Source organism: Rhizobium sp. 42MFCr.1 (assembly GCF_000377185.1).
GTDB lineage: Bacteria > Pseudomonadota > Alphaproteobacteria > Rhizobiales > Rhizobiaceae > Rhizobium > Rhizobium altiplani.
Window position 1 is genome coordinate 1 of record NZ_KB897825.1, and the last position, 57,449, is coordinate 57,449.

Consider the following 57,449-nt stretch of genomic DNA (forward strand, 5'->3'; position numbering starts at 1 on the left):
GAGACGGTCGAGCGCTCGTTTGCCGATGCCAAGCAGCTTCACGGGCATCGCTATGCCCGCTTTCGAAGTCTCACCCGCGTCGCATGCCAGTGCCTGCTGGCTGCAGCCGCCCAAAACATCAAGAAGATCGCCATGGCGCTCACCAAGCCACCCAGACCAGCCATCGCATGAGGGCCAGAGGCCGCCAACTTCGCCCCGCCTCAGAACCCAACTAAAACAACCAACGTCCAAAAAACAAACCCGCCGAAAATATCGACGGGTTTGTCAGCAGTCTGACGGCGCGGACGATCTCCGCGCCGTTTTCGTTTGGCGATGGAAATCAGACGCGCTCGAGCGCGATGGCAATCCCCTGGCCGACGCCGATGCACATGGTCGACAGCGAGTAGCGCCCACTGGCTTCCCGCAGTTCCATTGCAGCCGTCCCCGTGATGCGCGCGCCGGACATGCCGAGCGGATGGCCAAGCGCGATGGCGCCGCCGTTGCGGTTCACACGGCCGTCATCGTCGGCTACGCCGAGTTCGCGCAGAACCGCCAGACCCTGCGAGGCGAATGCCTCGTTGAGTTCGATGACGTCGAACTGATCCTGCGTCATGCCAAGCCGTGCCATCAGTTTGCGCGATGCCGGAACCGGGCCGATACCCATGATGCGCGGCGGCACGCCGGCAGCCGCTCCGCCCAGAATGCGGGCGATCGGTGTCAGTCCATACTTTCTGGCAGCAGCTTCGCTGGCAATGATCAGGGCGGCAGCGCCGTCATTTACACCGGAGGCATTGCCTGCTGTCACTGTCCCGCCCTCTTTCTTGAAGGGTGTGGCAAGCTTGGCAAGCGCTTCCATTGTCGTCGCGCGCGGATGCTCATCCTTCTCCACGACGACAGGATCGCCCTTGCGCTGGGGGATGGTGACGGAGGTGATTTCCTTTGCCAGCCGGCCATTGGCCTGCGCGGCCGCGGCCCTGGCCTGGCTTCGAACCGCAAAGGCGTCCTGATCCTGGCGCGAGACCTTGTAGTCCTCGGCGACGTTCTCGCCGGTCTCCGGCATGGAATCGACGCCGTACTGCTTCTTCATCAAAGGATTGATAAAACGCCAGCCGATCGTCGTGTCGTAGATCTCTGCGTGGCGGGAGAATGCCGTTTCCGCCTTCGGCATGACGAAGGGCGCGCGCGACATGCTTTCAACGCCGCCTGCAATCATCAGTTCGGCTTCGCCTGCCCTGATGGCGCGGGCAGCCGCGATGATGGCGTCCATGCCAGAACCACAGAGGCGATTGATGGTCGTACCTGGCACCGAGACCGGCAGGCCCGCCAGCAGCGAGGACATGCGAGCGACATTGCGGTTGTCTTCGCCGGCCTGGTTGGCGCAACCGAAGATCACATCGTCAACCGCTTCCCAGTCGACATTGCCGTTGCGCTCAATCAGCGCCTTCAACGGCACGGCGCCGAGATCGTCAGCGCGAACCGCTGACAGCGAACCGCCGAAGCGCCCGATCGGGGTGCGGATATAGTCACAGATATAGGCTTCGGTCATCAGGCTTCTCCCTTAGAGTTCCGGGACGACGAGATCGGCAACCGGACCGTCGATGTAGAGGGGCGCGCCGGTCATCGCCTGCAATTCCTCGAGCGTCATGGCGGCAAGCTTCTCGCGCAACACGAAACGGCCTTCCACGATGTCGATCACGGCATGGCTCGTATAGACGCGGGTGATGCAACCGACCCCGGTCAGCGGGAAGGTGCATTTGTCGACAAGCTTCGGCTCGCCGTTCTTGGTGACGTGCTCGGTAATGACGCAGACCTGCTTGGCGCCGTGCACGAGATCCATGGCGCCACCGACCGCCGGCACGCCCTTGGCGCCGACCCTCCAGTTGGCGAGGTCACCATTCTGCGCCACCTGGTAGGCGCCGAGGATCGCGACGTCGAGATGGCCGCCGCGAACCATGGCGAAACTGTCGGCATGGTGGAAGAAGGCCGAGCCGGGCTTCAGCGTCACCGGCCGCTTGCCGGCATTGATGAGATCCCAGTTCTCCTCCCCGGCGGGCGGTGCCTCGCCGAAATCGAGGATGCCGTTCTCCGTATGGAAAATCGCCTGGCGGCCTGGCGGCTGATAGCGTGCCACCATTTCCGGAAAGCCGATGCCGAGGTTCACATAGGCACCGTCGGCAATGTCCTGGGCTGCGCGCCATGCGATGCTGGCATTGGAAAGCTTGATGTCTTCGCGGGTGTTGATGATGCTGATATCGACGGTCATTGATAGACCACTCCGGCTCGAACGAGCTCTTCTTCCTGGGCGGGATTGGCGACCTCGACGACACGGTCGACGAAGATGCCGGGGGTGACGACATGCTCTGGGTCGATGCCGCCGGCGGGAACGATGCTGGAAACCTGGACGATGGTCTTGCCCGCCGCCATGCACATCAGCGGATTGAAGTTGCGCGCCGCCTTGTTGTAGGTGAGGTTTCCGTGGGTGTCGCCAACATGGGCCTTGACGATGGCGAAATCCGCCTTCAGCCAGCGCTCCTGCACATAATGCCGGCCGTCGAATTCAGCGATGACCTTGCCCTCGGCAAGTTCGGTGCCGTAACCCGTCGGCGTGTAGAAGGCCGGGATGCCGGCGCCGCCAGCGCGGATGCGCTCGGCAAGCGTTCCCTGAGGCACCAGCTCCAGCTCGATCTCTCCCGCAAGATACCTGTCCGTGAAGGCGCGCGGGTCGGACGAGCGCGGGAAGGAGCAGATCATCTTCCTCACCATGCCGGCGTCGATCATCGCGGCAATCCCGATGCGGCCGTTGCCGGCATTGTTATTGATCACCGTGAGGTTCTTCGGCCCCTTGTCGATCAGGGCGTGGATCAGTTCGATCGGCGCGCCAGACCCGCCGAAGCCGCCAATCATGACGGTCGCTCCGTCTCCGATTTCGGAGATGGCCTCAGCCGTGCTCCCGATAGTCTTGTCCATGCTGGATCACTCCTTGCCGGCGAGATGCTCCTCTGCGCCCTTCACCGATGGATAAAACGCGGAGGCAGGGCGGGCAAGGCATTTTGTGCGGTATTTGACATTTGTTCGTATATCGCACAAAATAATAGGCGCTGGCATTCTGACCGGGATCTAGCAACAAGCCCGCGAGCAAAGGAGGAACCATGCGAGAAACCGATTTTGTCAGCGGCTTTGCCAGAGGACTGAAGGTCATCGAGGCGTTCGAGGAGACCCGCCAGCGGCTTTCGATCGCCGACGCCGCGAAGCTGACCGGCCTCGACCGCGCCACGGTGCGCAGGTCGCTGCTGACGCTGGCCGAACTCGGCTATGCCGAATATGACGGCAAGTTTTTCGCCCTGACGCCCAAGATTCTGCGGCTCGGGCACTCCTATCTCTCGGCAACGCCCCTGCCCGTCCTCATCCAGCCGCATCTCGATCAATTGTCGGAAAAAGCCGGGCAGAGCGCATCTGCCTCCGTGCTCGATGGCACGGAGATCGTCTATATCGCCCGCGCTTCGCAGCGGCGTGTCATGTCGATCAACCTGACACCGGGCAGCCGCCTTCCAGCCTTCTGTGCCTCGATGGGGCGCGTCCTGCTGTCAGCGCTGCCGGAGGCCGAGGCCAGGGCAGTCCTTGCCCGCACCGACCTCAAGCAAAATACGCCAAACACCAAGACCGACGTCGAGGAACTGATGGCGGAGTTTCGGCGTGTGCGCGATCAGGGTTACGCCGTGATCGACCAGGAACTGGAAATAGGCCTCTGCTCCATTGCAGTTCCGGTCGAAAACGATCGCGGGCAGACGGTGGCGGCAATCAATATCGGCGCACCTGCAGCCCATGCGCCAGCCGCGGAAATGCCGGCTCGCTACCTGCCGCTCCTTCGAGAGACACAGAAGGCGCTCAGCCTCGTGCTGCGCTAGACACCAAGCTTCGCACGCTCCGCCATGCGCCATGATCGAGGCGTCTGGCCAGCCTGTTTGAGGAAGAAGCGCGAGAAATAGGCGGGGTCTGAAAACCCGAGCCGGTAAGCGATCTCCTGGACGCTGCCAAAGGTGAAGACCAACTCGCGTTTTGCCTCATCGAGGAGCTTTCGGGCAATCAACTCATGCGCACCGTAACCGCTCGTGGCGCGCACGATCCGGTTCAGGTGGGTCGGCGAGATGCCGAGCGCCCTGGCATAGAAAGCTGCCGGCTGGTGCGATTTGAAATGCCGCTGGATCAGGCCGTGCAGCAGCTCCATGCGACGTTCATTCTCGTCGGCGGCCGCCTCGTCGTCCTGTCTTTCAGAGGAGAGACGCGCGGTCAACAACAATGCCGACGTCAGATAGGACTCCAGCAGGTCGTTGCGCCCGCTTTTGCGCTGCGCGAATTCGCGTCCGAGCCGCTGCAGGCAGGCAGCCACGTAGCGCGCTTCCTCATCGTGCATGTCGAGCCTCGTCAGATGCGGCGATGCCATCCACTCGCCGAGGCGGCTGCGGTCGCCGGGGATGGCCTTCAGATGCGAGCTCAACACCGTGATGACGAAGCCGTCGATGTCCCTGGAGAAACGAAAACCGTGATCGAGGCCGGGGGGAACGGTAATGACCGACTGACCTTCGATCGGGTGCCAGGCGCCTGAGAACATTGCCTCGCCGGAGCCGCTATCAATGTACAATATCTGAAAGAAACTGTCGTGGCGATGTGGCCGGATCTCGAAATGATGCAGGCTGCTGCGGGCGGGAATTGTTTCGCAGTGCAGCCAAAACTCCGGCTTCCTGCCGGTATTCTCGCCGTAGAGCTCGTAGGTCGGCACAATCGTTACCATTCCTGCCTCCATCACCCGATGTTCGCTTTGTGCAATTTCATGATGGATTTGTCCATTGTTGATGGCGCCTTGCCCGGTCAAGATTTGACAAAAGACAAGTGCGGGAGGACACCATGCGCACCAAGGTAGCCATCATTGGCTCCGGCCCTTCAGGACTTTTGCTTGGCCAGTTGCTGACGGAAGCCGGCATCGACAACGTCATCCTGGACCGCGTTGGCAAGGATTACATCCTTGGCCGCGTACGCGCCGGCGTGCTGGAAGAAGGAACCGTTGGACTTATCGATGAGGCAAAGGCTGGCGCGCGCATGCATGCCGAAGGTCTTTCGCATGACGGCTTTTCCCTTGCCTTCGATGGGCGCGACCATCGCATCGACCTGTTCGGTCTGACCGGCGGCAAGCGCGTCATGATCTACGGGCAAACGGAAGTCACCCGCGACCTGATGGAGCGACGCGAAGCCAGCGGCGCACTGACGATCTACGAGGCAGCGAATGTCAAGCCGCACGATTTCGATGGATCGGCCCCTCACGTTACCTACGAAAAGGATGGTGCCACGCGCCGCATCGACTGTGATTTCATCGCCGGCTGTGACGGTTTCCATGGTGCCAGCCGCAAGGCGGTTCCCGAAAAGTCGCTGCGCACATTCGAGAAGATCTACCCCTTTGGCTGGCTTGGAATTCTGGCCGAGGTCGCTCCCGTCAACCATGAGCTGGTCTATGCCAACCACCCGCGGGGATTTGCGCTCTGTTCCATGCGCTCGGAGCATCGCAGCCGCTACTACATCCAGTGTCCACTCGATGAAAAGGTCGAGGATTGGAGCGATGACCGCTTCTTTGACGAACTTCGCCGCCGCCTGCCTGCGCATCATGCCGACGCACTTGTGACCGCGCCTTCCTTCGAGAAGTCGATCGCACCGCTTCGCTCCTTCGTTGCCGAGCCGATGCGCTTTGGCCGCATGTTCCTTGTCGGCGACGCCGCTCATATTGTTCCGCCGACCGGTGCGAAAGGCCTCAATCTCGCCGCGAGCGACGTGCATTATCTGTTCTCGGGCCTGATCGAACACTACCAGGATCGTTCGAACGCAGGCATCGACACCTACTCCCAAAAGGCACTCGCCCGGGTTTGGAAGGCGGTCCGTTTCTCCTGGTGGATGACAACGATGATGCACCGGTTCCCCGATACCGGTGATTTCGACCAAAAGATTCAGGAAGCCGAACTCGACTATCTGACGCATTCACGCGCAGCTTCGACTGCGCTCGCGGAAAACTACGTCGGCCTTCCCTACTAGCTTCCCTTCCGCCATCCACGGAAGGGGTGCACGGAGAGCGGCGGTGGTTCATGCGTCCCACCGCTGCTCGCCCATCGATCGGGACCTCTGTCGGCTGGCAGGCTTGCTGGCGTCAGACCTTGCGGAATTCGAGTTCGTAGACGACTTCCTCGCCGTTCTTTGGATCGACACCAGGTGCGCCGCTGATGACAAGCCTGTTGCCGTCGATGGAGAACGGCCGGATCAGGTCGCTGACGCCCCAGGCCGGATTCCAGCTCGCATCGACATGGTGCACCACGCGTCCATTCTCGAAGGTGTAGGTTCCGGCATAGGCGAGCATGGAATCGAACAGCGCGACCTTTTCGGCGTCCGTCGGGACGTCGCCTTTCAGCGCTGGCCGTTCGCGGCTGACGACCACAGCCATTACCCGGCCATCCGGATGATAGGAGAGATATCCGACGGGGTCGGGTCCCATCGCATTCGTAACCACCCCGGTCGCAACAGCGCGGCGCGTCCAGGATACCATTCTCCATGTTCCATGTAATGCGGCTGCACTTCCCATAGTGTGGCTCCCACGCGCAGTTGCATGAGCTGGACGATACCACGCAGGCCGTATCCGCAACAGGGTCGCTAGATCTTGGCGGCAACCTCTGTCGCCGCCTCCCGCAATGTCTGCATGAGGATCGAAAGCGGCAGCGAGGGAATGGCGTCCGTGCGCATTGTCAGTCCAACCGGTCCTTTTGTTTCGCTGGTGTCAATCGGCAAGACTTCCAGGAGGCCGTCGGCGACATCGGTTGCGACCACACCTGTGGAAATGATCCAGATGGCGTTGCTCGACCGTACGAAGGCGCGGCCAAATGAATCGGAGACCGTTTCGATCTGGTTCGGCAGGCTTGCGACGCCATTGGCAATCAGGAAGCTTTCCACGAAGGGGCGAATGATCGAGGCGCGCGTCGGCATCAGCACGGTATATTCACTGAGGTTCGAAAACAGCGACTGGCGCGATTTCAGCAGCGGATGGCCTGCACGAACCGCAAAGACGACCTGTTCCGAGTAAAGATGCTCGAAGGAAAAGCCGGCCATCTTTTCCGCGCCGGCAAGCCGCCCGACGACGAGATCGAGGTCGCCGACGCGCAGCTGCTCCAAGAGCACCGCATTCTCTCCCGTCACGATCTTGATGCGGCTCCAGGTGTTTTCCTTGAGGAAAAGCTCCATGGCGCGCGGCATGATCCGCGTCGAAACCGTCGGCAAGGCGCCGATGCGGATCGGCGGGGCCTCGCCGAAACGCTCCTGGGATACCGAATCAAGGCCCTGGCGCAAGGCGGTGAGCGCTGCTCCCGCATGGCGCAGAAAAACGTCGCCATAGCGGGTGATCTTGATGCCGCGCCCGTCGCGCTCGAAGACGGCAACGCCAAGCACCTCCTCCAGTTCGCGGATCGTCTTCGTCACCGCCGGCTGGCTGACATTGAGCAATCCGGCTGCCTTCATCACGCTTTTCTGCCGCGCCACCTCGACAAATGTCTGTAGATGACGAAACTTCACCCGACTGTCGATCATGGATTTCATAACTCCGGAGTTATCGAAATGCCACGAAATATCATTTTACCTAACCAGATTAAACATCCAATTTGAACCAGGGTCTGTGTCGGCCCCTCTCATTCAAGTCGGCCGCGACTTGCATGGAGACCGGCACGGAGAGGAGATTTGCCGTGCAGTTTGCCCGTATCAACGACATCGCGATCCACTACCAGCTGATCAGCGGCCCCGCTGACAAGCCGGTCATCGTCTTTGCTAATTCGCTTGGCACCGATTTTCGCATCTGGCGCGACGTGATCGTACGACTGGCCGGGGACTACGCGATCATTGTCTACGACAAGCGAGGCCACGGGCTTTCCGATGTCGGCCAGGTTCCCTATTCGATCGAAGATCATGCTTCCGATCTTGCCGGCCTGCTCGATCTTCTGGCGGTCAAGCAGGCCTTCATCTGCGGTCTTTCCGTGGGCGGGCTGATTGCTCAGGCGCTCTACAAGGCGCGGCCCGACATGGTGCAGGGACTGATCCTTTGCGATACGGCGCACAAGATCGGCACCACCGAGAGCTGGAATACACGGATTGCAACCGTCGCCAGCAAGGGTATTGCGAGCATTGTCGACGGCGTCATGAAGCTCTGGTTCACGCCGGCTTTCCGGCGACCGGAGAACACGGCCTATCACGGCTACAGCAACATGCTCGTGCGCCAGCCGGTGGAAGGCTATCTTGCCACCTGCGAGGCAATCCGCGATGCCGACTACACGGACGTGGCCTCAAGGATCAACGTTCCGACGATCTGCATTGTCGGTGATCAGGACGGCTCGACGCCTCCCGATCTCGTCAAGTCGACGGCCAGGCTCATTCCCAACGCCCGCTTCGAGATCATACGCGATGCGGGCCATATCCCTTGCGTCGAGCAGCCGGAAGCGCTGACGGCAATCATCCGCGCATTCATCGATTTCGCATTGCAGGGAGAAAAGAGCCCATGAGTGAACTCCACCAGCCGTCGAAGCGCTTCGAGCAGGGTATGGCGACGCGCCGTGCCGTGCTGGGCGATGCCCATGTCGATCGCGCCGAATCAAGCTCGACCCCGTTTGACAAGCCGTTCCAGGACCTGATCACGGAAGCGGCCTGGGGACATGTCTGGTCGCGCCCGACACTGACGCGCCGCGAGCGGTCGATCGTGACGATCGCGCTTCTGGCAGCACTTGGCCAGGACGACGAGGTGGCGATGCATGTCCGCGCCACCGCCAACACCGGCGCCTCGCGCGATGATATTTGCGAAGCGTTGCTGCACGTGGCGATCTATGCCGGCGTTCCCGCCGCCAATCACGCCATCAAGATCGCCAAGCATGTTTTCGAACAGATGGACGCCGGCAAGGCGGCCTGAAAGGCATAGGATGTCCGATCTTCCCAACCGCATTCCCGAAACCGGCGCATTCTTCGCGCGAGACCGCGAATGGCATGCACCTGCCTTCACCCCAGGCTACAAGACCTCGGTCCTGCGTTCGCCGCAGCGCGCGCTGTTGTCGCTCGACGGAACGATTTCGGAAATCACAGGGCCGGTCTTCGGCCACTCCGTCATCGGTGAGCTCGACAGCGATCTGATCCACAATTTCGCCAGGCCGGGCGAAAGTGCCATCGGCGAGCGCATTGTCGTCCACGGCCGTGTGCTCGACGAACGTGCACGCCCGGTACCCGGTGCCCTTGTCGAGTTCTGGCAGGCCAATGCCGGCGGGCGCTATCGGCACAAGAAGGAAACCTATCTCGCCGCCATCGATCCGAACTTCGGCGGATGCGGGCGCTGCATCACCGATGAGCATGGTCAGTATGCGTTTCGCACGGTTCGCCCGGGAGCCTATCCCTGGCCCAACGGCGTCAACGACTGGCGCCCGGCCCACATCCACTTCTCGATCTTCGGCCATGGCTTTTCCCAGCGTCTGATCACGCAGATGTATTTCGAGGGTGATCCGATGATCTGGAAGTGTCCGATCGTCGGCACGATCCCCGACAGACGCGCCATCGAGCAATTGATTGCGCCGCTCGACTGGGGCAATACGATTCCGATGGATGCGCGCGCCTACAAGTTCGACATCGTTTTGCGCGGCCGCCGCTCGACGATGTTCGAAAACCGCATGGAGGGGAACTGATGGTTCAGGAACTCGGCTATCTCAAGGAAACGCCCTCGCAGACGGCAGGCCCCTATGTCCATATCGGCCTGACCCCGAACTTCTGTGACATCAAGGGCGTCTATGAAAATGACCTCGGAACGGTGATGGTCAACGACAAGACGCTTGGCGAGCGCATCACGGTGACAGGCCGCGTTTTTGATGGTGCCGGTGCCCTGGTGCGCGATGCAGTCATCGAAATCTGGCAGGCCGACGGCGCCGGCCTCTATAACAGCCCGTCGGAGATGCGTGGCACGGCAGATCCGAACTTTACCGGCTGGGGCCGTTGCCCGACACGCGCCGAAGATGGCGTTTTCACCTTCGACACCGTCAAGCCGGGCCGCGTTCCCTTCAAGGACGGCCGCAAGATGGCGCCACACATCACCTTCTGGATCGTCGCACGCGGCATCAACATCGGCCTGCATACGCGCATGTATTTTCCAGAAGAAGCCGAGGCCAACAAGGCCGACCCGCTGCTTCTGCGCATCGAGCACCGGGAACGCGTCGACACGCTGATCGCCCAACGTGACGGATCGACCTATACTTTCGACATCCGGCTGCAGGGCGACCGGGAGACCGTGTTCCTCGATATCTGACCGCAGGGACTTGCGTTAAGGCCATTGCAGGCGCAGTTGTCGGTCGCAGCAAGAAAGACACCGATGACCATCTCAGCCTTTGATCACCCGTTTCTGTCCGGCCTGCTCGGCGACGAGGAGACGGCTTCGTATTTCTCCGCGGCGGCAGATATTCGCGCCATGCTCGGGTTCGAAGCAGCACTTGCCAGGGCCGAGGCCGTTCACGGTCTGATTTCGCATGAAGCGGCACGCCATATCGGCATGGTCTGCGCAACGTTTGAGCCAAATGTCCTCAATCTGAGAACGGCCACGGCCCGCGACGGGGTTGTCGTTGCCGATCTCGTCAAACAGCTGCGCGAGGCAGTCGGGGAGCCGTACTTTGATTGCGTTCACCTCGGCGCCACGAGCCAGGATGTCATCGATACCAGCCTGATGGTTCGCCTGAAGGCAATCGCGTTCCTGTTTTCAAATCGGCTCACGAAGCTTGCCAAGGTGTTCGACAGTCTCAACGCGCAGTTCGGGAAAAGCGCTTTGATGGGGCGGACCCGCATGCAGGCTGCGATCGCGATCACAGTCTCTGATCGTCTTCGCGCCTGGCGCGCACCGCTTGCCGGTTATCGGGACCGGCTGACCGAACAGGGCTTTCCCCTGCAGTTTGGCGGGGCAGCCGGTACTCTCGACAAGCTTCAGGATCTTGCCCCGGCCGTGCGCTCAGCACTGGCCCAGGAGCTCGGCCTCTCAGACACGCCGCAATGGCAAAGCCAACGCGGGGTCGTCACGGATTTCGCCAATCTGCTGTCGCTCATCAGTGGCAGCCTTGGCAAATTCGGGCAGGATGTCGCGCTTCTGGCGCAGGCGGGCGATGAGATCGAGCTATCCGGGGGTGGTGGTTCGTCAGCAATGGCGCACAAGCAAAACCCGGTCGCGGCCGAAACGCTCGTTGCTCTGGCGCGCTTCAATGCGACCCAACTCTCCGGCATGCATCAGTCGCTGGTGCACGAACAGGAGCGATCGGGCGCGGCGTGGACGCTGGAATGGCTCATTCTGCCGCAAATGGTCATGGCGACCGCCACTTCGCTTCGCCTGGCGCTTGAACTGGCCGGCAATATCAAGCGAATTGGGCACAAATCATAACCCTTGGGGTATGATTTTTGCCGTTTATTTCATTTTACATTACCGTTTTGAATGAGACACTATCGCCAAGGCTTTAGCTGTGAACTAAAGCGGCGTAGGAGTGCGCCATCGTCAATGGGAGGATTTATGAAACGGTTTGTTCTGGCCGCCGTTGCGGCAGTCGTCATGAGCACAGCGGCCTATGCCGATACCATCAAGGTCGGCGTCGTCGGGCCGTTCTCTGGTCCGTTCGCCCTGCAGGGCAAGAACTTCAAAGCCGGTATCGATGCCTACATGGCGATCAACGGCAACAAGGTCGGCGACAACACCGTTGAAGTGATCTATCGCGATCTGCCCGCGGCCGACCCGGCGCAGTCGAAGGCGCTTGCGCAGGAGCTGGTCGTCAAGGAAAAGGTCCAGTACCTCGCGGGATTCTATTTCACGCCTGACGCGATGGCCGTGACGCCGATCCTGAAGCAGGCGAATACGCCGCTCGTCATCATGAACGCGGCCACATCGGCAATCGTCACCAAGAGCCCGCTGGTGGTGCGCACCTCGTTTACCACGTGGCAGACCTCGACGCCGATCGCCAAGGTTGCCCATGACGCCGGCGTCAGCAAGGTCATCTCCGTTGTCAGCGACTACGGTCCGGGCGTCGACGCCGAGAATGCCTTCAAGGCGGCCTTCGAGAAGGAAGGCGGTCAGGTCGTCGAGGCAATCCGCATGCCGCTCTCGACCAACGATTTCAGCCCGATCATGCAGCGCATCAAGGATTCCGGCGCGCAGGGCGTTTTCGCCTTCCTGCCATCCGGTCCGACGACGCTCGGCTTCGTCAAGGCCTACAATGAAAACGGCCTCAAGGCTGCCGGTATCAAGTTCTTTGCGCCAGGTGACCTGACGCAGGAATCCGATCTTCCGGCACTTGGCGATGCTGCTCTCGGCATCCAGACAACCTTCCATTATGCCGTCTCGCATGATTCGCCGGAGAACAAGGCGTTTGTCGAGGCTGCAGCCAAGGCAATCGGCAGCAAGGCGGAACTGTCCTTCCCTGCTGTCGGTGCCTATGACGGCATGAACGTCATCTACAAGATGATCGAGGCGACCGGCGGCAAGCAGGATGCAGCCAAGGCAGTCGAGGCAGTCAAGGGCCTGACCTGGGTCAGCCCGCGCGGTCCGGTCTCGATCGATCCGGAAAGCCGCCATATCACGCAGAACATCTACCTGCGCGAAGTCACCAAGGCCGATGATGGCACCTATTACAACAAGGAAGTCCAGACGTTCGAAAAGCAGGGCGACCCTGGCCTTGCGGCTGCGAAGTAACGACCTCTGACATCTGTAGCGGACCGGGATGCTTGCGGCGCCGAGCGCGCTCTCAGCACCGCAATGCCGGCCCGCTCCAACAGCATCGGGATAGCCTCATGCAAACAGTCTTCAGCATAGCCGTCGATGCGCTTGCCTATGGTATGGTGCTGTTCGTCATCTCGATCGGTCTGTCGGTAACAATGGGATTGATGCGCGTCGTCAATCTCGCCCACGGCGCCTTCGCCATGATCGGCGGTTACATCGCGTCCTATGCCGGGCGCGATCTCGGGCTCGGTTACGGTGTTGCGGTGCTTGCCGCTGTCGTTGGGACCGTCATCATCGCAATTCCTGTCGAACGCTTTCTCTACAGGCGGATTTATGGGGCGCCAGAGCTGACGCAGGTGCTGATGACGATCGGCATTACCTTCTGCATCATCGGCATTGCCAATTACGTGTTTGGTCCAACCCTGAAGACGATCCCGCTGCCATCGGGATTGCAGGGCTCGGCGGACCTTGGCTTCCGAACCATCCCTGTCCACCGCCTGTTTGCTATCCTGTGCGGTCTCGCAGTCGCGGGCGGACTTTGGTATGCGATCGAAAGGACCAGCTTTGGCGTGAAGCTGCGCGCCTCCGTCGACAATGCGGCGATGGCGGCGGCACTCGGGGTACGCACCGAGATCGTCTATGCGCTAAGCTTTGCCGTTGCCGTTGGCCTTGCCGCGTTCGGCGGGGTTGTCGGCGCCGAACTGCTGCCGGTCGAACCCTACTACGCGCTGCGCTATATGGTGACCTTCCTCGTGGTCGTTTCGGTCGGCGGTGCGGGGTCCATCCCGGGCGCATTGATCGCCTGCCTCGTGCTCGGCGGCATCGATACGACAGGACGCTACCTGATGCCGGAATTCGGCGAATTCTTCTTCTACCTCGCGGTCATTGCGATCATCTGCATCTTCCCGCGCGGTCTGGCGGGAAGGACGAAATAGAATGGCTGCCGTCATGAACACCGAAGCAGGCGTTTCCGCCTCTGCCCGCCGCCACCGATCGCTCGGCCGTGATGCGGCAGGCGCTGTGGCGATCCTGGTCGTTGCTGTCATCGGCTACTTCCTGTTTCCTGACAATCTTGCGCTGCTTACCCGCATCGTCGCGGTCGCTCTGCTTGTTCTTTCGCTTGATCTTGTCACGGGCTATTGCGGCGTCGCGACGCTTGGACACGCGGCCCTCTTCGGTTCGGGCGCCTATGCTGCAGGTATTCTCTCGGCGCATTATGGCATCAATGATCCGCTGCTGATGACCCTTGCGGGCATCGCTGGCGGCGCTGTCGCGGGACTGATCAGCGGTGTCATTATCCTGCGTGGCCATGGCCTGCCGCAACTCGTCCTGTCGATCGCGCTCATCCATCTCTTCCACGAGTTCGCCAACAAGGCATCCAGCTGGACCGGCGGGAGCGACGGTCTGTCGGGGATCTCTGCCGACCCTATCCTCGGATATTTCGAATTCGATCTCTACGGCCATACCGCCTACGTCTTTGCGATTGTCCTGCTGCTCATCGTCTTTGTGCTTCTGCGCCTCATCGTGCGCTCGCCCTTCGGCATGTTGTGCCGTGGCATAAAGGAGGATCCGTTGCGCATTAAGGCCATGGGCGCCTCGCCAAAGGCTGCCCTGATGAAAATGTATGTGATCTCGGGTGCGGTCGCCGGCGTCGGTGGGGCACTTAACGCCATCACCACACAGGTCGTTGGCCTCGACAGCCTCTCCTTCACCCTGTCGGCGGAGTCACTGGTCATGCTCGTTCTTGGTGGCACGGGCTCACTGTTCGGCGGGCTTTCCGGCACGGTGATCTTCATGCTCTTCGAGGACTATGTCTCAGCGGCAAATCCATTCCACTGGTTGACGATGGTGGGCGCGCTTTTGATCGCCGTTGTCCTGTTCGCGCCGAAGGGGCTCTACGGCTCCGCCGCAGCCTTCTTTAACCGCAGGAAGGAGGCGGGACAATGAACGCCGTCTTCGAAGTTGCCAACCTGAAGAAATCCTTCGGCGGCCTTGCCGTGACAAACGATGTCTCGCTGTCGATGGCGCCGGGCGATCGCGTGGCGCTGATCGGACCGAATGGTGCTGGCAAAACGACCTTCGTCAATCTTGTGACCGGCAACTTGCAGCCCGATTCCGGCGATGTCCGGCTTGCGGGCGAGACTGTCACGAAAGTTGGTGCCAATGGCCGTGTCAAGCGCGGCCTGGTGCGGTCCTTCCAGGTTACCCGGCTCTTCCTCGAGATGACGTCGGCCGAGCATGTCGCCCTTGCCATCCTCCAGCGTCAAGGACGCACGGGGCGCATGTTCGGGAATTTTCTTGCCATGCCCGATGTTATGGATGAAGTCTGCGAGCTGCTCAGTACGCTGGGGATCGCCCACCTCATGCATCGGAAGGTGAATGAGATTGCGTACGGCCAGCAGCGGCTCCTGGAAATCGCCGTTGCGATGGCCCTGCGGCCAAAGGTGCTCCTGCTTGACGAGCCGGCCGCCGGTGTTCCCCAGAGTGACACCGGTCGCATCGAGCAGGCGCTCGCCGACCTGCCCGCCGATCTCGCTGTGTTGATGATCGAGCACGACATGGATCTTGTTTTCCGTTTCGCCAGGCGCGTTGTCGTTCTCGCGGCAGGCACGATCATCTTCGATGGATCGCCCGCCGACGTTACCAAGGATGCCCGCGTTCGCGAGGCCTATCTCGGGAGCTATGCCAATGCCAGCCACGCCGCTTGAGGTCGAAAACCTGTCGGCCGGCTACGGGCCGACACGGGTTCTCGAAGGCATCTCATTCTCCGTTCCATCAGGCGCGCGCCTTGCCGTTCTAGGCCGCAACGGAATGGGCAAGACCACCCTGCTTGCGACGCTCGCCGGGCAGACCAAACGCTACGACGGCACGATCCGGATCGGTGGTGCCGACGTGACGGCCATGCCAAGTGCGTCACGAGCGCACAAGGGACTGGGCTATGTTCCGCAGGCGCGCTGCATCTTTCCGACATTGACGGTGGAGGAGAACCTCTTCGTCGGCCTCAAGGGCCGGCCGAAGAGCGCGCTTGAGGAAGCCTATGGCATGTTTCCGCGCCTGAAGGAGCGACGCCGCAATCTTGGCAACCAGCTTTCGGGCGGCGAACAGCAGATGCTGTCCACGGCACGCACGATCCTTGGTCGTCCGTCGGTGCTTCTGCTTGACGAGCCGCTGGAGGGCCTGGCACCTGTCATCTGCGAGGAGCTCATGGCTGCGTTCGCCGAGCTCGCGAAGACCGGCGACATGACGATCCTGCTGGTTGAACAACGCATCCAGAGCGCGCTTGATTTTGCCGACCATGTGATCGTGCTGGAGCGCGGGCGCCTCGCCTGGGCCGGTACGCCAAAGGCGCTGTCGGACGATCACGCGACTGTCGAGCGCTTGCTTGGCGTTGGCGGTCTGCATTAGGCGGAGCAACCAGGGGGCACGATCGTCGTCCTGCCCCGTGGCCAAACCGCACGCGGCGCTCTCATACTATTGGCGGAGAAGCACTCAATTGTATTCCGGCAGTCGAGAAACCATCTAATAGACAGGCAATGCGGGCCATGCCGTCTCCTATCTTGTCAGGCGCATCGTCCGTTTACTGAAAACAAACCTTAAGCAGTTGCGTTCTGGCGTGAAAACCGATTGCTTAGAAATATCTACCATTCTGCTCGCAGCTGGTAGAAACGGCACGAAGGATACGGGTCGCCGACAAAACTCAACGCTTCGCTTGTTCGTCAAAGTATGATTACCATGGCGTAGAGAGGTCGGCCCATTTTGAAGACGCGATGAGTAAAGATCTGTTTCAGGTAAAGTTTTGGGGCGTTCGCGGCAGCATCCCGGTCTCGGGCCCCGAATTCGATCGCTATGGCGGCAACACCTCGTGTATCGAAATCCGCTGCGGTGAACACCGGATGATCTTCGACGCCGGCTCAGGCGTGCGCGAAGCCGGGCTTGCCATGCTCAACGAGGATGTCAGGGATGTCGACCTGTTCTTCAGCCACTGCCATTACGACCACATCATCGGCCTGCCCTTCTTCAAGGCCATCTACTATCCGACGATCGACCTGACGATCTGGTCGGGCCATCTCGACGGCAAGATGAGCACACGCGAGATGATCGAGCAGTTCATCAGCCCGCCGTGGTTCCCGGTCAAGACCGACATCTGCCAGGCGACGATGAGTTTCCGCGACTTTCACGCAGGCCAGACGCTGGAGCCGCGGCCCGGCGTCAAGATCAAGACTTTCATGCTGAACCATCCGGGCGGTGCGATCGGCTACCGCATTGAATGGCAGGGGCGCTCCGTCGCCCTGATCTACGATATCGAGCATATCCCCGGCGTTTACGATCCGGTTGCGCTTGAAATGATGAAGGACGTCGATCTCGCCGTCTATGATTGCACCTACAACGAAGACGAGATGCAGCGCTTCAAGGGCTTCGGCCATTCCACCTGGCAGCATGGCGTCGAACTGGCCAAGATGGCGGGTACCAAGCAGTTTGCCTTGTTCCACCATGCTCCATCGCGAACCGACACGCAGCTCGAGCAGATGGAACAGGAGGCCAAGGCAGCATTTCCAGGAGCTTTCGCCGCAAGGGACAATCAGGTCCTCGAAATCTAGTCCAGCAGATCGCGCGCCGACATCCAGGCGGCGCCCGGATGTTTGCCGGTCTCCTGGAAGAGGCGGGTCAGGAATTTCCACTCCGGCGGGCCGTGCACCAGATGGTGGGTGAGAATGCCAACCGGCTCATCGTCCCTGGAAAAGCGTGCCTTCAACTCTGCAACCAATTCCGCGACCAGATCGGCATGCGGGCGGTTCCCACGCTGTCCGCGCTGGTTTACGACGTCGACATGCGTGTTCAACAGGCGGATCGGGCTGTGAGCCGTGGTCCTGCCGAATATCGACAGCGCATCAAAACCCTGTGCTCCAAGCAGCGGGATGAGCTCGGCGCTAATCCTGTTCCAGGGCGGCACGAGCATTGGAACGAGCCTGGGGCCGTAAAGGCCCTGAAGGGTGACAAGGCCATCGCGCAATTCGCCGAGTACGAGGTCGGCCGGCCGATGGCGGCCGAGCTCCTGTTTCTTTTCCTCCGGGCCGGCATGGTTTGCATGTGACCAGCCGTGAACGGCGACAAGGATATGGTTTTCGCGCAACAGGCGCGTTGCCAGTGCTTCGCCGGTCGAGGCTGGAATGACGGCGATGGTCAGCGGGACGGAAGCTTGACCTGTGATCGCGAGCAGGCTCTCGAGTGCGTCGGTCGGCTCGATCGCGTCGTCGTCGCGCAACCAGAGCCGTGCCCTTCGACCTGCGTGCTGCCAGCGGTCGAATTCCCTCCGGAGGGACAGCCAGATCTGATCGTCGGTCATGCTTCTCGTCTCACGTAAGTCCGCAAAATGGTGTCGAGGGCGTTCGCCGCGACCTTGAGCGAACGTTCTTCCAGAACGAATTGGCGCGCATTTGCACCCGTTGTCGAGCGCCTGCCTGGATCGTCGAGCAAAGCCGCTATTGCCGCGGCAAAGCCAGGCAGATCGCCGTCGGCCGTCAGATAGCCAGTCGTGCCGTCGATGACCACCTCCGGAACGCCCGCCGTCCTCTGGGCGACCACCGGTAACCCGGCCGCCTGCGCCTCCAAATAGGCAAGCCCATAGGCTTCCCCACAACCCGGCCACACATAGATGCCGGAGCGGCTGAGTTCAGCAGCGATTTGTCTGCCGTTCAGCTCTCCGAGCCATTCAATACGGCCCGGTTCGAAGGCGCCAAACAGTTGCTCCACGTCGGCCCGCATCGCCCCATCACCGGCGATCGCCAGTGTCCAGGCACGATCGCCAAGCAGCCTCAGCGCCTTCGCCAGCATCGTGTAGCTCTTGATCTTGTCGCCGCTGCGCATCATCGCGACGGCGATCAGCCGTTGTGGCTTTGCCTGATGCAGGGCGGTCTCGAAAAGCGCAGTGTCGATGAAGGGCTTGAGTACGGCGAACGAGCCGGTCGGCAGGACTTCTGCCAGCCCCGCCCTGTCGCGTTCCGTAAGAGCGATGTTGACGGCGGCGCTACGGGCTCCGTCCACAACCAGTTTCTGCAGCGGTGCCCAATCGGTGGCGTCCCGCTTCGCCGAATAGGATGCCTCGGCCGTGACGTAGGGAATGGCGAACTCCCGGCAGAGCGTCGGTCCGAAGAAATCGGGTGACTTGTAGTAGGGATGGTAACAGAACCAGAGATCCGGGCGCAGCCCGCCTGACCAGTCGTTGCGGAGACGTTGCAGTTCCGCGTGTCCCGCCGACCATAGCCCGGCGGCATCCTCGGCGGTCGCAGCAAAACTGCGAAACTCCGAGACGACCTCGACGGAATGTCCGGCCAGCTCCAGAGCCCTCATGATGAGGCGCGCCATCAGACGGTCACCTGAGGGAACGGGATGGTTCGGGGACTTCAATGGCGCATAGAATGCAACCCGCATCAAAGCGCCTCCGTGGACACACACTGTTTACAATCGATGTCTGGGCTTGCCACGAGAAATTCCGCTATTGTCGGCTTCCTTAGGTTTTGCTGATAGCATGTGAAAGGCGATCACAATCAGAGACGGCGGCAATTCCACCTCAATTCCGTCCTCTCTATTGTATTTGTCATTTGGTATTCAAGAACGGGAATGAATGGCGACGGTCGCTGCCACCAGTATTTTTTCAGAGCGGACGATCAGAAGAGCTCGGCTTGGTTCCGGCCTCGTCATGTTTCTTTTTGTCCTGCTGCATCTGTCCAACCATGCGCTGGGTCTGATCTCCGTCCCGGTAGCCGACGATGGGCGGAGGCTATTCCTGGCGATCTGGCGCAATCCTGTCGGAACCGTCGTCCTCTACGGCGCCGTCCTCGTTCACATCACGCTGGTGCTGAGGGCCGTTTACAGGCGCCGCAGCCTTGTCATGCCGGCGGGCGAGATGACCCAGATCGTGCTCGGGATCGCGATCCCGCTGCTGTTGATCGACCATGTCATCGGCACGCGGATCGCCCATACGCTGTTTCACTACCGGGACGACTACGAGACGATCGTTCGGTTGCTCTGGATTACCTCTCCTGGCAACGGATGGCGCCAGATCATCGCACTGCTTGCCGTCTGGATCCATGGCTGTATCGGCCTGCATTTCTGGCTTCGCTACCGGCCTTGGTACGACACCATCGCCGCCATGCTTCTCGCGGTCGCGATCCTCTTGCCGGTGCTTGGCATACTCGGCTTCATTGAAATGGGAAGGACGATTGCGGAGCCGGCCTTCGAGGGCATGGTCAACACCGACCGCTATCTCGAGAATCTCAACACGCGCTATTACTCGAACCCTGAGGCTCAACGCCAGCTTACCATGATCCGCGCCGGCCTCTACGGCTCGTTTTCGGGCGCGCTTTTGATCGTCGTCGGCGCGCGGACATGGCGACGGTGGAGGGAGCGGGTCAATCAGATCACAGTGCGCTATCCGGGTGGCGAAGCGATCAGCGTGCCGCGCGGCTTTACGGTTCTGGAGGCAAGCCGGCTCGGTGGTTTGCCGCACTATTCCGTCTGCGGCGGCAAGGGGCAATGCTCGACCTGCCGCGTCCAGATCCTTGGCCGATACGAGGATCTGCCGCCGCCTGACAAGCTTGAGCAAACGACGCTGAAGAGGATCAAGGCAGCACCCGATGTGCGGCTTGCCTGCCAGCTGCGGCCAAATCATGATGTAACCGTCGCACCACTGCTCGTCGCGGCACCAGAGGCGACATTGCCGCCAAACGCACAGGAAACCAGCCCCGGACGCGAGCGTGAGATTACGGTTCTCTTCTGCGACATTCGCCACTTCACGTCACTGACGGAAATGCGCCTGCCCTTCGATATCGTATTTTTGCTCAACCGCTATTTCGCCCTGGTTGGAAACGCGGTTGAAAAGGCAGGCGGCCGTGTCGACAAGTTCATCGGTGACGGCGCCATGGCGCTCTTCGGCATCGGCAGCGCGCCTGAAGAGGCATGTCGTCAGGCGCTTGCCGCGGCAGCGGCCATCGTTCGCGACATCGAAAAGCTCGGCGTCGAGCTTTCGGACGAACTATCCATGCCGCTTCACATCGCCATCGGAATTCACACGGGGCCCGCCGTCGTCGGAACGCTCGGCTATGGCCGGGTGCGCAGCCTCACGGCGATCGGCGACACCGTCAACGTTGCAAGCAGGCTGGAGACCGCAGCCAAGGAATTCGATGCGGCCATCGTCATATCCGACGCGGTCGCAAGCCTTTCCGGGGCCGACACGGCGGGTGTGGAAAGCCGTGAAATCAGCGTGCGCGGTCGCGCCCTGCCCTTGAAAGTCTATGTGATTCCGAGCGACAAGGCCGCTGAACTGATCGAAGGAAAAGACGCATGACGAGCCGCGGCTGGCTCAACACCAAATTCTGGCAGAAACGGCTGCGAAAGGCGCGCAACGCTGTCGCAAAAAGGTTCTTCAATACTCGCACCGGCAGGCGGTTGCTGATCGAGAGCATCGGGCCGCGCGTCGTGTCGATGACGGTCGATGCTGGCGATCATCTGATGACCTTCTCGCCGTCCGACTACATTGGGCGTAAGGTCTTTCGAAAGGGGCACTTTGAGCGCGAGCATGTGGACCGCCTGATTGCGGTGCTGCGTGAGCGCGGGCTCATGCACGGGCGCTATCTTCTGGAGATTGGCGGCAACATCGGGACGCAGACCGTCTATTTCGCACTGAGCGGCGCCTATGATCACATCGTCAGCATCGAGCCCGATCCGCGCAACTTCCCCCTGCTGCAGACCAATATCCGCCAGAACAGGCTCGATCAAATCGTGACGCTGGTCAACTGTGCCGCCGGGGCGACGGCTGGCGAGATCGACTTCTTCATGAATGCCGACAATCACGGCAAGAGCAGCGCGTACCGGAAAAGTGCAAGCGACCAGAAAACGAGCGTCCCGGTCAGACCGGTGACCGAGATCCTCGATGAGCTTTCCATCGATCCCCTCGATATCGGTCTCGTCTGGATGGATATCGAGGGCTATGAGCCTGTCGCCTGCGCCTCGATGGCGCCGCTCCTGTCGCGCCGCGTGCCGCTCTATATGGAATTCACGCCGCTCTTTTACGGAGCGGAACAGACCCGCGAATTCATCAGGACGCTCGCCGGTTACTACGAGGATTGCCTGGTCTTCTTCGAGGAGGAAGAACAGGAGATGAAGGTCGTCAACCTGCCTGGCAGCATTGAACAGTACGACGTCTTGTTTCTTCCCTGATTATTTCCGCCGATAGAGATAGTAACGGCCTTCCTTGACTCCTGCCGGTAGCTCGAGCGGCTCCAGTTCCGGGCGATCCAGCGGCAGACCGCTGACGGCGATGCCATTCTTGGCAAGCACGCCCGCCATGAGTTGCGGCAGCCAGGTCAACGTGACGGCATCGATATCGTCATGCCCGGTGCCGATATCGGCATGGGCGAGTGCCGCTCCGATTCCCAGAAAGGCCTGGCCGGATTCGCGGATATCGCCGGTCACCATATTCTCCGCCGGAGGTGTCGAAGACGAATAGGAGCGAACGTCACGGTCGAAGGCAACGATGCGACGATCGGGAAAATGCTCGCGCAGGTGATCATAGGTGCGGCCATTGCCAAGGCCGAATTCCAGAACCGGCCCCTCGGTGCCGTTCACCAGCTCGACGATCGCATTCAATATGTCGCGTTGAGCCGTCAATCGGCGGATGAAGCTGTCCAGGCGGCTCATCTATGTTCTTGTCCATTCAATCGTTTTTCGAAAGCGGTGCTAGCACATGAAACTGTATGAAGTCGATTGCCGTAGATGGGAAAATGGCGTTGCAGTTACAGCATGGGTCTGTGCTAGGCTTCTCAGATGAACGACATCTCGAATGAAAGATTCTTTGCCGACGTACCCGTTTTCACCGATTTCGAGCGGGTAACCGATACGAGCAACTATCACCCGCTACCCGACGGCTGGTTCCTGGCCCTTGCCGACATCGTCGGTTCGACGCAGGCGATCGCCGCCGGCCGCTACAAGGACGTCAACATGGCGGGCGTCAGCGTCATTTCAGCCGTCCTGAATGCGGTTGACAAGGGCGACTACCCGTTCGTGTTTGGCGGCGATGGTGCCGTGGTTGCGCTGCCGGGGAACCTCGAGAATGTGGCGCGAAGTGCACTGGCGGCTACGCAGCGATGGGTAGAGGAGGAAATGGGCCTGACGCTGCGCATTGCGGTCGTCCCCCTTTCCGATATTCGCAAGGAGGGCCTGGACGTTCGCGTCGCCCGTCACGCCGCCAGTCCCTTCGTAACCTATGCCATGTTTGCCGGCGGCGGAGCCAGCTGGGCCGAGCGCCAGATGAAGGCCGGACGCTATGGTGTCGAGCCTGCACCGCCAGGGACGCGGCCGGATCTGACCGGTCTCTCCTGTCGGTGGAGCCCGATTGCGGCGCATAACGGCGAGATCGTCTCCATTATCGCCGTACCGGCCGAGGGCGGGCGCCCCAGCCCGGAGTTTCGCAAGCTCGTGATGGACGTCGTGGCTATCTCTTCAGAACAGGGCCGTGGCGGCCACCCGATTCCCGTGGATGGCCCTGAATTTGCCTTTTCACTGCAGGGCGTTGATCGTGAGGCACAGGCAACCGCACTGCCGGGAAAGAGACTGCTGCGGAAGGTGATCATCCTGTTGCAGATCGCGCTTATCGTCGCGCTCCACAGGCTCGGCATCAAGCTTGGCCGTTTCGACGCCCGGCGCTACACCCAAGACGTCTCCGGAAATTCAGATTTCCGCAAGTTCGACGACGGGCTGAAGATGACGATCGACGTCGATGCCGACCATCTTGGCCGGATCCAGGCGCTCCTCGAAGAGGCGAAAGCAAAGGGCATTGCCCGTTACGGCCTGCACCGGCAGTCCTCGGCGCTGATGACCTGTTTTGTCCCGACACCGGTGTCACGCGACCACGTGCACTTTGTCGACGGTGCCAGCGGCGGCTACGCCGTCGCTGCCAGCCAGATCACGGGCAAGACACTGCCAGCAGTCGATATTACGCCTTGACGATGTGGTCGGCAAACAGCCCGAGGCGTGTGAAGACATTGCGGGTGTCTATGATCAGCGGCGCATTCTCTGCGATCACCGCATAGTCGAGTTGATCATGGTCGGTTGCGACAAGAACTGCATCGTAGGCTTCCAGGGCCCCCGGCGTCAGATCGACCGATTTCCGGCCCTTCAAATGCTGATATTCGCGCGTCGAGGGGATCTCACCGACATGGGGATCGTGGTAGTCGGCCTTGCCGCCGCGCTCTTCGATGATCTCCATCAGGCGCAATGAAGGGCTCTCGCGAATGTCGGCGACGTTCTTCTTGTAGGCGAGGCCAAGGATCAGGACCCGCGAGCGGCTGAGCGCCTTGCCGGCCTTGATGTCGAGTGTTTCGGCGAGTTTGCCGACGACATAACGCGGCATTGCCGAATTGATCTCGCCAGCGAGCTCGATAAAGCGCGTCGGCAACTCGTATTCGCGGGATTTCCAGGTGAGGTAGAAGGGATCGATCGGAATGCAGTGGCCGCCAAGGCCCGGGCCCGGGTAGAAGGGCATGTAGCCGAAGGGTTTGGTCTTGGCCGCGTCGATCACTTCCCACACATCGATTCCCATGGCGGCGTAGACGGTCTTCAGCTCGTTGACGAGCGCGATGTTGACCGACCGGAAGATGTTTTCGGTCAGCTTGACGGCTTCTGCAGTGGCGTTGGAAGACACCGGCACGACGGTTCTGACCGCAGCGCCGTAGAAGCTCTTCATCAGCGCCAGGGCCTCTGCGCCATCGCCGGCGACAACCTTCGGAATTGTCGCCGTATGATAGTGCTGGTTGCCCGGATCCTCACGCTCGGGCGAGAAACCGATGAAGAAGTCGCGGCCGGATTTCAGGCCGGTTTTCTCCAGGATGACCTTGACGACATCGTCCGTGGTGCCCGGATAGGTCGTCGATTCCAGCACCACAAGCTGGCCGGCACGCAGATGAGCGGCAATCGACCGAGAGGTTGCCTCCACAAAGGAAAGGTCAGGATCGCGATGCCTGGTGAGCGGCGTCGGAACACAGATGACAATGATGTCGCAGGCCGCAAGCCCGGCAAAATCCGTCGTCGCCGAAAAGCGCCGACCGTCAATTTCGGCTGCGAGGTCGTCGCTTGCGACCGCATCGATATAGGAACGCCGCGCATCCAGGGAGACGATCTTGTTGGGGTCGATGTCAAAGCCGGTGACAGCAAAGCCGCTGCGGGCAATGGCGATTGCCAGCGGCAAGCCGACATAGCCGAGCCCAATCACACCGGCTCGGGCATTGCGGGTTTCGATCTTGTTTGAAAGGACGTCGTAGGTGGAGGAACTCGCCAAGGCAGGTCTCATCATAGTGCTGAAGGTACCTTGATCTAATGTAAGAGCGCACCAATTGAAACCCGCCGCCAAATCGACGTCCGTTGATGTGCCGCGAAGACTCGCGCTGCGGCTGTGCCTCGATCCTCCCGCAGTCCCGACCAGTGTGACCAAAAAGGCGCGGATGCCCCAAGAGATTTCATTGCAGGGTCAGAAAATGCTCAGATACCATTGTTTGGGATTGGCCCCGTGCCTATTTAAATCGAATAACGAACCACGAGAAAGGACTGCCTATCCTGCCCACTTTATCAAGGGTTTGACAGGTGCCGCTGCCGGGTTCCCGGCAGATCGTTGACACAATATTACCGCTCGTCCATCCTCCTTCCCGCCCTGCGCACGGCGTTGCTGCAGGCAGGGTTGCGACGCTTTTCATGAATGGACGTGCTTTATGAGGATACTACCAAGAATGGGCACGATCGAATCCAGCGTATCCTCTATTTTGTTGGATCGGGTCGCTGAATGGCTGACGAATTCGTCGCTGGCCGGAGATGACCTCGAAAGCATCGTTCGCGGATTCTGCGAGCGTATTGCGGCGGCAGGGCTGCCGATCGCGCGCGTGCATCTGACCTTTTCGATGCTGCACCCGCTTTACGACGCATTGAGCTTTACATGGCGACGCGCAAGCGGTGTCACGATCGAGGGTTATCGCCATGCCGCCGGGCAGAAGCCGGACCGCTTCTTGCAGAGCCCCTACTACTATCTCCTGGACAATAACCTGCAGCACATCCGTCGCCGTATACCGGCCGATGGCCCCGCCGAATTCCCGGTCTTCCTCGATCTGCGCGATGAGCGCATCACCGACTATCTGGCTTTCGTCCAGCCATTCGGCGATGGCTCGGTTCAGGGCATGATGGGCTCATGGTCGACGGATAGCCACGCCGGCTTCTCCGACGACATGATCGATGCCCTGTTGCGCATGCAGAACCATCTTGCCGTTGCCGCGAAGATGGCGGTTCTCGGCAAGCTCGCCAACAATATGCTCACCACCTATCTCGGCGGCGATGCGGGAAAGCGGGTGTTGAATGGCCAGATCCGCCGTGGCGACGGCGAGACGATCCGTGCGGCTCTCGTCATGGGCGATATGCGTCAGTCGACCGTGTATGCCGAAAAGGAGGGGCGGCAGGCCTACATCGATACGCTGAACCAGTTCTTCGACGCCATCGCTGCGCCATTCAACCGCAATGGCGGTGAGATCCTGAGCTTCCTCGGTGACGGCTTCCTGGCCGTCTATCCCTGTGGCCGGCACAAGGATCCATCCAAGATTGCCTGTCAGGCAGCCCTTTCCGCGGTCCACCAGGCGCAAGCCCGTGTCGCGGAATTGAACCGGGAGCGACTGGATGCCGGCCTGACCAAGGTTTCCTACGGGATCGGCCTGCACGTCGGCAACGTCATGTTCGGCAATGTCGGCCTCAAGGATCGCCTGACTTTTTCGGCGTTCGGCTCGGCCGTCAACGAGGTCCAGCGCCTGCAATCGCTGACGAAGAAATATTCGAGCGAGGTCATAGCAAGCCAGGCCTTTGCCGGCTACTGCGGCGGTGAGTGGCGCACTCTCGGCGAGGAAAAGCTCCGCGGCATCCGCCAAAAAGTCACGGTCTTGCAGCCGCATGTGCCAGCACCCGTCCTGCATGTCGAAGAGAATTTCCGCGAGGTCGCACCGGCCGCACTTTCCGAGGCGGAACAGGTCATTCTGCTTCATCGCGATGCTCGCAAGCAGGCCAAAAGACCGACGGTGGAGGAATTCGTCCAGTAGAGATACCAGGGCGCAGATTCAGCCGAGATTTAATCTTCCTCAGCCTGTAAAATGCCAGGGTTTTCACGTGTCCGTCATCAACTGGACACCCCGATTGCGGTACGCTAGTGTGCCTTAACGGGAACATGGAAAAACTGGGGAATTTCATTGGTATGGCGTCCGCCTCGGATCTGTTGCGCATCGAGAACCTCGACGTTTCTTTCTCGGTTTTCGGCGATCGCCTGCGCGTCGTAAAAAACGCGAACATCCGTATTTTGCCGGGCAAGGTCACTGCGCTCGTCGGAGAATCCGGCTCAGGCAAATCGGTCATCAGCCAAAGCATCATGGGCATCCTGCCAAACCCCGCAACGGCGGAGGGGCAGATCCTCTTTACCGACCCGCTGGATGGCAAGACGACAGACATTCTGCGCTATTCCCGCGACAGCGAGGAGATGCGTGACCTGCGTGGCCGCCGCATGGCGACGATCTTTCAGGAGCCGATGACCTCGCTGTCGCCGCTCCACACCGTCGGCAATCAGATCAGCGAAGCGCTCCTCATCCACACGGAGGCCGACAAGAAGGAAGCACGCGAAAAGACCGAGGAGATGCTGGGTCTCGTCGGCTTTGCCAATCCGAAGCGCACCTTCGACATGTACCCCTTCGAGCTCTCGGGCGGCATGCGCCAGCGCGCAATGATCGCAATGGCGCTGATCTGCAATCCGGCGCTCCTGATCGCCGACGAGCCGACGACGGCGCTCGACGTGACCATACAGGCACAGATCCTGGAGCTGCTGCGCGACCTGCAGCACAAGCTCGGAATGGCGATGCTGCTGATCACGCATGATCTCGGCGTCGTTGCCAACATGGCCGACGAGGTGGTGGTGATCTATCATGGCGAGATCATGGAGGCGGGACCGGTCGAGTCGATCTTCCGCAACCCGCAGCATCCTTACCTCAAGGGCCTGATGGCTGCAGTGCCGCATTTCGACATGAAGCCCGGCGAACGTCTCAAGGCGCTGCGCGACGTGCCTGTCAACCTGGAGTCCCTGATCGGCAAGAAGAAGGTGAAGGCCGAAGGGCCGGAGATCCTGCTTTCCGTCAATAACCTCTCCAAGACCTTCAAGACCCGCAATCGCGGCCTTTTTGGAACGCGCGAAGCCGCCCTCGTTCATGCTGTCGACGATGTCAGCTTTGACATCCGCCGAGGGGAATGCCTGGGGCTCGTCGGCGAATCCGGCTGCGGCAAGACGACGGTCAGCAAGATCCTGATGCGGGCCGTGAGGCCTGACGGTGGCTCGGTGGTCTTCAATGACGGCAAGGACGTGATCGATGTCCTGTCTGTTTCCGGCGACGATCTGCAGGAATTGCGCACCAAGATACAGATGGTGTTCCAGGATCCGGTCTCGTCCCTGTCGCCGCGCATGACCGTGCGCAATATCCTCAGCGAGCCGCTGGAGATCCATGACCGCGGGGATAGCGCCGAGCGAAAGCAGAGGGTAGAGGCTCTGATGGGTGCGATCGGCCTCGACCGGCGCTATCTGAACCGTTACCCGCACAGTTTTTCCGGCGGGCAGCGCCAGCGCATCGGCATTGCGCGCGCGCTGGCACTCGGGCCAAAGCTCATCATTCTCGACGAGCCTGTATCGGCCCTCGACGTTTCCGTCCAGGCACAGATCCTGAACCTTTTGAAAGACCTGCAGAAGGATCTCGGACTGACATATCTCTTCATTTCGCACAATCTGGCGGTCGTCGACTACATGGCCGACCGCATCGCGGTGATGTGCAAGGGGCGCATCGTCGAGATTGCCCCGCGCGAGATCATTCTGCGCGATCCGGTGCATCCCTATACGAAATCGCTTCTGGCGGCGGTCCCCTTCCCCGACCTCAACCGTCCGCTCGATTTCGAGGCGCTGCGAAGAAACGGCGCCGCAGACAAGCAGAACTGGGGCATTACCTTTACGGCGGAGCATGATGATGCGTCCGAGCTCGCCTACGCTGATCTCGGCAACGGCCATCTTGTGCGTGCCCGCAAGGGTGCAGACGCAAAGGAGCTTCGCTCATGGTAACGCGGCGTACGTTTCTAGGTGGTCTTATCGGTTCGGCAGTGTTGCCCTCGGCTGTCAAGGCGGCGGCGGATCGCGATATCGAACCCGAATTCCTCAGGGATTGGCTGCGCGCAGGGCGCATTCCACCCATGGTGGATCGCCTGCCGACGCATCCGCGGATCGTCAAGATGAAGGATACGGGGCGCCAGCCGGGCGTCTATGGCGGCACGGTACGCACGATCATCGGCAGCCAGAAGGATATCCGCTACATGACCGTCTATGGCTATTCGCGCCTGGTCGGTTACGACAAGCATCTGATGTTCCAGCCTGATATTCTCCTGGGTTTCGAATCCAAGGATGACACGGTCTTCACCTTCTATCTGCGCGAAGGTCACCGCTGGTCCGACGGCGCACCCTTTACGGTGGACGATTTCCGCTACTGGTGGGAGGACGTGATCCTCAACAAGGACCTGACACCTGGTGGTGGCGCGCTCGAGTTGCGACCCCATGGCACATTGCCGAAATTCGAAGTGCTCGACGCTTTGACAGTTCGCTACACCTGGGAGCGACCCAATCCGATGTTCCTGCCGGCGCTTGCCGGTCCGCTGCCGCTCGTGATCTTCGGGCCGGGGCACTATCTCAAGCAGTTTCACAAGAAATACCAGGACGATTTCCGTATTTCGGCGCTGATGAAGGAAAACCGCGTCAAGAAGTGGGCGGATCTGCACATCAAGATGTCGCGTTCCTCGCGTCCTGAAAATCCGGAACTGCCGACGCTTGATCCCTGGCGCAACACGACGCCTCTGCCGGCCGACCAATTCGTGTTCGTGCGAAACCCGTTTTTCCATCGCATCGACGAGAACGGGGTACAACTTCCCTACATCGACAAGTTCGTCCTCAACGTCAGTTCATCCTCGATCATCGCCGCCAAGGCGGGCGCCGGTGAATCCGACCTGCAGGCCACTGGCGTCGACTTCAACGATTACACATTCCTCAAGGATGCCGAAAAGCGGTTCCCCGTGAAGGTCAACCTGTGGAAGCAGGTGCGCGGATCGCGCGTGGCGCTCCTGCCGAACCTCAACTGCGCCGACGAGGTCTGGCGCAAGCTGTTCCGGGAAACGCGCTTCCGCCGGGCGCTGTCGATGTCGATCGATCGGCATGAGATCAACATGGTTGCCTTCTATGGTCTCGGCAAGGCAAGCGCTGATACCGTTTTGCCCGATAGCCCCCTCTTCAGACCCGAATATGCGGAAGCCTTCATTGCTCATGATCCCGATCAGGCAAACAAGCTCCTGGACGAGCTCGGGCTGGAGAACCGTGGCGCCGATGGCATTCGGCTGTTGCCGGATGGTCGCCGTGCCGAAATCACCGTGGAGACCGCTGGCGAAAGCAACCTCGACACCGACGTTTTGGAACTGGTGCGTGATCATTGGTTTGAGGTCGGTCTTGCTCTTTATACCCGCACCTCACAACGCGACGTTTTCCGCAGCCGCGCCATGAGCGGCACGATCATGATGTCGATCTGGTACGGCATCGAGAATGGGGTTGCGACCGCGGACATGCCTCCGGGGCAGCTTGCGCCAACCGTCGACGATCAACTGCAATGGCCGCTTTGGGGGATGTATCACCTGTCGGCCGGGCAGGAAGGCAGCGCCCCGGACCTCGAGGAAGTACAGCAGCTCGTCGCGCTTCTCAAACAGTGGGGTGATACCACGAGATTCGAGGAGCGAGAGGTGATCTGGCATCAGATGCTGGCGCTCTATACACAGCAGGTCTTCTCGATCGGCCTCATCAACAGCACGCTGCAGCCGATCGTCCGATCCGCCAAATTGCAGAACGTGCCGGATGAGGGCCTCTATGGTTTTGACCCGACATCCTATCTCGGCCTCTACATGCCGGATGCCTTCTGGTTCAAGGAGGCTTGAGGGATGCTGAAATACATCCTCTGGCGCATTGCTGCGATGGTGCCGACACTGTTCATCATCTCGGCGCTGGTCTTCACCATCATCGAACTTCCGCCGGGCGACTTTTTCGAAAGCCAGATCGCCGAACTGCGGGCGCAGGGCGAGAGTGCCAACCTGCAGGAAATCGAAGAACTCAGGATACAATACGGTTTCGACAGGCCCGAGATCGTCCGCTACTTCTTCTGGGTCGGCGGCATGCTGCACGGGGACTTCGGCTATTCGTTCGAATACCAGCTGCCGGTCTCGGAAGTCGTCGGTGATCGCCTCTGGCTGACGATGCTCGTTTCCTTTACCACGATCCTGCTGACGTGGTTGATCGCCTTTCCCATCGGGATCTATTCGGCGACCCATCAGTATAGTTGGGGCGACTACGGGCTGACCTTTCTCGGTCTGCTCGGCATCGCCATCCCGAACTTCATGCTGGCCCTGATCCTGATGTACTTCGCCAACATCTGGTTCGGCGTCTCGATCGGGCACTTGATGGACCAAAGGTTCCTGAACGAACCGATGAGCTGGGAAAAGGCGCGGTCCATTCTCTCGCATCTGTGGATCCCGGTCATTATCGTCGGCACTGCGGGGACGGCCGGCATGATCCGGCGGCTTCGCGCCAATCTGCTCGACGAGATGCAGAAGCAATACGTCGTCACCGCCCGTGCCAAGGGGCTTCACCCGCTTCGCGCGCTCGTGAAGTATCCGCTGCGCATGGCTCTCAACTTCTTCGTCGCCGATATCGGATCGATCCTGCCTTCGATCATCTCAGGGGCGGAAATCGTCGCCATCGTGCTGTCGCTCGAGACGACAGGCCCCATGCTCATCAAGGCCCTGCAGAGCCAGGACATGTATCTTGCGGGTTCGTTCCTGATGTTCCTCGCCTTCCTCAACGTCATCGGGGTGCTCGTCTCCGATATCGCACTTGGCTTTCTCGATCCGCGTATCCGCCTGCAAGGCAGGAGCACCAAATAGATGTCGCCCTTGCCACCGCCCGGCGCGCCGATGCCGCATTATGTTTCGACCGCACCCTTCGATCCCATGGCGACCGAGGGGATGACGGCTGCGCAATCGCGCATCCACCTTGCCTCGCAGAAGCAGTTGATGTGGTGGAAGTTCAAGCAGCACCGGCTGGCACTTGCCTCCGGCATTTTTCTGCTTGCGCTCTACTCCATGATTATCGTCGTCGAGGTCATTGCGCCCTATGGGCTGCATACCAAGAATGTGGACTTCATCCATTCCCCGCCCCAGCGCGTGCACTTCTTCCACGATGGCAAATTCGTCGGCCCCTTCGTTTACGGGCGCAGCATGTCGCTCGATCTCGACACCCTCCATCGGCTTTACTCCGACAAGCCGGATGAGGTGCAGCCGATCCGCTTCTTCTGCCGCGGCGATTCCTACAAGTTCTGGGGGCTGGTCAAATCGGATCTTCACCTGGTTTGTCCGGCAGTCGGCGGGCAGATGTTCCTGCTTGGCACTGACCGCCTCGGCCGTGATGTGCTGTCGCGCATTCTCTATGGCGCCCGCATTTCGCTGACGATCGGCCTGATCGGTATCGCCATCAGCTTCTGCCTCGGGATCGTCATCGGCGGATTGGCAGGCTATTGGGGCGGCGTCTTCGATCTGATCGTCCAGCGCGTCATCGAAGTTCTTCAGTCTCTGCCAAGCCTTCCGCTCTGGATGGCGTTGGCTGCGATCATGCCTGTCACGTGGAGCCCCATCGTCATCTATTTCGGGATCACGGTCATCCTCGGTATCATCGACTGGACTGGTCTTGCGCGAGCCGTGCGCTCGAAGCTCTTGGCCCTGCGTGAAGAGGATTATGTCCAGGCTGCCCAGCTGATGGGGGCCAGCACGCCGCGCATCATCGGCCGGCATCTTGTTCCGGGCTTCATGTCCCACCTGATCGCCTCTGCCACGATCTCGATTCCCGGCATGATCCTCGGCGAGACGGCGCTCAGCTTCCTTGGCCTCGGTCTGCGCCCGCCGATCACCAGCTGGGGCATTCTACTGACAGAAGCAAAGAGCGTAAGCGTCATCGCCTTCTATCCATGGTTGCTTTTTCCGATTATACCTGTCGTTCTGGTGATTTTGGCGTTCAACTTTCTGGGAGACGGCTTGCGCGATGCGGCAGATCCCTACAAATAGCGGCCAGCCCGGCGGAGCACTGCTTTGTCTTTTGACGGCCAGCAAAAAACCGGCGGTGCTCGTATGATCCACAGCGCAGAAGGATTGCCCATGGCACGGCGCCTGGAAGATGCCCGTATCCTCATGTACAGCCACGACACGTTCGGGCTCGGCCACTTGCGCCGCTGCCGCGCGATCGCGCATGCTCTGGTCGAGGACTATCGCGGGCTTAATATTCTGATCATCTCCGGAGCCACGATTGCCGGCGCGTTCGACTACCGGGCGCGCGTCGACTTCGTGAAGATCCCGAGTGTCATCAAGCTTCGCAACGGCGAATATACGTCGATGGCGAGCCATATCGATCTGCATGAAACGCTGAAGATGCGTGAGTCGAGTATTCGACACACCGCCGAAACCTTCCAGCCAGACATTTTCATCGTCGACAAGGAACCGATGGGACTGAAGGGCGAGGTCGAGGAGACGCTGGCCTATCTGAAGGCGCAGGGCACCGTTCTGGTGCTTGGCCTGCGCGAGATCATGGATGCCCCCCACCTGCTTGATGCCGAATGGAAGCGGAACGGCATCATGCAGAAGATCGACCAGTATTACGATTCCATCTGGGTCTATGGGCCGCCTGATTTCTATGATCCGCTGATCGGCCTGGACGTCCCGGCAAGTGTGCGCAGAAAGATGGATTTCGTCGGATTTCTGCAGCGCAGTGTCTCCACGAGCAAGACCTCGATCAATGCGCGCTCGGACAACTACATTCTGGTCACGACCGGCGGTGGCGGCGATGGGTCCGATCTCGTTCACGATGTCATGAACGCCTATGAGCAAGACCCTTCCCTGCAGCAAAAGGCGCTTGTCGTGCTCGGCCCCTATATGCCGGCTGCCGAGCGCTCCAAGCTGGTGGCAAAAGGGTCCCGCATTCCCTACATAGAGGTGATCGAGTTCGACAATAATATGGAAGAGCTGATCGTGGGGGCCACCGGCGTTGTGGCCATGGGTGGCTATAACACCTATTGCGAAATCCTTTCATTCGACAAGCCTGCACTCATTGTTCCCCGGGTGAAGCCACGCGAAGAGCAGCTGCTGCGCGCCAGGCGAGCGAGTGAGCTTGGCCTGATCGACATGCTGCTGCCAGACCAGTCGGCAGATCCCAAGGTGATGTCCGAGGCCCTGAAACGACTTCCCGAACGCGCGCCGCCGTCGAAGAGCGGCTGTACCTTGCAGTTGCAGGGCCTCGATCACATTTCGCAGACGGTCGGACATTGGCTGGATGGCCGGGGCCCGCATCTGTCCGTCGTCGGGGCCGAGTGAAGAACAAGATCTTGTCGAAGCGTCGTAAGATTCTCGTTGTGCTGAAAGGCTACCCGCGCCTTTCGGAGACATTTATCGCCCAGGAACTGCTCGGTCTGGAGAAGGCGGGGTTTGACCTGACCTTGATCTCGATGCGCCGGCCAACCGACAAGAAGCGGCATCCCGTGCATGACGAGATCAGGGCACGCGTCGTCTATTTGCCCGAGTATCTTCACGAAGAGCCGATCCGCGTGCTGAAGGGGCTGTTTGCGAGCTTCCGGCGGCCCGGGATCAAGGCTCTCTGGCAGCGCTTCCTCAAGGACCTCCCGCGTGACATTTCCCGCAACCGCTTCCGGCGGCTTGGACAGGCGATGGTGCTCGCGCGCGAATGGCCGGATAGCGGCGAGTGGCTGCACGCACATTTCATCCATACCCCTGCCTCGGTGACAGAATATGCGAGCATCCTCACCGGTGTGCCCTGGACCTGTTCGGCCCATGCCAAGGACATCTGGACATCGCCGGACTGGGAGTTGCATGAGAAGCTTGGCAGCGCCCGCTGGACGGTGACCTGCACGCGAAGCGGCTATGAGCACATGCGCACCTTGACCCCCCGCAAGGACGCCGTGCATCTGAGCTATCACGGCCTTGATTTAGCGCGTTTCGGGCATTTCGGCGGCCAGCGATCGCAGCGCGACGGCAGCAACCCGGCGGACCCTGTCGTCATTCTCAGCGTCGGCCGTGCCGTCGAGAAGAAGGGCTACGAGACGCTGCTCAAGGCACTCGCACTGCTGCCCGGCGACCTGAACTGGCGTTTCGAGCATATCGGCGGCGGCGACAAGCTGCCGAAGCTGAAGGCACTTGCTGCGGATTTCAATCTGACGGATCGGATCAGCTGGAAGGGCGCACTCGCACAGGAGGACGTGCTCGATCACTACCGCCAGGCCGATGTTTTCGCGCTTGCCTGCCGGATTGCATCCAATGGCGATCGCGACGGCCTGCCGAATGTATTGGTGGAGGCATCGAGCCAGCGCCTGCCCTGCGTCTCGACGTCGGTATCCGGTGTGCCGGAGCTTCTTGTCGACGGTGAAAACGGCAGGCTGGTGCCACCCGAGGATCCTGCGGCGTTTGCAGCGGCACTCGAGGCACTGATCCGCGATCCTGCCTTGCGGTCGCGGCTGGGAGATGCAGCCGAAAGACGCGTGCGCGAGCATTTTGACCACGAGGTGAGCATCACCGAGCTCGGCCATCTGTTTGAACAGGAATGGCAGAAAGCCTCATGAACGCGCCCCGGGTCTTTTTCTATGTCCAGCATTTGCTTGGCATCGGGCATATTGCCCGGGCAAGCCGCATCGCGAGCGCGCTTGTCAGCGACGGGTTCGACGTCACTGTCGTGACCGGTGGGCTGCCGGTCCCGGGGTTTCCGGGAGTCGGCATCAGGACGGTGGCGCTTCCACCGGTCGTTGCAAGCAATGCCGGTTTTTCCGGACTTGCGGACAGCAATGGTGTTGCCGCCGACGAGGCGTTCCTGCGCAAACGTCGGGATCTGCTGCTCGAAGCCTTCCATGATACAGCGCCCGACGTCGTCATCATCGAAGCGTTTCCTTTTGGCCGCCGGCAGATGCGGTTCGAGCTGCTCCCGCTTCTTGATGCAATCGAGGGAGCGCATCCACGGCCGAAGCTTTTCAGCTCTGTGCGCGATATCCTGCAGCAGAACCGGAAGCCCGGGCGCGACGAGGAGACCGTGGCGCTGGTCAGAGACCATTTCGACGGCGTCCTGGTGCACGGGGATCCGAGCTTCGTTCGCCTGGAAGATACCTTTCCCCTGACGGCGGAGATTGCCTCCAAGCTCCTCTATACCGGCTTGGTGGCGGCCCCGCGGGCGGCTGATCCTGAAGAGACCTTCGACATTGTTGCATCCGCTGGTGGCGGAGCGGTCGGCCTCGACCTGCTTCGCGCGGCCAATGGCGCGGCCGCGATGTTGCCGGCGAACCTGCGGTGGCTCCTGATCAGCGGGCCGAACCTTCCCGAGGCGGACTTCGCCAGCCTTTCGAAGGCAACGCCCTCGAACGTTACGCTGACCCGGTTTCGCAAGGATTTCCCATCGCTGCTTCGCGGCGCGCGGGTTTCCATCTCGCAGGCGGGCTATAACACCGTTGGCGATCTGCTTCAGACCGATTGCCGGATGATCCTCATTCCCTTCGTTGCCGGTGGAGAGACGGAACAAACGGTCCGCGCGGAACGGTTGAGGACACTCGGGCTCGCCGAGATCCTGCCGGAGGCCGGTCTGACGTCCGAGATCGTTGCCAATGCGGTCAGCGCGGCGCTCGCAAAACCGCGGGCAGCCTCGGCATTTCTCGATCTCGGGGGGGCCGGCAAAACGGCATCAATCATTCGGTCCATGATTGGGTGAAAGCCTCGCACTTTGCAAAAATGATGTGATATAAACAACGTCCCGGCGAGAATCGGCATGACGATGGAAATCCGATGCGCCTTGTTTTCGTTATGAGATCCGGCGGTCCGGTTGCATGATCCTGTTTTCGGCATTCCCTTTCGCTTCGCCGCAGGTTCATTGCCCCCAGATTTCCCAGGCAACTGACGGTTAGCAATGGAAAAAAGCCTCGCGCGTTACATCTGGTCGAACACGCGGCTGCAGCAGCTCTGGATTTTGACAGTCGTTGCAGTCTCGATGATCCCCTACTTTCTGTCCTTCGACCTGCCGAAGCAGATCGTCAACGGACCGATTCAGGGCTCGGGCTTCGAGGGCGAAGGCGCAACGCAGACGTTCATGCGGTTGTCCTACACCTTTCCGTTCATCGGCGAGGTAGAGTTTTTCAAGGGCCTCCAGCTTGATCGCCTGCAAATGCTGATGGGGCTCAGCCTCGTCTTCCTCGCGCTGGTCGTGCTGAACGGTCTCTTCAAATTCTACATCAACACCTACAAGGGACGGCTTGGCGAGCGCATGCTGCGCCGCATCCGGTTCGAGTTGATCGACCGGGTACTCCGCTTCCCGCCGTCGCATTTCAAGCGCGTCAAGTCCGCCGAGATCGCAACGATGATCAAGGATGAAGTCGAACCGATGGGCGGCTTCACCGGGGATGCATTCGTTTCGCCTGCCTTGCTCGGCGGTCAGGCGCTGACGGCGCTCGCCTTCATCATCGTGCAGAATTTCTGGCTCGGGATGATTGCCGCGGGGATCGTCGGAGTGCAGGCGGTGGTGATCCCGCGCATGAGAAAGCGCCTGCTCGAGCTTGGCCGCCAGCGTCAGCTGACAGCCCGCGAGCTGTCCGGACGCGTTGGCGAAATCGTCGATGGCATCGGCACGATTCACGGCAACGACACTTCGAATTTCGAGCGCGCCGACATCGCCACCAGGCTCGGGCTGATCTTCTCGATCCGTTATGACCTCTACCAGTGGAAGTTCCTGGTCAAGTTCCTGAACAATTTCCTCGCCCAGGTCACTCCATTCCTGTTTTACGCAATCGGCGGGTATCTTGCGCTGCAGGGCCGACTGGACATCGGCCAGCTCGTTGCGGTCATCAGCGCCTACAAGGATCTGCCGGGTCCGCTCAAGGAACTGATCGACTGGGATCAGATGCGCCAGGACGTGCAGGTCAAGTATCAACAGGTCTACGAGCAGTTCAACGTCGAGCCGCTGATCGACGGCAAGATACAGGATATTTCGTCAGAAACGATCGGCGCCCTGACAGCTCCGCTCGTGGTCACAAATCTCACTGTGAGTGACGACAGCGGCGCGCGGCTGGTCGACCACGTCTCGGTCGAAATCAAGCCCAACGAAACGGTCGCGGTCGTCGGCCCGAACTCGAGTGGTGCCGAAGCCTTCGCGGAAGCCCTCGGTCGGCTTGTGTGGCCGGATTCCGGCCGCGTGACGATCGATGGCCATGACCTTCTCGATCTGCCTGAATCCATTACCGGCCGGCGCATGTCCTACGCCTCCGCCGACGCCTACTTCTTCCACGGGACGCTCAGGGACAATCTTCTTTACGGCTTGAAGCATGCCCCGATGCGTGACCCGCAGTACGACGGCAAGGAGGCTCTTGAGGCCAAGTGGCATGCCGAGGAGGCCGTCAAGGCCGGCAACCCGACAATGGATATCAACAGCGACTGGGTGGACTATCAGGCTGCCGGCGCAACCGGCCCGGAGGATATCCTGACGGCGATCCGTCCGGTGCTCGATGCGGTCCTCATTTCACAGGACATTCTCGACCTGGCGCTTCGATCGACCGTCAACACGAGCGTGCATGTGACCCTTGCCGGACATATCGTCGATCTGCGTGCCGCGCTTCGCAAGCGCATGCAGGAGTCGGAGCTCGGCAATATCGTCGTGCCGTTCGATTTCGATGCGTTCAATCCGCAAGCCACTGTCGGCGAGAATTTGCTCTTCGGCTCGATGAAACGACCGATGATGAACAATCGCCGGCTGGCGGCTCACCCCTATTTCCAGGCGCTCTTCCGCGACACCGGCCTCAGCGATGATCTATACGCCATGGGTCTGGAGATCGCGGAGAATGCCGTCGAACTCTTCCATGATCTGCCGCCGGATCACCCGTTCTTCCAGCAACTGACCTTCATGACGGCTGACGATATCCCGACCTATCAGGCGCTGCTGCAGAAATTGCAGAGCCGACGGTTTGATGACGCAACGCCCGAAGAGCGCTCTGCAATCATCCGTCTCAGCTTTGCCTATATCGAGCCGCGGCACCGTTTCGGTCTTCTGACCGACGCGCTGATGGCCAAGATCGTCAGCGCCCGAAAACAGTTCCATGAGAATATTCCGGATGATCTTTCCGCCGTCATCGAGCGGTATGATCCGGAGGACTTCATCTCCTCGGCAAGCCTCATGGACAACGTCCTGTTCGGCCGCATCGCCTATCAGCAGGCGGACGCGTCCGATCGCATCCGGGCCATCATGGGCGAACTCTTCGACTCTCTCGAACTCTTCGACGACGTCTTGTCGATTGGGCTTGAGTTTGATGTCGGTTCTGGCGGCAAGCGCCTGACGATGGCGCAACGGCAGAAGCTGAACCTTGCCCGTGCGCTTCTCAAACGGTCTGACTATTTTGTCTTCAACCGGCCGTTATCCGCGCTCGACCAGCGTGTTCAGGATCAGATTACCCGAAATGTGGTCGAGGGATTGCACAAGGAAGGCGAACAGCCGGCCATCATCTGGGTGCTTTCGAACGCAAAACTTGCGGAATTGTTTGATCGAATCCTGCTGTTTGACCGCGGTGCGCTGGCCGAAGCAGGCAACTTTCCGGAGCTTTCCGAACAAAACGGTATGTTCAAGGAACTGTTATCGTAATATCCTGAAGAGGGACAATAAAGATGGTGCCTCCTTGCGAGGTGCCACGGTCAAGCGTCGTGCACCGGAAAGCGTGACGGGGGTAGTACGTATATGTTGTTGAGAGACGAAGTCGAAATGCTGCGGCGGGTGCCGATTTTCTCGCGAATTGCACCTGCAAAACTCAAATTGTTGGCCTTCACTTCCGATCGCATGACATACAACGTCGGGCAGGACCTCTTCCATCAGGGGGATCCGGGGGATGCAGCCTATGTCGTCCTGTCCGGAACGGCCGACATTCTTGTCCACTCACCTGCAGGCGACATCAAGGTCGCCGATGTGGAGCCCAACTCCATCGTCGGTGAAATCGCCATATTGTGCGACGTCTCGCGTACCGCGACGATTCGCGCCACCTCGCCCCTGGAAGTGCTGCGCATCAGCAAGGAACACTTTCTGAAATTGCTCAGCGATTTCCCCGAAATGGCTGTCGAGATCATGCGCGTGTTGGCAGACCGTCTGAACCATACAACAGCGGAATTGACCGCAGCGCGCGCGGCGAAGCAGCCGCAGGTAGCCGCGATGTAGCTTTCATCATCTCTGAATGCAAAGGCCTGCCTACAGGAACCTGAGGCAGGCCTTTGCTGTTTTTCGTGACTTTGGAACAGATCCTGTTCAATCCGGGTCATATCTGCAGCCCCGGCAGTTTGCGCATTCTGCAGGTGTCCAGACCCTGCTGGGGTGCGTTCGCGGCACAGCGAACGAACCTCGTAAACCAGCGCAGCAACGTGTCGAGCTGGTCGCGGATCGCTCTCAGCTTCAGCCGATCGGGGTCGCGATCAGCACATCGTGGTCAACGCTCGCCAATATCATCCTCCGCCCTTCCTATTCCGCAAGCCGATGCAATAGGCCGGGGATCCAGGGCTTCGACGGGTGCGAAAGCCCGCCCGTGTTTAGAACGGCCGCGCTTTGATTTTAGATTGGACAGGCGTTCACTTTAAATTGGCCGGACCACGCGTCAAAGATGGTCGCATGAGCGAGCATGATACCGCCAGAGCCCTGATTGACCGCTTGCGCGGAACGTGTGCCTCGAGGGGAGCGGGTGTCTCGCTTGCGTGCTGCACGGCGGTTGGGGATTAACGACGTTCCGACCCTTGCGCCTTATCGGCAGGACCGCGCCGTTTTTCTGGGATGAAGCGATGAAGGGCAGGCTCTTCCTGCTTGAATGTTGAGCAAGTGTTGGCGGCGATCCTCAAATTGGCGAGGTTGTCGTTATCGACAACCTGTCGTCCGCAAAACAGCCAATGTGCGCGAGGCTATCGCGCACATTGGGATCACTCATATTTTCTGCTGCCTTACTGGCCCGACCGCAATGCCATCGAAAGCCTGTTCGCGAAATTGAAAGCCATGTCGCGGGCCGGGCGGAGCGCAGGGTAGATGTTTTAGGGGACGCGGTTGGCGCGATCCCCATACCCGTTTGCATAATCCACAACCTACTTCAGAGTTGTGGTTTAGACCCGGATTGAACGGATCTTCGCTACTCGCGCTGTTCGAGCGCCCTGCTGAAGGCCAATGCCGCAAGCGTGCAGACCGCGCCGGACAGCAGGTAGTAGCCAACGAAAGGCAGACCAAAGTGGCTGGACAGTGTCAGTGCGACGAGCGGCGCAAAGCCGGCGCCGACGAGCCAGGCAAGGTCGGACGTAAAGGCCGCACCGGTATAGCGATAACCTCTGCCGAAGCGCGACGAAATCGAGCCGGTCGCCTGGCCAAAGGACAGTCCGAGGACGCCGAAGCCGATGATCACGAATGCACTCTGTCCCCCGGAGCCGGCTGCCATCAGGAGCGGACCGACAAAGCTGAAGATCGCAATCAGCACGGCACAGATCGCAAGCTGGGCACGCCTGCCGATGAGGTCTGCGATCATGCCGGAGACGACGATGGCGACGAGACCGACCACGGCGCCAATGATCTGCACGACCATGAAACCGCCGATCGGCTGGGTTCCGTAAAGATACACCCAGCCCAGCGGGAAGATCGTCACCAGGTGGAACATCGCGAAGCTCGCGAGCGGCACGAAGGCACCGAGCAGGATGTCGCGACCATGGACGCGAACCACGTCGCGGATCGGTGCCGCCTCGAGCTCGTGCTGTTCCAGTGCGGAGCCGAATTCGGGCGTCATGACCAGACGCAAACGCGCAAACAGCGCAACCACGTTGATCGCAAAGGCGACAAAGAACGGATAGCGCCAGCCCCAGCTCAGGAAGTCCTCACTGGACAGATTGGCGATGAAATAGCCGAAAAGCGCGCTTGCCAGCGCAAAGCCGATCGGGGCGCCGAGCTGCGGGATCATCGCATACCAGCCGCGGTGGTTTGGCGGCGCGTTGAGTGCAAGCAGCGACGCCAGGCCGTCCCATGCGCCGCCGAGCGCAAAGCCCTGCCCGAGCCGGAAGAGGGCGAGCAACGCGATCGACCAGGCACCAATCTCGCTGTAGCCCGGCAGGAAAGCGATCGAAGCCGTCGAGCCCCCAAGCAGGAACAATGCGATCGTCAGCTTGGCGCCGCGGCCATAGAAACGGTCGATGGTCATGAACACGAGCGATCCCACCGGGCGCGCCAGAAATGCGAGCGAAAAGATCGCAAAGGAATAAAGCGTTGCCGTCAGTCGATCGGGCGCGAAAGGAAAGACAAGCTGAGGGAAGACCAGCACGGATGCGAGGCCATAAACGAAGAAATCGAAGAATTCGGACGCGCGCCCGATGACGACGCCCATCGCGATGCTGCCGGCCGATATCGGCTTGTCGGCATGAATTCGCCGCGCATCCTGCTCCATCGATGTGGACGATGGTCCGTAGTGTGTTGTACCTGCCATTAAATGCCTCCCTCGTTGAGGCACCTGTGGCAAAGCGCCTCACTAGCGATCTTGATCAAACCACTGCGCTTATCAAGTCCGATCGACGCAAATAGTTCATCATCCGGCTTGAAAATCAGATGTGGATGAAAAATCACGGTCATGCCGCGAAATCAGCCTGCAAAAGACTGGCATGATCGGCGTGTGTGGATATATTAGCCCTTCAAAATGGATTGTGCGCAAAAATCCTTCGTATTTTCATCAGGATTTTGACATCCTGCGCCACGTGCCTTATCCCGCAGTGCGGCATTTCTGCTGCACTGCGACCAAACACCTCATGTTGCTATCAGGTACGGTGCTTTAGTCGCGGTCTGGACGAAACAACAAGAGCATAGAGACGTGCAAAAACTGCCAAAGTTTTCCCGCCATCTCCTCATTCTGCCCCTGCTTCTGACGCTGGCGGGATGCAATTTGGTGGTCATGTCGCCTTCGGGCGATATCGCCATGCAGCAACGCGACCTGATTATCGTGTCGACGGTTTTGATGCTGCTGATCATCGTTCCGGTGATCTTCCTGACGCTGCTGTTTGCCTGGCGCTATCGCCGTTCCAATACGGCTGCCACCTATGATCCGGAATGGCACCATTCCACCCGTCTCGAAGTGGTCATCTGGTCAGCGCCGCTGGCCATCATCATCGCGCTCGGGGCCATCACCTGGATCAGCACGCACAAGCTCGACCCATTTCGTCCGCTCGATCGGATTGACGCCGAGCGCGCCATCCCGGCCAATACCAAGCCGCTGACCGTCGAAGTCGTCGCACTCGACTGGAAATGGCTGTTCTTCTATCCCGAACTCGGGATTGCGACCGTCAATGAAATGGCAGCGCCAGTCGATGTTCCGATCAGCTTCAGGATCACCTCCTCGTCGGTCATGAATTCCTTCTACGTGCCTGCGCTCGCGGGCCAGATCTATGCAATGCCCGGCATGGAGACCAGGCTGCATGCCGTCATCAACCAGGAAGGCATCTTCGACGGCTTTTCGGCCAACTATAGCGGCGCGGGTTTTTCCCACATGCGCTTCAAGTTCCATGGCGTAAACCAGCAGGGCTTCGACCAGTGGGTTGCGCAGGTGAGGGAAAAGGGAACTGCCCTCAACAGGGATACCTATCTCAAGCTCGAGCGGCCGAGTGAGAGGGAGCCGGTGCGTTACTTCTCGACCGTCGACAAGGATCTCTTCAACGCGATCCTCAACATGTGCGCGGCCCCCGGTCAGATGTGCATGAACGAAATGATGCACATCGACCGTATGGGTGGCGGCGGCAAGGAAAGCGCCGAAAATCGCGAGAAGCTGCTCTACGACAACCGCCACTCCGATCAGGCCGGTGGCAGTCACGAAACGCCTGCGGGCGAAAGCCCCGATGCCAGCGAAACCAAGCCGGCAGACGCTCAAAACGGCGCCGGCCAGTCTGGCGACACGCAGACGATGCCAGGAATGCAGCATGACGGGCACACAATGCCCGGCATGGACCACGGCACCGGCAGCGACCCGGCGCCCGCGCAATCAAACAGCAATTAGACCTGGCGCTTTGCGTCGATACGACATCAATGAACGGGTTCATCCATGTTTTCCAATCCTGACCTCCTGAAGTTCATCTTCGGTCGGTTGACCCTAGAATCGATCCCCTATCACGAGCCGATCCTGGTCGTGACCTTTGCGGCAGTCGCACTTGGCGGCATCGCGCTTCTGGGTGTTGTTACCTATTTCAAGCTTTGGGGTTATCTCTGGCACGACTGGCTGACGAGCGTCGATCACAAGAAGATCGGCATCATGTACGTCATCCTGGCGCTCATCATGCTGCTGCGCGGCTTTTCCGACGCGATCATGATGCGTCTGCAACAGGCAATCGCGTTCAACGGATCCGCCGGCTACCTGCCGCCGCATCACTACGACCAGGTCTTCACGGCCCATGGCGTCATCATGATCTTCTTCATGGCCATGCCGTTCGTCACGGGCCTGATGAACCTCGTCGTGCCGCTGCAGATAGGCGCCCGCGACGTTTCCTTCCCGTTCCTGAACAATTTCTCGTTCTGGATGACGACCGCCGGTGCGATCATCATCATGATCTCGCTTTTCGTCGGCGAATTCGCCCAGACCGGCTGGCTTGCCTATCCGCCGCTGTCGGGAGCCGCCTATAGCCCGGGCGTTGGTGTCGACTATTACATCTGGGGTCTCCAGGTGGCCGGTGTCGGCACGACGCTATCGGGCATCAACCTGATCGCGACGATCGTGAAGATGCGCGCACCCGGCATGAGCTTCATGAAGATGCCAGTCTTCACCTGGACCGCGCTCTGCACCAACATTCTGATCGTCGCGACCTTCCCGATCCTGACGGCGACGCTGGCGCTGCTGTCGCTCGACCGTTACGCCGGCACGAACTTCTTCACGAATGACCTCGGCGGCAATCCGATGATGTATGTCAACCTCATCTGGATCTGGGGCCACCCGGAGGTCTACATCCTCGTGCTGCCGGCATTCGGTATCTTCTCGGAAGTCGTTGCCACCTTCTGCGGCAAGCGTCTCTTCGGTTATGCCTCGATGGTCTACGCCACCTGCGTGATCATGATCCTGTCCTACCTCGTGTGGCTGCACCACTTCTTCACGATGGGTTCGGGTGCCAGCGTCAACTCCTTCTTCGGCATCACCACGATGATCATCTCGATCCCCACGGGGGCGAAGATGTTCAACTGGCTGTTCACGATGTACAGGGGACGCATTCGCTACGAAGTGCCGATGCTGTGGACGCTCGGCTTCATGGTGACCTTCGTCATCGGCGGGATGACCGGCGTTCTGCTCGCCGTTCCGCCCGCGGACTTCGTGCTGCACAACTCGCTCTTCCTGATCGCCCACTTCCACAACGTCATCATCGGCGGCGTGGTGTTCGGCCTGATGGCTGGCGTCACCTACTGGTTCCCGAAGGCGTTCGGCTACAAGCTCGATCCGTTCTGGGGCAAGATGTCCTTCTGGTTCTGGCTGATCGGCTTCTACTTCGCCTTCATGCCGCTCTACGTGCTCGGCCTGATGGGCGTCACGCGCCGCGTGTCGCAGTTCGAAGATCCGTCGCTGCAGATCTGGTTCATCCTTGCCGCCTTCGGCGCCGTCCTGATCGCGATCGGTATCGCCAGCTTCATCATCCAGCTCGTCGTCAGCTTCTTCAAGCGCGAAGAGCTGCGCGATACGACGGGCGATCCCTGGGATGGCCGCACGCTGGAATGGTCGACCTCGTCGCCGCCGCCGGACTACAACTTCGCCTTCACGCCCGTCGTCCACGACCATGATTCCTGGTACGACATGAAGGCGCGCGGCTATGCCCGTCCGCTGGAAGGCTTCAAGCCGATCCACATGCCGAAGAACACCGGAACCGGCGTCATCCTCGGCGCGATCAGCGTCGTGCTGGCATTTGCCCTCATCTGGTACATGTGGTGGTTGGTCGTGCTTTCGTTCGTCGCCATGATCGCCGTCGCGATCGGCCATACCTTCAACTACAATCGCGACTTCTATATCCCCGCCGAAGAAGTCACGGAAACGGAACGCAAGCGTACCGCGCTGCTTGCCGAGCAGGTGTAAGACCATGAGCGATGCTGTGATCGACAAGGCAGACAAGCCTGAATTCTACCTCACCGAGGAACACCATCCGGAAGGCAGCACAATGCTGGGCTTCTGGCTCTACCTGATGAGCGACTGCCTCATCTTCGCGGTGCTGTTTGCAACCTTCGCCGTCCTCGGCCGCAACTTTGCGGCCGGGCCGTCACCGGCCGATCTCTTTGATCTGCCTCTGGTGGCGATCAACACCTCGATGCTGCTTCTGTCCTCCATCACCTACGGTTTTGCGATGCTGCAGATGGAGCGGCAGGAGAAGGGTGCCACACTATTCTGGCTGGCCATTACCGGCCTCTTCGGCCTGGCCTTCCTTGGGATTGAACTCTACGAGTTCTCGCACCTGATCCACGAGGGCGCGGGTCCAACCCGCAGTGCCTTCCTGTCCGGTTTCTTCACGCTGGTCGGCACACATGGTCTGCACGTCACCTTTGGTATCGTCTGGCTGATCACCCTGATGGTGCAGGTGTCGATCCGTGGCCTGATTCCGGAAAACCGCCGCCGCCTGATGTGCCTGTCGATGTTCTGGCACTTCCTTGACGTCGTCTGGATCGGCGTCTTCTCCTTCGTCTATCTTATGGGAGTTCTCGGATGACCTCGAACGCACCAGTAACCGAGGACGCTCACGAAGCCCATCATGGTCACAGCCATGGTCATGTGGCCGCCCACGGCACCTTCAAGAGCTATATGATCGGCTTCGTGCTGTCGGTTATCCTGACAGCGATCCCGTTCTGGCTGGTCATGGCCGGCGTCTTCGAAAATCCATCGGTAACGGCCGCATGGGTCATGGGGCTTGCCGCTATCCAGATCGTCGTTCATATGATCTTCTTCCTTCATATGAACCCGCGCTCGGAAGGCGGCTGGACGATGATGGCGTTGATCTTCACGCTTCTGCTCGTCGCCATCGCGCTCGCCGGTTCGCTCTGGGTCATGCATCATCTGAATACGAACATGATGCCGATGAGCCCGGAAATGATGAAGAATATGCCCTAAAGGCAGGAGCGGGCGGTGGTGACGCCGCCCGCCAAGGTTTTCTGGCAATGGCCGACATCCCCTCCGAGAAAGCACAAAGGCAGCATACTGCCGCCGGGCTTGCGATATTCTGCGGTCTCATGCTGGTGTTGATTGCAGCACTGCTTGCGCTTGGTGTCTGGCAGGTCGAGCGGCTTTCCTGGAAAGAGGATCTGATTGCCCGCGTCGATCAGCGCGTCCATGCGGAGCCGGTTCCCGCGCCAGTGCGCGCGCAGTGGGGACAGGTCAGCCGCGCCAATGACGAATATCGCCATGTGACTGCCGAAGGGACCCTGCAAAACGACAAGGAAACGCTGATCTACGCGTCGACGGCGCTCGGGCCCGGCTATTGGGTGATCACTCCCCTCATGCTGGCCGACGGCACCTCGATCCTGATCAACCGCGGTTTCGTCCCGACGGAAAAGCGCGATCCGGCAAACCGCAGCGAAGGGCAAATTGCAAACCCGGTGAAAATCACCGGACTGCTGCGGATTACCGAGCCTGGAGGCACGCTGATCAAGTCCAATGATCCGGCCAATGATCGCTGGTATTCACGCGATGTCGCCGCGATCGCTGATCGTCGCGGCGTGGCAAATACCGCCCCCTACTTTATCGATGTTGATGCGACGCCAAACCCAGGCGGCCTGCCGGTCGGTGGGCTGACGCAGATCGCCTTCCCCAACAACCATCTGGTTTACGCGATCACCTGGTTTGCACTTGCGGTCATGGCCGCTGGACTGCTCGCTTTCGTCGTCCGCGGCGATTTGCGCGCGCGTCGGTCCTGATCAGACGGCCTTGCTCCGGGGAAAGAAGCGCTCAGCCATATGTTCGCCAACCGCATAGGCCTGGCTGACGATCTCGGGTACGAGGTCGATGTCAGGCAGACTGCCAAGGCCGAGGGGCCCGACGGCAAACAGTCCATCGACCATTGATCCATCCTCAAGGCAGGGCTGGCCCCGCTGATTGACGGCAAGCCCGAGCGACAATTCATCTGCGAGGGCCAAACCTCCGCTCACAAGGCTTGCCAGCAATGGCGAGGTCAGTTGTGGCGCGCGGCAGCGACAATCCAGGATACGCTCGGCATGAACGATCTCGTCGGCGTGCGAGCCGGCGGGCCGGAAGAAGAGACCGCTCAGGCCCTGCCGACCCACGACGCCACGGCGCAGTACGGTATTGCCACTGGCGAGCTCGCTTTGGAGACGGGCGTAGATGGCCTCGGGCAATCGGTTGCGGTGGCTGTCATAGATCGCCCGCAAGTGCCGGTTGAACTGATGCTTCTGATGGGCTGGCAGTGCGCGCCACAGAGAGCGAGCGTGTTTGCGCAACCCGTTCATGACGGATTGCCAGCTTCTGCCATCTTCCTCTGCCTCGCGGCAGGCCGTGCGGATGAAGCGCAGGATGTCGGGGAGGTTTGTTGGCAGCGCGTCGGCCGGAAAAACCGGGTCGGCGGAGTTCGGCGTATGGCTCTGCGGCAGGAAGCCATGTCGGGAAAGGATGGTAACCTGCCCCGCGTAGCCGGCGTCGCGCAATTGCAGGAGTTGATCGACAACCCTGATGCCGCTGCCGAGAAGGACCGTGTGTGGGCGCGCGACCAGGCGCTGGGCTCTCACCTGCGACGGCTCCTGCCCAGTCTCCTCGGTTTCCGGCAGACCATAGCCAGTGGCCAGTATGACGGTGTCGAACAGGGGATTGGCTGGATTGGCGCTTTCGAGGAGAAAACGGTTGCCGTGGCTCTTGCGGATCGCCACAACCGGTTCATGGCAGACCTGAACCGTAATGTCCTTGCGGGCGGACAAGGCTTCCGAGAAGCGCTGGTAGACGTAGTCGCTGAAAATGTCTTTCGGCACGAAGATCTGGCGAAATCCCGGGATCGCCGCAGGCACGGCGGCGCGGAATTCCGCGTTGCTACAAAGCCAGTCGTTGAAATCATCTGTATCGCCCACGGAGACGGAAAGATCGCGAACACGCGTATTCAGGATCGTGGAGGTCCGCGCCGACGAGAGTGCCTGCCCCCCGCTTACCGAAGAGTTGGGGTCGAAGAGCTGCAGATGAAAAGGCAGGCGCACTGTCTTCATCAGCGCGATCGCCATCATCATTCCGGAAAAGCCGCGGCCGACTATGGCAAAACGCGGAATGGCGGAGATCTTTGCTGCCGCCGCTGACTTCGAAGAAAACAGGTCTTGAACCGTCATCTCAACTCCCTTGCGACCGTCTGCGCATCGTGTCTCGATTGGTTTCAACGCGGGAAAAAACGCTCGCGCGTTGAACTGGTTCACGCGGTTTTGAACCGCCCTATAGTCTATCAAACTGGTCGTGTATCAAAGCGCCAAAAGATGATTTAGGCAAGCCTTTGTTCCGAGTGCCAGCGTCTGGAGCGGATAAGTGTCTGAAACCGTTTGGACATTTCGAGACGCCATGGGCGGTCAAAATGGTGCTTCCTCGTCTTTGTTGCACTCACGATAAAATAACCAGTTGGTGAATTCTTGACTTGAAGGGCCGAAAGGAATCGGCAAAAGTAAGGGTGCTAATCAATCCCTTCATGGATTCGACGTCTTTCCGGACCAACGTCCGACCACACCTCTGTTTTGGAATATGACCGTGAGCAGCAATGCTTTAACACGCGCGACGAAGCCATCTGCTTCGATGGCGAAGGCGACTGCGGCAGGCTGGGGCAAGGGCCTCTTTACGCTCGTCCGCATCACCGTCATGGCGTTTCGCCATCCCTGGCAATCCGGTTTCGCCATCGGCGCAACCCTTGTCGCCTCGACCTTCCAGCTGATGATCCCGCGTCTGCTCGGTCGGGCGGTCGACCACACGCAGGTTGCGATGGAAGGCGGCCAGGCGGGACAGATCGCACAGGATGCGCTGCTGACCACGGCGCTGATGCTGCTTGGCGCCAGCGTTCTGCGTGGCATCTTCACGATGATCCAGAACTACTACAGCGAGAGCGTCGGCCACCACATGGGCTACGAGCTGCGTCTTGCCTGTTACGAGAAAATCCAGCGCCTTTCCTTCAGTTTTCATGACAGCGTCCACTCTGGCGATCTGATCACCGTCGGTCTGCTCGACCTCGAAGGCGTGCGAATGTATTTCTCGACGGCGCTGGTGCGCATGGTGCTGTTGACCATGCTGATCGGTATCGGCGCCTACATGCTGCTTTCCACCGATGTCGTTCTCGGCTTGCTTGCCTTGAGCTTCGTGCCCTTCGTTGCCTGGCGTTCCTCGGTCACGCAGTTGCGGTTGCGCGCGACGTGGCTCGACCTTCAGGAGCGGCTGTCGGTGCTGACCCGGATCATGGAGGAAAATCTCGGTGGCATCCGCGTGGTCAGGGCCTTTGCCGCGCAGGCGCACGAGATGATGAAATTCGAGGGCGCTTCCAAGAACGCCTTGGCGCTCGCCCACCAACGCGTCGGCATCCGTGTCATCAATACCAGCGCCATGACCTTCTCCTTCTTCGCTGCCATGGGCCTCGTCCTCTGGGTTGGCGGTGGCAAGGTGATGGCTGGCGAGATGACGGTCGGTACGCTTACTTCGTTCCTGACCTTCATGACGATCCTGCAGATGCCTGTCCGCCAGCTCGGCCTGATGGTCAATGCTTTCGCCCGCGCCTCCACCTGCGGCACCCGGCTGTTCAACCTGCTCGACCTCGAAATTGCCGTGCGGGATGCCCCTGACGCCAGGGATCTGTCGCTGACCGATGGGACGCTGCGCTTCGAGAATGTAAGCTTCGCCTATCCGAGCTCACCGATGCACGAGGTCTTGAGCAACGTCTCCTTCGAGGCAAAGCGCGGCGAGACGATCGGCATCGTCGGGCCACCCGGCAGCGGGAAGTCGACGCTTGCCCATCTGATCCCGCGCTTCTACGACGTCACCAGGGGCAAGATCACCATTGATGGACAGGATATCCGCAAGGCGACGCTGCAGTCGCTTCGTCGTGCGGTCGCCGTTGTCCAGCAGGACTCCTTCCTGTTCACAACCTCGATTGAAAACAACATCGCCTATGGCGACCCCTGGGCAAAGGAAAGCCGCATCGAGCGCGCGAGTGAAAGTGCCCAGCTGCACAACTACGTGCTCGGCCTGCCTACCGGCTACGGCACGGTCGTTGGAGAACGCGGTGTGTCGCTCTCGGGAGGACAGCGCCAGCGCCTGTCGATCGCCCGTGCCCTGATGTTGAAACCCGCCGTCATGGTCTTCGATGATTCAACGGCGGCAATTGATGCGGCCACCGAACAGCGCATTCGCTCCGCGATGCGCAAGTACGCGGCTGATCGCGTGACCATCATTGTTGCGCATCGCCTGAGCTCGCTGATGCATGCCGACCAGATCCTGTTCGTCGAGAACGGGGAAATCGTCGAACGCGGCACGCACGAGGAGTTGCTGGCCGCGGGCGGGCGCTACAAGGCGCTCTACGATCTGCAGGTACGGCCGGGCGATGAGGCGCTTAGCGCCTAGGGAGGAATGAAATGGCCGAGGAACTGGAAACCGAACGCTCCGACGTTCGCGAGGATGGGCGCCGACCGCCGCGCGCCGTCGTTGGCTCGCATCGCATTGAAGAGGAGATGTTCGGCAAGGCCTTCGATGGCAACATCATCAAGCGCATCTGGGCGTTCGTGCACCCATACCGCAGGCAGGTTCTGCTATCGGTCGCTGCCGTCCTGACTTTCACGGCCATGCAGCTGCTGATCCCGCTGATCATCCGCTACGCCATCGATCACGGCATGCAGCCGGGTGGAAGTCATCAGGCGCTGACCTTCGCGATGATCGCCTTTCTCGCCGCGATCCTCATCAACTACTGCGCCAGTTACTGGCAAGAGACGCTGGTGGGCAACGTCGCGGAAGAGGTGCTCTTCGACATCCGCAAGGCGATGTTTTCGCATCTCCAGCGGGTTTCGCTCTCCTTCATGGACAAGACCGAGGTCGGCCGTCTCATGTCGCGCCTGCAGGGCGACGTCAATTCGATGCAGGAGTTCCTGGAAACGTCGGTCCTGTCTGTCGGCGATATCACGCTTCTGTTCGGCATCGTCTTCGTCATGCTCTATCTCGACTTCAAGCTCGGTCTTCTGACGCTCTCGGTCCTGCCGATCCTGTTTGTCGTTCGCCTCTTCTGGCTGCCGCTGGCGCGCAAGTCCTTCATGGCAGCACATGAGACCAATTCCGTTGCCGCAGGGGCGCTGGCCGAGGCCATCCACGGCGTGCGCGCCGTCCAGAGCATGGATCGCCAGGGCGTCAATTTCACGCTCTATGACGACAAGGCCAGGGCAAACCTGAAGACGCACCTGACAGCAGCGCGCTACGCCCAGGTGATGGTGCCGATCGTGGATTCCCTGACCGGCGTTGCCATGGCACTTGTCATTGTCGTTGGCGGTGCACGCGTTCTCAATCAGGCACTCGATGTCGGCGTGCTCGTCGCTTTCCTGTTTTACATCCAGCGCTTTTTCGACCCCATTCGCTCGCTGACGCTGCAATATTCGGTCATGCAGCGTGCCATGGCCTCCGGACAACGACTGACCGAGGTTCTTGATGTTCCAGTCGAGATCAGGGACGCGCCTGACGCAAAGGAGCTTTCCGCCGACATGGATGGCTCCGTCGAGTTCCGCGACGTGGTTTTCGGCTATCATCCCAAGCACCCGGTCCTGAAGCATGTGAGCTTCAAGGTGAACCCAGGCGAAACCGTGGCCCTTGTCGGGCCAACCGGTTCCGGCAAGTCGAGCTGCATGTCGCTGATCCATCGCTTCTATGATGTTCAGCAGGGACAAGTCCTGGTCGGTGGGCATGATGTGCGCGACCTGACGCAGGATTCGCTCGGTAACCAGATCGCCATGGTTCTCCAGGAGCCGTTCCTGTTTACGGGCACGGTGTTCGACAACATTCGCTATCACAAGGTGGAAGCGACACGCGAACAGGTCATCGAGGCGGCCAAGGCGGTCGGAGCTCATGACTTCATCATGCGCCTGCCGCAGGGCTATGACAGCATGCTCGGCGAGCGCGGCGGCAATCTCTCGCTCGGCCAGCGCCAGCTTTTGAGCTTTGCCCGTGCGCTGGTCGCCGATGCCAAGATCCTGGTACTGGACGAGGCAACTGCCAATATCGACAGCTATACCGAGATGCTGATCCAGAAGGCGCTCGTCAAGCTGCTCGAAAACCGAACAGGGCTGGTCATCGCACACCGCCTCGCCACGATCAGAGAGGCGGACCGCATCATCGTCCTGCAGAATGGCGAGCTGATCGAAAGCGGTAACCACCAACAGCTGATGAAAAACCGCAAGCTCTACTCGCGGCTCTATAACCTGAACTATGCGTCCTTTGACGATATTCCGGATGCCGTGCTTGTTGGGAGCCAGCTAGAAGGCCCCAACGCGACGTAAACTCCTAGAGACAATGCGTTATCTTATGGTTTTGATATAGCTAAACCAAAGGAAACTCAGTCATTTTCCGATAGCCGGCGACAGGGGCGGCGTCCTATAGAGCCTTCTGCCGCCCCATTAAGGCATCGATGGTCGAGCTCTCATCGGGGCTGGGATCCGAATCCTGCGGGTGACATTCGTCTGGACAAGTCGCATTGCCGAGCCTCCTCAGGATCGCAGGCCGGGAGCGGTAGCAGCGCTTTAAGGCCTTGCATCGCGAGGAGAATATCGCGTGCGGTGGGGGCGCTGGCAAATAAGCTGTCTCAGACAGCGTCGCCTACTTCAACCCCGACAGCTTGCGTAGGTCGCTATTGATCTGCGTTTGCCAGCGGTCACCCCTCGCCTTGTAATGCTCGACGAGGTCTGCATCCAGCCGAATAGTAACGGATTTCTTGGTCCGCGCCATCGGCGGCCTGCCTCTCGCTTTCCGGGCCTTATCAACCTCCTCGAAAAACGACGACGGCAACACCTGCCGGGCCGGGCGCAACGCGGCAATTTCCTCATTTGTCAATTCGGGGCTGTCGACGGCGTCCCAGTCTTGCTTGGTATAGCCGTTGCCGGGTTGAAATTCCTTCTTCACCGGATATTTCATTGGAACGCCTCCCTTTCTCGCGCACTGGCCGGACGAAAGCTTATGATCGAAACTGCCTCCGATCCAAGTAGCCCATAGATGATGACGGCGGTGCCATCCTCGAAATAGCCGATTGCTTTGAACCTATTGCTGTGGGTTGGGGTGACAAGCGCGCTTTCCCAGTCGAAGAAAATGACATCGGCAAAATCCAGGCCGTGCTTATGCAGGTTAGCTACCCGCTTGCTTTCATCCCATTCGAAACGCATCGATCAGTCCGGCTTTTAACATTATGTATGTACGATAATTGATCCCGCAAGGCAAGATTATTGTACATACAAAAAAGAGATCGACAGAAGAAAATGCGCAGAAAACGAATTCAGTCACTTAATCGGTTGGGGCAATTCCAGTTTGTTTTCGGGACAGCTCGAGGTGAGCCGTTGATACCAATACCCGGTTTAATTAGGCCCCTTTCTGTGCTCCCCTGCAGTGCTTGAGGAGACGACGGCGAACGGTTCAGCGACTTAAAATCAAGCCTTCCAAGCAACGTCACTATTCGAAGAGGAGGATCTTCCATGGATTACCGCAAGCTTGGCCATAGTGGAGCAATTGTAACCGCTTACTGCCTTGGCACCATGACGTTCGGCGCAGAGGCCGACGAAACTGCCTCGCACAAACTGCTCGACGACTACTTCGCCTGGGGCGGAAACTTCATCGACACAGCCGACGTCTACAGTGCCGGCAAGTCCGAGGAAATCATCGGAAGCTGGCTGAAGGCGCGCCCGAGCGAGGCAAAGCAAGCCGTGATCGCGACCAAGGGACGGTTTCCGATGGGGTCAGGTCCGAACGACATCGGCCTTTCGCGCCGCCACCTGAACCAGGCGCTCGACGCCTCTCTTTTGCGCCTCGGCGTCGAACATATCGATCTCTATCAGATGCATGCATGGGACGCACTGACCCCGATCGAGGAGACGCTGCGCTTCCTCGACGACGCAGTCTCTGCCGGAAAGATCGGCTACTACGGCTTCTCCAACTATGTCGGATGGCAGATCGCAAAGGCAACCGAAATCGCCAAGGCACGCGGCTACACTCGTCCGGTAACGCTGCAACCACAGTATAATCTGCTGGTGCGCGACATCGAACTGGAAATCGTCGCGGCATGCCAGGATGCCGGCATGGGTCTACTGCCGTGGTCGCCGCTCGGCGGCGGCTGGCTGACGGGCAAGTACCGGCGCGACCAGATGCCGACCGGTGCTACCCGCCTCGGGGAAAACCCGAGCCGCGGCATGGAATCTTACGCCCAGCGGAATGCACAGGAGAGGACATGGGCGATCATCGAGACGGTAGAGGCGATCGCCAAGGCCCGTGGTGTCAGCATGGCACAGGTCGCCCTTGCCTGGACTGCGGCGCGACCGGTGGTAACATCCGTCATTCTCGGAGCGCGGACGAGCGAGCAGCTCGCAGACAATCTCGCTGCTGCAAAGCTTCTGCTTTCAGAAGAAGAAATGACGAAGCTTAGCGATGTCAGCCAGCCGCATGTGGCCGACTATCCCTATGGGGCTGGCGGCACAAACCAGCGCCATCGCAAGATCGAAGGCGGGCGGTAGGATTGGTGTGCGGCCGGAATTTTCCGGCCGCCTTGTTCTTCAGAGGCGCACGCCGCTCGCGTGGTCAAAGAGGTGCAGTTGCGATGGATCGACGGTCACGCCGACCGTTTCGCCTGCGCGTGCTGTACCGCGGCCCGTCTCGACGATCGTCAGCTCGGGGGTCGTCGCCGCCGTGACGAAGGTGGATGAGCCGGTGGATTCCACCACCGCGACAGGCACATCGAAGGTGCCCTGCCCGGGTGCGGTTACGCCGATATGCTCGGGACGAATGCCGGCAGTCACCTTGCGGCCCGGCTGGATCTGATGGTCGATCGCGATCTTGTGCTTCACGCTGCCGAGATCGATGGTCAGGCTCCTGCCGTCTTCGCCTGCTACCGCCGGGATGAAGTTCATGGCCGGTGAACCGATGAAACCTGCAACGAACTTGTTGGCGGGCTTGTCGTAGAGATCGAGAGGCTTGCCTTGCTGCTCGATCACGCCCTCGCGCATGACGACCACATGGTCGGCCATTGTCATGGCCTCGATCTGGTCGTGGGTGACATAGACCGAGGTGGCATGCAGACGGTCGTGCAGCGCCCGGATTTCCTTGCGCATGTGAACACGCAGTGCGGCATCGAGGTTGGAGAGGGGCTCATCGAACAGGAATGCTTTCGGATGGCGGATGATGGCGCGGCTCATTGCAACGCGCTGGCGCTGGCCGCCGGAAAGCTCGCGCGGGTAACGCTTCAACAGATGCGACAAGCCAGTTGTAGCAGCGACCTCCTCCGCCGCCTTTTTGGCTTGCGCCTTGGCGACGCCGCGAATGCGCAGGCTGTAGGTCAGGTTCTCCTCCACGGTCATGTGCGGATAGAGCGCGTAGGACTGGAAGACCATGGCGACATCGCGCTTGCGCGGCGGCACGTTGTTCATCAACTCGCCGGCGATCTTCAACTCACCCTCAGAGATACTCTCAAGGCCTGCGAGCGAACGAAGCAGTGTGGACTTGCCACAGCCGGACGGACCGACGAGTGCAACAAAGGTGCCCTTTGCGATCGACAGGTTGATGTTCTTCAGGGCATGAAACGCGCCGTAGTGCTTGTTGACGCCGCTGAGCTCGATCTGATTGGTCATTTGAGGGCTCCAGAGGTGAGGCCGGATACGATGCGGCGCTGCAAGAGAACGAAGATGGCGAGGATCGGCGTCACATACATCGTGGCGTAGGCCATGATGTTGTTCCACTCGTTGGTGTTCGGCCCCATGAAGGAGTTGAGACCGACACTCGCCGGCTGAAGCTCGGCAGCCTGGATCATCGACTTCGAGTAGACGAACTCACCGAAGGCCTGCATGAAGATGAGGATGGCGCTGACGAGGATGCCATTGCGGGCAAGCGGCAGCACGATACTGAAGAAGGCACCGACGCGGCTGTTGCCATCGACGAGCGCGGCCTCCTCGAGTTCCATCGGCACAGCCATGAAGGTGGCGCGCACCAGGACGACGAAGAAGGGCATGCTCTTGGCGGCGATCGCGATGATGACGGCAAGGCGCGGATAGTCGAGCATGCCCAGTTGCGAGAAGCCGACGAAGATCGGGGTCACCATCAACGATGCCGGCAGGACCTGCAGCATCAGGATCATGAACAGACCGATATCGACCCAGACGTTGCGGTAGCGCGCCAGAACATAGGCGCAGCCGACGCCGAGAACGGTGATCAGGGTAACGGCGCCGACGGCGATGACCAGCGAGTTCCAGAGATACCGGCCCATGCCGCGGCTTTCCCAGACATAGCCGAAGGTT

At 60.2% G+C, this 57,449-nt stretch carries 51 protein-coding genes (1 of these 51 running past the window's edge); 35 read left to right on the top strand and 16 right to left on the bottom strand.

Features of this window, described 5'->3' with window-relative positions:
• The coding region (locus tag C934_RS31835; RefSeq protein ID WP_018855096.1) for a transposase at window positions 1-171 on the top strand (171 nt) is incomplete at its 5' end.
• A 148-nt stretch (window positions 172-319) separates the two neighbouring features.
• Here C934_RS31835 and pcaF read toward each other — a convergent pair.
• Genes pcaF through C934_RS0110265 form a run of 3 tightly spaced genes read right to left on the bottom strand, consistent with a single transcriptional unit; the run spans window position 320 to window position 2,946 of the window.
• Window positions 320-1,525 (bottom strand): 3-oxoadipyl-CoA thiolase, encoded by a 1,206-nt coding sequence (pcaF, locus tag C934_RS0110255; RefSeq protein ID WP_018856629.1) that lies wholly within the window; start codon window positions 1,523-1,525, stop codon window positions 320-322.
• A 12-nt stretch (window positions 1,526-1,537) separates the two neighbouring features.
• Window positions 1,538-2,242, bottom strand: coding sequence for a 3-oxoacid CoA-transferase subunit B (locus C934_RS0110260; protein WP_018856630.1), 705 nt, complete (start codon window positions 2,240-2,242; stop codon window positions 1,538-1,540).
• Complete coding sequence (locus C934_RS0110265) at window positions 2,239-2,946, bottom strand: 3-oxoacid CoA-transferase subunit A (protein ID WP_018856631.1); 708 nt, start codon at window positions 2,944-2,946, stop codon at window positions 2,239-2,241. The genes C934_RS0110260 and C934_RS0110265 overlap by 4 nt, the downstream gene beginning before the upstream one ends.
• 182 nt (window positions 2,947-3,128) lie before the next feature.
• Here C934_RS0110265 and C934_RS0110270 point away from each other — a divergent pair, with 182 nt between their 5' ends.
• A complete protein-coding gene (locus C934_RS0110270) occupies window positions 3,129-3,884 on the top strand; it encodes an IclR family transcriptional regulator domain-containing protein (protein ID WP_018856632.1) in 756 nt (251 codons plus the stop codon).
• Here the strand turns inward: C934_RS0110270 and C934_RS0110275 are convergent.
• Window positions 3,881-4,768 (bottom strand): helix-turn-helix domain-containing protein, encoded by an 888-nt coding sequence (locus C934_RS0110275; protein ID WP_018856633.1) that lies wholly within the window; start codon window positions 4,766-4,768, stop codon window positions 3,881-3,883. The two genes, C934_RS0110270 and C934_RS0110275, sit on opposite strands and share 4 nt — an antisense overlap.
• A gap of 113 nt (window positions 4,769-4,881) precedes the next feature.
• On the opposite strand from C934_RS0110275, the gene pobA reads away from it, so the two are divergent.
• The gene (pobA, locus tag C934_RS0110280) at window positions 4,882-6,054 is read left to right on the top strand and encodes a 4-hydroxybenzoate 3-monooxygenase (protein ID WP_018856634.1); all 1,173 of its coding nucleotides are present in this window, start codon (window positions 4,882-4,884) and stop codon (window positions 6,052-6,054) included.
• 112 nt (window positions 6,055-6,166) lie between these two features.
• Here pobA and C934_RS0110285 read toward each other — a convergent pair whose 3' ends face one another.
• Window positions 6,167-6,595 (bottom strand): lipocalin-like domain-containing protein, encoded by a 429-nt coding sequence (locus C934_RS0110285; protein WP_026371723.1) that lies wholly within the window; start codon window positions 6,593-6,595, stop codon window positions 6,167-6,169.
• Between the two features lie 68 nt (window positions 6,596-6,663).
• Window positions 6,664-7,590: a pca operon transcription factor PcaQ gene (gene pcaQ, locus C934_RS0110290; protein WP_018856636.1), complete on the bottom strand. Its 927-nt coding sequence runs from the start codon at window positions 7,588-7,590 to the stop codon at window positions 6,664-6,666.
• A gap of 152 nt (window positions 7,591-7,742) precedes the next feature.
• On the opposite strand from pcaQ, the gene pcaD reads away from it, so the two are divergent.
• The 11 genes from pcaD to C934_RS0110345 all read left to right on the top strand — a co-directional run bounded on the left by pcaD (window position 7,743) and on the right by C934_RS0110345 (window position 17,364).
• Entirely contained in the window at window positions 7,743-8,552 is an 810-nt protein-coding gene (gene pcaD / locus C934_RS0110295; protein ID WP_018856637.1) for a 3-oxoadipate enol-lactonase, read from the top strand.
• Window positions 8,549-8,953 carry a 4-carboxymuconolactone decarboxylase gene (gene pcaC, locus C934_RS0110300; protein WP_018856638.1) on the top strand — a complete coding sequence of 135 codons (405 nt, stop codon included), beginning with the start codon at window positions 8,549-8,551 and terminating at the stop codon, window positions 8,951-8,953. Before pcaD ends, pcaC begins: the two co-directional genes overlap by 4 nt.
• A 10-nt stretch (window positions 8,954-8,963) precedes the next feature.
• Entirely contained in the window at window positions 8,964-9,713 is a 750-nt protein-coding gene (pcaH, locus tag C934_RS0110305) for a protocatechuate 3,4-dioxygenase subunit beta (RefSeq protein ID WP_018856639.1), read from the top strand.
• Window positions 9,713-10,327 carry a protocatechuate 3,4-dioxygenase subunit alpha gene (pcaG, locus tag C934_RS0110310; RefSeq protein WP_018856640.1) on the top strand — a complete coding sequence of 205 codons (615 nt, stop codon included), beginning with the start codon at window positions 9,713-9,715 and terminating at the stop codon, window positions 10,325-10,327. Before pcaH ends, pcaG begins: the two co-directional genes overlap by 1 nt.
• A 63-nt stretch (window positions 10,328-10,390) precedes the next feature.
• A complete protein-coding gene (locus tag C934_RS0110315; RefSeq protein ID WP_018856641.1) occupies window positions 10,391-11,440 on the top strand; it encodes a 3-carboxy-cis,cis-muconate cycloisomerase in 1,050 nt (349 codons plus the stop codon).
• Window positions 11,441-11,566: 126 nt separating this feature from the next.
• Window positions 11,567-12,739, top strand: coding sequence for an ABC transporter substrate-binding protein (locus C934_RS0110320; RefSeq protein WP_018856642.1), 1,173 nt, complete (start codon window positions 11,567-11,569; stop codon window positions 12,737-12,739).
• 98 nt (window positions 12,740-12,837) lie between these two features.
• Entirely contained in the window at window positions 12,838-13,701 is an 864-nt protein-coding gene (locus tag C934_RS0110325) for a branched-chain amino acid ABC transporter permease (protein WP_018856643.1), read from the top strand.
• 1 nt (window position 13,702) lies between these two features.
• Window positions 13,703-14,713: a branched-chain amino acid ABC transporter permease gene (locus tag C934_RS0110330; protein WP_018856644.1), complete on the top strand. Its 1,011-nt coding sequence runs from the start codon at window positions 13,703-13,705 to the stop codon at window positions 14,711-14,713.
• Window positions 14,710-15,474, top strand: coding sequence for an ABC transporter ATP-binding protein (locus C934_RS0110335; RefSeq protein ID WP_018856645.1), 765 nt, complete (start codon window positions 14,710-14,712; stop codon window positions 15,472-15,474). The genes C934_RS0110330 and C934_RS0110335 overlap by 4 nt, the downstream gene beginning before the upstream one ends.
• Window positions 15,455-16,171 carry an ABC transporter ATP-binding protein gene (locus tag C934_RS0110340; protein ID WP_018856646.1) on the top strand — a complete coding sequence of 239 codons (717 nt, stop codon included), beginning with the start codon at window positions 15,455-15,457 and terminating at the stop codon, window positions 16,169-16,171. Before C934_RS0110335 ends, C934_RS0110340 begins: the two co-directional genes overlap by 20 nt.
• Window positions 16,172-16,533: 362 nt before the next feature.
• Window positions 16,534-17,364 carry an MBL fold metallo-hydrolase gene (locus C934_RS0110345; protein ID WP_018856647.1) on the top strand — a complete coding sequence of 277 codons (831 nt, stop codon included), beginning with the start codon at window positions 16,534-16,536 and terminating at the stop codon, window positions 17,362-17,364.
• On the opposite strand, the gene C934_RS0110350 is transcribed toward C934_RS0110345, so the two are convergent.
• Together C934_RS0110350 and C934_RS0110355 are read right to left on the bottom strand one after the other, a co-directional pair.
• Window positions 17,361-18,110 (bottom strand): polysaccharide deacetylase family protein, encoded by a 750-nt coding sequence (locus tag C934_RS0110350; protein ID WP_018856648.1) that lies wholly within the window; start codon window positions 18,108-18,110, stop codon window positions 17,361-17,363. The genes C934_RS0110345 and C934_RS0110350 overlap by 4 nt on opposite strands.
• Complete coding sequence (locus C934_RS0110355) at window positions 18,107-19,195, bottom strand: glycosyltransferase family 4 protein (RefSeq protein ID WP_018856649.1); 1,089 nt, start codon at window positions 19,193-19,195, stop codon at window positions 18,107-18,109. Before C934_RS0110355 ends, C934_RS0110350 begins: the two co-directional genes overlap by 4 nt.
• A gap of 193 nt (window positions 19,196-19,388) precedes the next feature.
• Here C934_RS0110355 and C934_RS0110360 point away from each other — a divergent pair, with 193 nt between their 5' ends.
• Together C934_RS0110360 and C934_RS0110365 are read left to right on the top strand one after the other, a co-directional pair.
• Window positions 19,389-21,110: an adenylate/guanylate cyclase domain-containing protein gene (locus C934_RS0110360; protein ID WP_018856650.1), complete on the top strand. Its 1,722-nt coding sequence runs from the start codon at window positions 19,389-19,391 to the stop codon at window positions 21,108-21,110.
• Window positions 21,107-21,982 (top strand): FkbM family methyltransferase, encoded by an 876-nt coding sequence (locus C934_RS0110365; protein WP_018856651.1) that lies wholly within the window; start codon window positions 21,107-21,109, stop codon window positions 21,980-21,982. The genes C934_RS0110360 and C934_RS0110365 overlap by 4 nt, the downstream gene beginning before the upstream one ends.
• Here C934_RS0110365 and C934_RS0110370 read toward each other — a convergent pair whose 3' ends face one another.
• Window positions 21,983-22,462 carry a class I SAM-dependent methyltransferase gene (locus tag C934_RS0110370; protein WP_018856652.1) on the bottom strand — a complete coding sequence of 160 codons (480 nt, stop codon included), beginning with the start codon at window positions 22,460-22,462 and terminating at the stop codon, window positions 21,983-21,985. It lies immediately after the preceding gene.
• A gap of 126 nt (window positions 22,463-22,588) precedes the next feature.
• Between C934_RS0110370 and C934_RS0110375 the strand changes: the two genes are divergently transcribed.
• A complete protein-coding gene (locus tag C934_RS0110375) occupies window positions 22,589-23,767 on the top strand; it encodes a DUF3095 domain-containing protein (RefSeq protein ID WP_018856653.1) in 1,179 nt (392 codons plus the stop codon).
• On the opposite strand, the gene C934_RS0110380 is transcribed toward C934_RS0110375, so the two are convergent.
• Window positions 23,757-25,112, bottom strand: coding sequence for a nucleotide sugar dehydrogenase (locus C934_RS0110380; protein WP_198011810.1), 1,356 nt, complete (start codon window positions 25,110-25,112; stop codon window positions 23,757-23,759). The genes C934_RS0110375 and C934_RS0110380 overlap by 11 nt on opposite strands.
• 430 nt (window positions 25,113-25,542) lie before the next feature.
• Here C934_RS0110380 and C934_RS0110385 point away from each other — a divergent pair, with 430 nt between their 5' ends.
• From C934_RS0110385 to C934_RS0110430, 10 genes are all read left to right on the top strand, one after another.
• Window positions 25,543-26,886 (top strand): adenylate/guanylate cyclase domain-containing protein, encoded by a 1,344-nt coding sequence (locus C934_RS0110385; protein ID WP_018856655.1) that lies wholly within the window; start codon window positions 25,543-25,545, stop codon window positions 26,884-26,886.
• Between the two features lie 152 nt (window positions 26,887-27,038).
• A complete protein-coding gene (locus tag C934_RS0110390) occupies window positions 27,039-28,931 on the top strand; it encodes an ABC transporter ATP-binding protein (RefSeq protein WP_018856656.1) in 1,893 nt (630 codons plus the stop codon).
• Complete coding sequence (locus C934_RS0110395; protein WP_018856657.1) at window positions 28,925-30,835, top strand: ABC transporter substrate-binding protein; 1,911 nt, start codon at window positions 28,925-28,927, stop codon at window positions 30,833-30,835. The genes C934_RS0110390 and C934_RS0110395 overlap by 7 nt, the downstream gene beginning before the upstream one ends.
• 3 nt (window positions 30,836-30,838) lie before the next feature.
• Window positions 30,839-31,837 (top strand): ABC transporter permease, encoded by a 999-nt coding sequence (locus tag C934_RS0110400; protein WP_018856658.1) that lies wholly within the window; start codon window positions 30,839-30,841, stop codon window positions 31,835-31,837.
• Entirely contained in the window at window positions 31,838-33,010 is a 1,173-nt protein-coding gene (locus tag C934_RS0110405) for an ABC transporter permease (RefSeq protein ID WP_018856659.1), read from the top strand.
• A gap of 90 nt (window positions 33,011-33,100) precedes the next feature.
• Complete coding sequence (locus C934_RS0110410) at window positions 33,101-34,309, top strand: glycosyltransferase family protein (protein ID WP_018856660.1); 1,209 nt, start codon at window positions 33,101-33,103, stop codon at window positions 34,307-34,309.
• 11 nt (window positions 34,310-34,320) lie between these two features.
• A complete protein-coding gene (locus C934_RS0110415; protein WP_156828746.1) occupies window positions 34,321-35,568 on the top strand; it encodes a glycosyltransferase in 1,248 nt (415 codons plus the stop codon).
• The gene (locus C934_RS0110420; protein WP_026371724.1) at window positions 35,565-36,698 is read left to right on the top strand and encodes a glycosyltransferase family protein; all 1,134 of its coding nucleotides are present in this window, start codon (window positions 35,565-35,567) and stop codon (window positions 36,696-36,698) included. Before C934_RS0110415 ends, C934_RS0110420 begins: the two co-directional genes overlap by 4 nt.
• Window positions 36,699-36,893: 195 nt before the next feature.
• Entirely contained in the window at window positions 36,894-39,608 is a 2,715-nt protein-coding gene (locus C934_RS0110425; RefSeq protein ID WP_018856663.1) for an ABC transporter ATP-binding protein, read from the top strand.
• Window positions 39,609-39,701: 93 nt separating this feature from the next.
• Entirely contained in the window at window positions 39,702-40,172 is a 471-nt protein-coding gene (locus C934_RS0110430; protein WP_018856664.1) for a cyclic nucleotide-binding domain-containing protein, read from the top strand.
• A 949-nt stretch (window positions 40,173-41,121) separates the two neighbouring features.
• Here C934_RS0110430 and C934_RS0110435 read toward each other — a convergent pair.
• Entirely contained in the window at window positions 41,122-42,453 is a 1,332-nt protein-coding gene (locus C934_RS0110435; RefSeq protein ID WP_026371725.1) for an MFS transporter, read from the bottom strand.
• 378 nt (window positions 42,454-42,831) lie between these two features.
• Between C934_RS0110435 and cyoA the strand changes: the two genes are divergently transcribed.
• From cyoA to C934_RS0110465, 5 genes are read left to right on the top strand one after another with little or no spacing between them, the layout of a single operon-like run.
• Complete coding sequence (cyoA, locus tag C934_RS0110445) at window positions 42,832-44,007, top strand: ubiquinol oxidase subunit II (RefSeq protein WP_018856666.1); 1,176 nt, start codon at window positions 42,832-42,834, stop codon at window positions 44,005-44,007.
• 45 nt (window positions 44,008-44,052) lie between these two features.
• A complete protein-coding gene (cyoB, locus tag C934_RS0110450) occupies window positions 44,053-46,056 on the top strand; it encodes a cytochrome o ubiquinol oxidase subunit I (protein ID WP_018856667.1) in 2,004 nt (667 codons plus the stop codon).
• A 4-nt stretch (window positions 46,057-46,060) separates the two neighbouring features.
• Window positions 46,061-46,681, top strand: a complete 621-nt coding sequence (gene cyoC / locus C934_RS0110455) for a cytochrome o ubiquinol oxidase subunit III (RefSeq protein WP_018856668.1) — start codon at window positions 46,061-46,063, stop codon at window positions 46,679-46,681.
• On the top strand, window positions 46,678-47,079 hold the full coding sequence (gene cyoD, locus C934_RS0110460) for a cytochrome o ubiquinol oxidase subunit IV (RefSeq protein WP_018856669.1): 402 nt from the start codon (window positions 46,678-46,680) through the stop codon (window positions 47,077-47,079). Before cyoC ends, cyoD begins: the two co-directional genes overlap by 4 nt.
• A gap of 47 nt (window positions 47,080-47,126) precedes the next feature.
• A complete protein-coding gene (locus C934_RS0110465; RefSeq protein ID WP_018856670.1) occupies window positions 47,127-47,882 on the top strand; it encodes an SURF1 family protein in 756 nt (251 codons plus the stop codon).
• Here C934_RS0110465 and C934_RS0110470 read toward each other — a convergent pair whose 3' ends face one another.
• Complete coding sequence (locus C934_RS0110470; protein ID WP_018856671.1) at window positions 47,883-49,289, bottom strand: FAD/NAD(P)-binding protein; 1,407 nt, start codon at window positions 49,287-49,289, stop codon at window positions 47,883-47,885.
• Window positions 49,290-49,740: 451 nt separating this feature from the next.
• Between C934_RS0110470 and C934_RS0110475 the strand changes: the two genes are divergently transcribed.
• Both C934_RS0110475 and C934_RS31840 read left to right on the top strand, forming a co-directional pair.
• Entirely contained in the window at window positions 49,741-51,549 is a 1,809-nt protein-coding gene (locus C934_RS0110475) for an ABC transporter ATP-binding protein (protein ID WP_018856672.1), read from the top strand.
• Window positions 51,550-51,560: 11 nt separating this feature from the next.
• Entirely contained in the window at window positions 51,561-53,462 is a 1,902-nt protein-coding gene (locus C934_RS31840; protein WP_018856673.1) for an ABC transporter ATP-binding protein, read from the top strand.
• A 316-nt stretch (window positions 53,463-53,778) separates the two neighbouring features.
• Here C934_RS31840 and C934_RS0110485 read toward each other — a convergent pair whose 3' ends face one another.
• Complete coding sequence (locus C934_RS0110485) at window positions 53,779-54,093, bottom strand: BrnA antitoxin family protein (protein WP_018856674.1); 315 nt, start codon at window positions 54,091-54,093, stop codon at window positions 53,779-53,781.
• A complete protein-coding gene (locus tag C934_RS0110490; protein ID WP_018856675.1) occupies window positions 54,090-54,338 on the bottom strand; it encodes a BrnT family toxin in 249 nt (82 codons plus the stop codon). Before C934_RS0110490 ends, C934_RS0110485 begins: the two co-directional genes overlap by 4 nt.
• Before the next feature lie 306 nt (window positions 54,339-54,644).
• On the opposite strand from C934_RS0110490, the gene C934_RS0110495 reads away from it, so the two are divergent.
• The gene (locus C934_RS0110495) at window positions 54,645-55,676 is read left to right on the top strand and encodes an aldo/keto reductase (RefSeq protein WP_018856676.1); all 1,032 of its coding nucleotides are present in this window, start codon (window positions 54,645-54,647) and stop codon (window positions 55,674-55,676) included.
• A 39-nt stretch (window positions 55,677-55,715) separates the two neighbouring features.
• Here the strand turns inward: C934_RS0110495 and C934_RS0110500 are convergent, their stop codons facing one another.
• Together C934_RS0110500 and C934_RS0110505 are read right to left on the bottom strand one after the other, a co-directional pair.
• The gene (locus C934_RS0110500) at window positions 55,716-56,786 is read right to left on the bottom strand and encodes an ABC transporter ATP-binding protein (protein ID WP_018856677.1); all 1,071 of its coding nucleotides are present in this window, start codon (window positions 56,784-56,786) and stop codon (window positions 55,716-55,718) included.
• A protein-coding gene (locus C934_RS0110505; RefSeq protein ID WP_018856678.1) for a carbohydrate ABC transporter permease crosses the window boundary here: on the bottom strand, window positions 56,783-57,449 show its 3' portion. It continues 161 nt past the right edge of the window; 667 of the gene's 828 nt are visible here — the last part of the coding sequence; its start codon lies off the right edge, out of view; it ends in the stop codon at window positions 56,783-56,785. The genes C934_RS0110500 and C934_RS0110505 overlap by 4 nt, the downstream gene beginning before the upstream one ends.

Bases quoted from the DNA above. Each gene is read 5' to 3' on its own strand.
- pcaF (WP_018856629.1), bottom strand. From the start codon at position 1,525: ATGACCGAAGCCTATATCTGTGACTATATCCGCACCCCGATCGGGCGC.
- C934_RS0110260 (WP_018856630.1), bottom strand. From the start codon at position 2,242: ATGACCGTCGATATCAGCATCATCAACACCCGCGAAGACATCAAGCTT.
- C934_RS0110265 (WP_018856631.1), bottom strand. From the start codon at position 2,946: ATGGACAAGACTATCGGGAGCACGGCTGAGGCCATCTCCGAAATCGGA.
- C934_RS0110270 (WP_018856632.1), top strand. From the start codon at position 3,129: ATGCGAGAAACCGATTTTGTCAGCGGCTTTGCCAGAGGACTGAAGGTC.
- C934_RS0110275 (WP_018856633.1), bottom strand. From the start codon at position 4,768: ATGGTAACGATTGTGCCGACCTACGAGCTCTACGGCGAGAATACCGGC.
- pobA (WP_018856634.1), top strand. From the start codon at position 4,882: ATGCGCACCAAGGTAGCCATCATTGGCTCCGGCCCTTCAGGACTTTTG.
- C934_RS0110285 (WP_026371723.1), bottom strand. From the start codon at position 6,595: ATGGGAAGTGCAGCCGCATTACATGGAACATGGAGAATGGTATCCTGG.
- pcaQ (WP_018856636.1), bottom strand. From the start codon at position 7,590: ATGATCGACAGTCGGGTGAAGTTTCGTCATCTACAGACATTTGTCGAG.
- pcaC (WP_018856638.1), top strand. From the start codon at position 8,549: ATGAGTGAACTCCACCAGCCGTCGAAGCGCTTCGAGCAGGGTATGGCG.
- pcaH (WP_018856639.1), top strand. From the start codon at position 8,964: ATGTCCGATCTTCCCAACCGCATTCCCGAAACCGGCGCATTCTTCGCG.
- pcaG (WP_018856640.1), top strand. From the start codon at position 9,713: ATGGTTCAGGAACTCGGCTATCTCAAGGAAACGCCCTCGCAGACGGCA.
- C934_RS0110315 (WP_018856641.1), top strand. From the start codon at position 10,391: ATGACCATCTCAGCCTTTGATCACCCGTTTCTGTCCGGCCTGCTCGGC.
- C934_RS0110320 (WP_018856642.1), top strand. From the start codon at position 11,567: ATGAAACGGTTTGTTCTGGCCGCCGTTGCGGCAGTCGTCATGAGCACA.
- C934_RS0110325 (WP_018856643.1), top strand. From the start codon at position 12,838: ATGCAAACAGTCTTCAGCATAGCCGTCGATGCGCTTGCCTATGGTATG.
- C934_RS0110330 (WP_018856644.1), top strand. From the start codon at position 13,703: ATGGCTGCCGTCATGAACACCGAAGCAGGCGTTTCCGCCTCTGCCCGC.
- C934_RS0110335 (WP_018856645.1), top strand. From the start codon at position 14,710: ATGAACGCCGTCTTCGAAGTTGCCAACCTGAAGAAATCCTTCGGCGGC.
- C934_RS0110340 (WP_018856646.1), top strand. From the start codon at position 15,455: ATGCCAGCCACGCCGCTTGAGGTCGAAAACCTGTCGGCCGGCTACGGG.
- C934_RS0110345 (WP_018856647.1), top strand. From the start codon at position 16,534: ATGAGTAAAGATCTGTTTCAGGTAAAGTTTTGGGGCGTTCGCGGCAGC.
- C934_RS0110350 (WP_018856648.1), bottom strand. From the start codon at position 18,110: ATGACCGACGATCAGATCTGGCTGTCCCTCCGGAGGGAATTCGACCGC.
- C934_RS0110355 (WP_018856649.1), bottom strand. From the start codon at position 19,195: ATGCGGGTTGCATTCTATGCGCCATTGAAGTCCCCGAACCATCCCGTT.
- C934_RS0110360 (WP_018856650.1), top strand. From the start codon at position 19,389: ATGGCGACGGTCGCTGCCACCAGTATTTTTTCAGAGCGGACGATCAGA.
- C934_RS0110365 (WP_018856651.1), top strand. From the start codon at position 21,107: ATGACGAGCCGCGGCTGGCTCAACACCAAATTCTGGCAGAAACGGCTG.
- C934_RS0110370 (WP_018856652.1), bottom strand. From the start codon at position 22,462: ATGAGCCGCCTGGACAGCTTCATCCGCCGATTGACGGCTCAACGCGAC.
- C934_RS0110375 (WP_018856653.1), top strand. From the start codon at position 22,589: ATGAACGACATCTCGAATGAAAGATTCTTTGCCGACGTACCCGTTTTC.
- C934_RS0110380 (WP_198011810.1), bottom strand. From the start codon at position 25,112: ATGATGAGACCTGCCTTGGCGAGTTCCTCCACCTACGACGTCCTTTCA.
- C934_RS0110385 (WP_018856655.1), top strand. From the start codon at position 25,543: ATGGGCACGATCGAATCCAGCGTATCCTCTATTTTGTTGGATCGGGTC.
- C934_RS0110390 (WP_018856656.1), top strand. From the start codon at position 27,039: ATGGCGTCCGCCTCGGATCTGTTGCGCATCGAGAACCTCGACGTTTCT.
- C934_RS0110395 (WP_018856657.1), top strand. From the start codon at position 28,925: ATGGTAACGCGGCGTACGTTTCTAGGTGGTCTTATCGGTTCGGCAGTG.
- C934_RS0110400 (WP_018856658.1), top strand. From the start codon at position 30,839: ATGCTGAAATACATCCTCTGGCGCATTGCTGCGATGGTGCCGACACTG.
- C934_RS0110405 (WP_018856659.1), top strand. From the start codon at position 31,838: ATGTCGCCCTTGCCACCGCCCGGCGCGCCGATGCCGCATTATGTTTCG.
- C934_RS0110410 (WP_018856660.1), top strand. From the start codon at position 33,101: ATGGCACGGCGCCTGGAAGATGCCCGTATCCTCATGTACAGCCACGAC.
- C934_RS0110420 (WP_026371724.1), top strand. From the start codon at position 35,565: ATGAACGCGCCCCGGGTCTTTTTCTATGTCCAGCATTTGCTTGGCATC.
- C934_RS0110425 (WP_018856663.1), top strand. From the start codon at position 36,894: ATGGAAAAAAGCCTCGCGCGTTACATCTGGTCGAACACGCGGCTGCAG.
- C934_RS0110430 (WP_018856664.1), top strand. From the start codon at position 39,702: ATGTTGTTGAGAGACGAAGTCGAAATGCTGCGGCGGGTGCCGATTTTC.
- C934_RS0110435 (WP_026371725.1), bottom strand. From the start codon at position 42,453: ATGGCAGGTACAACACACTACGGACCATCGTCCACATCGATGGAGCAG.
- cyoB (WP_018856667.1), top strand. From the start codon at position 44,053: ATGTTTTCCAATCCTGACCTCCTGAAGTTCATCTTCGGTCGGTTGACC.
- cyoC (WP_018856668.1), top strand. From the start codon at position 46,061: ATGAGCGATGCTGTGATCGACAAGGCAGACAAGCCTGAATTCTACCTC.
- cyoD (WP_018856669.1), top strand. From the start codon at position 46,678: ATGACCTCGAACGCACCAGTAACCGAGGACGCTCACGAAGCCCATCAT.
- C934_RS0110465 (WP_018856670.1), top strand. From the start codon at position 47,127: ATGGCCGACATCCCCTCCGAGAAAGCACAAAGGCAGCATACTGCCGCC.
- C934_RS0110470 (WP_018856671.1), bottom strand. From the start codon at position 49,289: ATGACGGTTCAAGACCTGTTTTCTTCGAAGTCAGCGGCGGCAGCAAAG.
- C934_RS0110475 (WP_018856672.1), top strand. From the start codon at position 49,741: ATGGCGAAGGCGACTGCGGCAGGCTGGGGCAAGGGCCTCTTTACGCTC.
- C934_RS31840 (WP_018856673.1), top strand. From the start codon at position 51,561: ATGGCCGAGGAACTGGAAACCGAACGCTCCGACGTTCGCGAGGATGGG.
- C934_RS0110485 (WP_018856674.1), bottom strand. From the start codon at position 54,093: ATGAAATATCCGGTGAAGAAGGAATTTCAACCCGGCAACGGCTATACC.
- C934_RS0110490 (WP_018856675.1), bottom strand. From the start codon at position 54,338: ATGCGTTTCGAATGGGATGAAAGCAAGCGGGTAGCTAACCTGCATAAG.
- C934_RS0110495 (WP_018856676.1), top strand. From the start codon at position 54,645: ATGGATTACCGCAAGCTTGGCCATAGTGGAGCAATTGTAACCGCTTAC.
- C934_RS0110500 (WP_018856677.1), bottom strand. From the start codon at position 56,786: ATGACCAATCAGATCGAGCTCAGCGGCGTCAACAAGCACTACGGCGCG.